Raw genomic sequence first — 55515 nt, forward strand, 5'->3', positions numbered from 1 at the left:
AGCGCGCGCCGACTACACCCTTCAGGCCGCGATCGCCGCCTGATCCACAAAGAGATCGTCTACGAAACTTGACACAGCCCAGACACCCCCGATGACTCCCCGGCCACGGCGCGCAGGATCATTCCTGGCCGGGCCGGTCCTAGCCGCTGACCGGCCCCTAGCCTCGCGCCGGGAGCAGCCCGGCTACCGGAAGCGCAGTGCTCTAGCGGTCCCGTACGGGGCGGCGTATCGTGGGAGTGCAGGAAAGAACACAGTACCGGCCTAGCCAACGATGATCTGGGCGGATGGCCTCTCGCCGATCGAGAGAAAGCACACACATTGGGCCTGCAGGCAAGTGCCACCTGCCCGAACCGTGTCACGACTGTGAGGCCACCATCATGTTCTCCGCACTCTGGAATCTGAGCATCCGCACCCGGAGCCTGCTCGACCGCTACGCCCCTACGAACCGGCTTCTGCGCCGGCTCATCACCCGCGAGCCCGCCCGCTGGCCGAGCTTCGCTCTCTGCTGGGGTGCCGTCTTCCTCATCGCGGCGATCGTCATCGCCGTCCTCGTCTACCTGGGGCTGCCGGAGATCTGGTACCTGCTGTTCTTCCTGCTCCTCTACGACGGCGCCAAGTTCATCGCCTACGCATTGCGCGGCTACGCCGCCCGCCGCCGGCAACGCCGCACCCGCAAGCGAACGGCGACTGGGAGCGATCGTGGTCAGGTGTGAGCATCGCCGATCGCGTTAGGGCTGATCCTCATGATTGCTGTCGCCTCCGATGGTGTGCACGGCGTCGATGATCGTGGCCTCTGAGAGGCGCTCACCTGTGTCGTGGGTGTCGTAGAGGGCTTCGATCGTGGTGAGCGTGCGGATCATCTGCTCCGGGGGCCATCCCTGGCCCATCCCGAGCACCATGCGGATCGCCTCCGCCCGCGTCACCCACCCCTCCGGCACACCCATCCCGCTGGGCTCGAACGGCGAATGCTGCTCACGCGGCAAACTCCCGAGCCCGTCCAGCTCCGCCCCGGCGGGCTCGGGCGGGAGGGTGCCGGCGAGGAGGTACTCCCATTCCTCGGGCAGGACCTCCCGGCGCAGGCCGGGAGCGGCGCGGGAGGTGTCGAGGACGTACTCGTGCTCGTCACGGCTGGCATGGAAGGAGGCCAGCACCATCTGACGGGGTGCGTCCATCTCGAAGATCCGATGCGGGCGCCGTGCGATTGCACCCAGGCGGATGGCGAACCAGTGCGCCCGCTCGAAGCTCGTCGTCCACGACATCCCCTCCTCATGCCCGGCCGCTGCCGCCCGGTACACCTGCAGCGTCTCCGGCAGCGCCTGCAAAGGACGCAGCTCGGTCTCGTCCAGGTACATGCCCGACTCCAGCGCCTCCTCAAACAGCATCACCCACAGCTCGCGGGTAGCTGCCAGGCCCGGCCACTCGGTGCCCGTCCAGGTGTCCTCCAACGCGATCCGCAGCTCACCCGGCTCCGAGAGCACACCCGTCCCGACCGCGTGCACCAGCAGCGCGGGCTTGTCCGCACGCCCTGTCCGGGCCGACAGCTCCGCCACGCCCTCGGCTCCCCGCCCTCCGGCAGGTCGCGGCCGGGCATGCCCGCGCGGGGCCGCTCTCGCGATCCTGACTCCCTGTCGAACATCTCCATACCTCCCCAGTCTCACCACTCCCACCGTTCTCAAGCCAGGCCCGATGATCGAATCAGCCATTCAACGGCGAATCGCTGCCCGAGATGCTCATGTACTCATCGCCACGGATCGACCCATCGGCACGGGGCGAAGCTGCTGCTCTCGACACTCCATAGGTCGGGGCTGAGACGAGTCACCGATACCCGCCCGGATTACGGTGACGAGATCGAGCTGACGGGATGCCTGACCACCTCCCGCCGCACAGGTGCGAGCCGTCGCTGGGCAGACCCGGCACCATCGACGCTGCTGCCAGCTGAGACGCACGCCTCGATCCTGGTTTCGTCTGCGTAGGGCGCCTCTCTCCTCAGCGTTGACAGACGGAGTCGATGTGTAGGCAGATAGACGCTCGCCCGGTAGCTGCCGAGATACCTACGTTCCCACGCGCGGGCACCTTCCCGGGGCGGCGGCTGCTCAGCCGGTACGATGGGAGGTGAGAGCGGAGGAGGTGCGTCATGGCTGGGCTCGGGGAACACATCACCGCGATGGTGCGTAGTCACGCCTCCGGCGATGACTCAGCGTTCTACTCATTGGCGCTGCAGGTCGCCGCCCGTGAAGCCAAGCGCGGGCATCATGTGCTCGCCAGCGACATCAAGAAAGCAGTCGACTCCTCTCGTGACCGGGCGCCCTTGGGGACGGTCACCCCGATGTCGCAGCCACGAGGCGAACTCGCCGAGCTGGTCGAGGAGACCCACCCCGCCGTCCGTCTCCGTGAGCTCGTCGCCCCCGCGGGGCTGGTCGCGCAGATCAAACAGGTGCTCGCCGAGCAACGACAGCGCAAAAACCTGCTCGACCACGGCTTCGCCCCGGCACACCGGCTGCTCCTCGAGGGGCCTCCGGGAACGGGAAAGACGATGACCGCGGCCGTGCTTGCGACCGAACTGTCTTTACCGATGTACACGATCCGGCTCGACAGCCTGCTGAGCAAGTTCATGGGCGAGACCGCCAGCAAGCTCCGGCTGGTCTTCGACGCCGTCGCGCGTACCCGGGCCATCTACCTCTTCGACGAGTTCGACGCGCTCGGCGCCGACCGTGCAGGCAACGATGTCGGTGAGGCACGACGCATCCTCAATTCCTTCCTCGTCTTCCTCGAAGAAGCCAGCCCCGAGTCGCTCGTGCTCGCCGCCACCAATCACCGCACGATCCTCGACAAAGCACTCTTCCGCCGCTTCGACGCGGTGCTGACCTACACGCTGCCCGATGCGCGCCAGGCGGTCTCGGTCATCCGGGCACGGCTGGGATCTCTCGCCAGCGGCACCAGCCTCGCCAAGCTCGGCGAGTACACCGCCGACCTCAGCCACGCAGAGCTCGTCAAGGCCGCCGAGTCCGCTGCCAAGAGCGTCCTCATGCGAGGCGAAGCTCATGTGGGACGCGACGACCTGGTCACCGCGTTGAATGCTCGCAGAACGGCCAGCCTTGGCTGAGCCCGGCCGTGATCTCGACCACCTCTATGTCCACGGGCATGCCCAGACGCAAGGCTTCCGTCCTCCGCAAGGAGGATCGTCCAAACGACGCAAGGTCGACCGTCACGGCCACGGCCAGGGGCTGAAGAACGCCGCCGAGAGCGCGTTCGAGGACTCCGACGAGGAACGCAGCGAGCATGACCTGAGCGATGACGAGCTCCGGGCAACAGGCACAGTCATCGTCCTCGAAGGCGAAAGCGCCGCCTACCCGCTGAAGCTCGACTCCCTCAGCAGCTACACCCGTGGTCGTCCCCATCAGCCGAAATGGTTGCTGTTCTCCGTCCGGGAAGCAACAGAGGACCGTCCCGAGCGTGCCACCGTGTGGGTTGCGGATGACCATCGGCAGGAGTTCCTGCAGCTCTTCCAGGACTACCTCGACGAGGACACACCCAAGGGCAGCCCGAAGTACCAGGATCTGGTCGCGAACATCGCCCGCATCCGGCGCGCCGTCCTTGCCGATCTGTGGACCTCTGACGGGGCACCACCGCAGCACGGCACCCACTGGTGGGAGCTGTGGCTGGATGCGGGCAGTGAGCACCTGGCCACGTTCGACGGTTTCGTCACCGCCAACCGCCTACGCGCAGCTACCCGCTCCCTGCAGCTGCGTGACCGCGTGATCGTCTGGGTTCAAGCGAGCTGGTCGCAGCTGGAAATCCTGCCCTTCACCGCGGTACCGCTCACCGAGATCCGCAGACCGGAGTTCATCGACACCGTCGAAGACCTCGACGTCGGCGAGCAGCAGGACTACGTCACGGATCTTGCCGATCGCATCGTTCCCGCGCCCGCTGACGCCCCGGCCGTCTGTCACCTCGACACCGGGGTGCTGCGCACCCACGTCCTCCTGCGCGACTCCCTGGCCGAAGACGATCACCACACGGTCATCGGTGTCTCCGGCACTGACGTCCACCGTCACGGCCACGGCACCTCGATGGCCGGCCTCGCGCTCTACGGCGATCTGGAACCCCACCTGGTCGGCAGCCATCCAATCGTGCTGCGCCACCGCCTCGAGTCCGTGCGTATGACGCCCGGTATCGGCGAAGAACGGCTGGATCCCATCGACTACGGCAGCGCCACGGTACAGGCGGCCGCGCTGCCCGAGATCGCCAACGGCAGGCCCCGCGTCTACTGCCTCACGTTGAGCTACCCGCCGGAGCACACTGGCCAGCCCACGCTGTGGTCCGCCGCCGTCGACGCCCTTGCCGTGGGCACCGACAGCACCCACGATGGCGACCAGTTCCAGCTGATCGGTGAGCCCGATCCCGATAGCGCCCGCCTCATCGTCGTCGCCGCGGGCAACGTCTCGCCCTACCTGGACGATCACCGCCTCAACTCCGAGACCTCACCGATCGAGGACCCCGGGCAAGCATGGAACGCCCTCACCGTCGGCGCCTACACCGACCTCGCGGACACTCCGCAACATCCGCAATACGCAGGCTGGTCTCCACTCGCCGAGCCGGGTGAGCTGTCCCCGCACAGCCGCACCTCCCTGCTGTTCGACCAGCGACGGTGGCCGATCAAGCCCGACATCTGCATGGAAGGCGGCAACGTCCTCTCCAACGGAGCCGGGGACTTCAACGAGCGACACTCGCTGCTGTCGTTGCGCTCCACCGGCAACACCAGCGATACCGCCCTCACCTCCGCGAACGCCACCAGCGCGGCTACCGCCCAAGCCTCCCGACTCGCCACGCTCGCGATGGGCCGATACCCCGACTACTGGCCCGAGACCATCCGTGGCCTCCTCACGCATTCCGCCGAATGGACGCCGGCGATGGCGCGGCAGGTGAAGGCGAAGATCGGCAAGAACGAACGGCACCAGCTGCTGCGCCAGTACGGGTGGGGCGTGCCCACCGAGGACACGGTCCTCAACTCCTCCCGCCAGGCCGTCACGCTCATCTCGCAAGACCAGTTCGTGCCCTTCCACGGAACAAGCCGCGCCATGCGCCACTTCCGGCTCCACTCTCTGCCGTGGCCGGCAGAGGTCCTCGAAGAGCTCGGCAGCACCGATGTGCGGCTGCGGATGACACTCTCCTACTTCATCGAGCCCTCCGCGGCCAGACGCGGCTGGCGCAACCGATACGCGTACGCCTCCCACGGGCTGCGGTTCGATCTGCAAGGCCCACTGGAGAGCCAGACCGACTTCATCGCACGGATCAACCGCGAGGCGCAGGACGCCGAAGACGGATCAGCACCCGGCAAGAACTCCTCCGACCGGTGGCTGGTCGGAACACAGGCCCGAAATCTGGGCTCCCTGCACCAGGACGAGTGGCACGGCACCGGAGCCGAGCTCGCCCGGTGCAACAGCGTCGCGGTGTTCCCCGTCGGCGGCTGGTGGAAGTACAACACGCGCGCCGGACGCTCAGACCTTCCCGTCCGGTACGCACTCCTTCTCTCACTGCAGACCGCAGAGCAGAATGTCGACCTCTACACACCGATCGCGACACAGCTGCACGTGCCCATCGCGACCACTGTTCCAGCGACCTGAGCGACGCGCACTCCCAACCGGATCACATCACGTGACCGGTGATGATCCACGCCAGAGCAAGCGGAGGGGTCGAGACGACCAAGACGAGGACAGAAAGCCGTACGGTGCGCCCCCAGCTGTCCAGGGCCGACCGGACGGTCTTCCACCCGGCATCACCAAGCTTGGGACCCAGCACTCGTATCACCTTCCTCTCCTCGTTCATGACGGATCGTCTCTACTTCTTCTTCCGGGTCTTCTTCGGGTCCGGCGACATCCGGACCTTCGACGTCTTCTTCTTCGCACGCGCTTTCGTCTCCTGCTGCGCGGTCTTCTGCAACTTGCTTCGCGCGCTGTAGCTGAACGTCCCCGTTAGCGAGTAGTGCATCCGAGTAGTCATGCCCGTCGCCGAGAGCGGCGCCTCGATCGGCTCTTCCCGAACCATCAACAGCCCGAGATCCTGCAGCTGCTTCACGCCGTTCTGTACAGTACGAGCCTTCAGCCCGTACCAGTCATCCATCCGGTCGTAGGTGAACCAGCAGTCCTGCTTCCCATTCGTCTCACTCGCCACGACCAGGAAGACGGCCAACCCCGGCAGAGAAAGTTCGGCGAACACTCCCTTGTTCCAGAACTCGTCCGGAAGCGCGAAGTACGTGTGCCAACGATCATCACGCCCACCCGGGAAGCTATAAGGCTCGCCGGCGTCCTCTCGCCTGGGTGTCACACGCACGAGACGATCCACACGCTCGCGCTGCTCAATGAGCCCGAGATCCTCCAGCCGCTTCCAGCAGCGCGAGAGCGTCGTCTCCGACCAGGTCGGCCCGCCAGAAGCGGTCAGCGCACGTATCCATACACCTGCAGGAAGCGGCGTCCTGCGCTCCTGCAGCCACGGCCAGCAGGTCAGCACGAGCAGATAGAGCAGAAGCTCGCGATGGCGTCGCCCAGAGACCATCCGCGCGAGGGTGCTCGCCCGCGGCTTCCCCTGGTCTGGGAGCTGCACCAGGATGTGACGCAACTGCGCGTAGCCACGGCCCGAGAGCTTCGTCATATGCGCACGGGTGCTCTCAGGCGTCGCTCCGCCTGGCTTGTCGAGCGGCTCGGATGTTCTGTCGTTCATGCCTCCTACCAAACCACACTTCGCTACCGGGTCTATTTCCATAGCCGCGCAGCCACTTGCCGTTTGGTACTAGATCATGTTACGCCTCCTTGCGACACCCTGATGCGATGCCCAGATGTGAAGCCATGCGATACCCGTTACAAGGGCTGACCCCCACGCGAGCTGCCTCGGCTGTACGCCACTGAGCAGTTCACTCGTGACTTCAATCCGGAACCGTTTCGAACCCACCCACGGCGTGTCGTGTCTTCGCCCAGGGCAGCACGGCAGACCGAATCCTCTCCAAACTGTCAGCAAGGGGCACGTCTTGCCAGTCTGGACTGATGCAGACATACAGACCCTTCGTGACCCCAGAGCCTTCAGCGCCCCTGACGCAGCGCAGCGTCGAAGCGAGGTGCGAGCTTGGCTAGGCCCCGCACTCCGATCGGTACACACGGCCGCATCACTTGTCGTCGGCTCTCCAGCGGACGCTACGAGGCCCACACCCGGTACCGAGACTGGGACGGCAAGTGCCGCGAGGTTCAGTACACCGCTGACTCTGTTGCCGCGGCCGAGCGTCAGCTCAAACGCAAGCTGTCCGAGCGCCCGCTCTTCCAGCCCACGTTCACCGGGATGAGCGCCGACAGCAGCTTCGCCGACCTGGTCGACTACTGGCTCGAAGACATCGAGATTGAGGACCGGCTCTCACGCACCACCCGGCTCTTGTACGAGCGCAACATGCGCACCCTCGTGCTGCCGGCCTTCCAGAACCTGACCCTGCGAGAGATCGGCGTTGCCCGGTGCGACTACTTCATCAAGCAGCTCGCCAAGCAGAGCTACAACCGCGCCCGCCAAGCCCGCAACGTCATGCGCCTCGCACTGGCGCTGGCCGTCCGGCACGAACTCATCCCGCGCAACCCAATGGACAACGTCTCCCGACTGCGCCGCCCACCCCGCGAGGTCAACTCCTTCACACCGGAAGAGGTCCGACTCATCCGTGCTGCCGTTCGGCAATGGGAAGAACGAGAGATCACTGCAGGGCCGCGTCCCGACGGTCAGCTCGGCCAGATCGTCGAGATCATGCTCGGCACCTCCGCCCGCATCGGGGAGGTGCTGGCCATCCGGCTGTGCGACCTCGACCTCAAGTCCACGACCCCCACCGTACGGATCTGCGGAACCATCGTCACCCGCACCGGAGAGCCCACGCACCGGCAAGACCATCCGAAGACCGCCCGCTCCGTCCGGCGGATCGCGCTGCCCGCGTTCGCCGTGAAAGCGATCCGCGCCAGGATCCGAAAGGTCACACTGCGCGGGCAGGACACGTTGCTGTTCTCTACCCGCAGCGGAACCCCGCACACCACGAACAACATCCGCCGCAGGCTCCGCGACATCACGAGCAAGGCTGGACTGGACGAGGTCACGCCGCACCGTTTCCGTCGGGCGGTCGCGACTGCGATCAACGACGCTGCAGGCATCGACCTCGCAGCAGCACTCCTCGGCCATACCGACTCCCGGATCACCCAAATGCACTACGTGCCCCGAGAGGAGATCGTCGACCCCGCCACAGCGAACCATCTGGAGGCCGCGTTCGGCGCCGCCGGATAGAGAAGGTGTGGCTCGGCTGCTCATCGGTGGCCGAGCCACACCTTGACCATCAGGGAGACCTCTCACGGTTCCTCTGTGCATGATGACGAGAAGACTTCATGCGCCCCGCGAGAACCCCGCGTAAACTGAACAACAGCACGATCCCGCGGCCCTCGTCCCGTACGACGAGCCGGGACCAAACCGGGACCAGAAACATGGGTTGCACGCATTGCAGGCCTTGCTTGAGGCCCAGAAACCCGCAGAAATCCCGGAAAAATCGCCAAATATCCCCAAAGAGGTACCTGGGGGTCAGGGGGTCGCAGGTTCAAATCCTGTCAGCCCGACGTAAAAGCCCAGGTGAGAGTAGGTTTCTCGCCTGGGCTTCATCATGTCCGGGGGTCGTTCTCTGTGGTCCCCCTCTGGTCCCCCGGCGCTCTCGCCGGTGGTCGCCTGTGGACGAACTGATCGCCCAGAACCCGCGTCCTGTGGATATGGGGACCAAAAGGGGACCAGAACGCTTCCGGGAGCACTCCCGCGGGCGTCGGAGCGCATCACAGGCCCCTGGTCGCGGGGCTGCTGCGCCGGGCGTTCTTGCGTTGTCCGGCGGTGGAGAGGAAGGCGTTGGCCTGCTCGGCGGCGGAGGCGAGGTGGCGGTCGTCGGGGTGGAGATAGCCGCGCGTGGTCTCCATCGAGGCGTGCCCGAGGATGTCTTGCAGTACGTGCAGCGGGATGCCCGCGTCGGCCATCCAGGTTGCCCCGGTGTGGCGTAGGCCGTGCCGGGTGAGGTCGGGCAGTCCGAGCTTCGCGACGATGCCGTCCCAGTTGGTGGCGTCGCGGACGGTCGCGGTGGTGAGATAGCCGCCCTTCGGGCCGACCAGCAACGAGTCCTCGGGCTCCTTCCCGTCGGTGAGGCGTTCGAGCACTGGCCGGAGTGGTTCGAGGATCGGCACGCGGCGTTCTTTGCGGCTCTTGGTCGGTTTTGTAACCAGGCCGCCTTTGCCGGGGAAAACCTGCCGGCGGATCACGACGAGGTTCTTGCCGTAGTCCACGTCCCCGACCTGCAACCCGGAGACCTCCGAGGACCGTGCGGCGAGTAGCGCGGCGAGCATCACGAAGTCGCTGTAGGACTGATGCACCTTGCCGCACGCCCTGGCGAGGCGGTTGAGGGTCTTCATGTCCGGGATTGCGTGCGCCCGTGGGGAGGTGTGTTCGGCGGACTGGCCGCGGAAGGCGTTGCGGTTCAGGCTCCGCTTGGCGCGGTTCTTCGCAGGATTGATCTGGATCAGCCCGTCCCGCACGGCCTCATCGAGCACCCGCACGAGCGGGGCGATGGTGTTCTTGATGGTCGACGCGCCGTGACGCTGCTCCCACTCATCAATGGTGCGGTCGATGATCCCGGCGGTGATCTGGGTGACCGGCAGGTGCCCGAGCGCGGGCAGCACGCGCAGTTTCAGCCCGTACCCGTAGGTCTCGCCGGTGGAGGTCGGGTCCAGGCCCCGCGCCCACCGGTCGCCGATGGAGGTGACGAACTCCAGCAGCGTCATGGACACGTCCATGCCCTTGGTCGATGAGTTGCGGAGCTGGTCGAAGAACGCGTGCGCGGCCGCTTCGTCTCGCACGATTTCCGAGCGGATGACACGCCGCTTGGTGGTCGGGTCGGTCCACCGGGCTCGGGCGCGGATGCCGTAGGAGCGGCGCTCCATGTCTGTGGAGACCTTCACGCCGATCGGCGGGACCGGCTTGGGCTCGGCGGTCGGCTGCGGTTCAGCTCTGCGGGGCACGGTCGTGTTCCAGCTCGCTCAGCCAGCGGTCCACGGCGTCGAGCCGGTACCGGGCGATCCCGCCAAGCCGCAGGAACGGCGGCCCCGTGCCGGCCGAGCGCCACCGCGACAGGGTGGACTCCGAGACCTTCAAGTACGCGGCGACCTCACGGCTGTCCAGCAGGGGCGAGACGAGTGCCTCGGTCTTGTCGCTCACGACACTTCTCCGGTGTCCGGGTCGAGGTCGCGGTAGAACGTTTCCTCTGCCTCGCGGCGGGCCTGGACGTCGGCCATGACGAACTCCACGAACTCGGCGTCGCGGTCGGTGATCGGGATGTCCTCGATCGGGTCGCCGGGTTCCTCGCCGGGCCAGACAGTCTGCCGGGTGGGACGGTCGTGGTCGAGCCGGGTGCCGCAGGCGGCGACCCATTCGCGGAGCCGCTGGCGGGCGTCGGCGAAGTCGCGGTGCCAGCCGAGCGGTGCGCTGCCGTTCTGGTCCGGGTCGTAGGCGCAGAGCCAGTGAAGGTGCAGCGCGCTCAGCTCCCACAGCAGCTCCGGGTGCATGTGCCAGGCGGGCGGGATCACGGAGGCGGGGAGCCCGTAGGTGTGGCGTAGCCAGTCCACCCAGCGGTTGAGCTCCAACCACTCGGCCTCGGCGTCCTCGGCACTCAGCAGGTTCCAGTTGATCGGGTGCGGCGGCTCGGCGATCAGCGGCTCGTCGTAGCCGTCGTCGTCCATCTGGTCCACATCCGAGTCGGGAACATCGTTCGTCGTGGCGTCGCCACCGGGTTCGTCGGACATGCTGGGCTCCTGTCTGCTCTCCGGCGCCGGTTCGTGCCGGGCCGTTGTGGCGGGCAGGTGCTCCGTGCCGCGACCGGCGTTCAGGTGCCGGAACGACGGAGCAGGGCTTCGATCTCGGCACGGTCGGCGGCGAGCTGGCCGGCGTCGGGACGCTTGGGCCAGGGGTGCAGGTCGGTGACGATCGGGGCCGCGGAGCGCAGCAGCACGATCCCGGTCCCGAACGGGAGCCGGCGGATGCGGTCGGGCGGGAAGATCGGCACCCGGCGCACGGACCGCTGGTTGGAGCGGGTGCCGTGGTCGCCCAGCGTCACGGAGTCGGTGTATTCGTCGCGTTCGCCGACCAAGGCGCTCAGGTCTTGCAGGTCCCGGCTGTTGGAAGCCCCGCCGAGGATGACCTTGACGATCGAGGCGTCCCAGATCGCGTTCGCCTGGTGCTCGTTCCAATTGTCCCGCGCCTGCGCGAGCGATTGGAGCACCGGCATGGTCGTGATCCCCGACCCGCCGCCTTCGGCCATCAGCGTCGGCAGCGACGGCAACGGCGAGAGGTTGGCTATCTCATCCAAGGCCAGCAGCATCGGCGGATCGAGCCGGGCACCGGCCGACCGTGCGGCCAGGCGGCGGGCGGTCTCGATGAGGTCTTCCACGAGCGCGGCGACCAGCGCGGCGCTGGCTCCCGCACCGGACCCGGTTGCCAGCAGGAACAACGTGCCGCGGTCGCGGATGAACGCTTCGGGATCGAAGCCCTCACCGGGGCCGGGCGATACGGCGTCGAGCACGCGCGGGTCCGCGAGGGAGCCGAGAGCCAAGGAGACGCCCTGCCAGATCGAGTCGCGGGTGCGGGGGTCGGAGTCGATCATCGCTTCCAGAGACTCGGCCCACCCGGTCGCAGCCTGCGTGGAGCCGGTCAGGATCGCCACCGCGTCAGCGGCCGCGGTCGGATCGAGAGTCCACCTGAACAGCTCGGCGGGCGGCCGATGGTCGATCGCTGCCGCGTGCAGCAGGGCTTGGAGCGCGGCCCGTGTCTTGCCCTCCCAGAAGCCTCCGCCGTCGACGCCGCCTGCGGACAGGCCGGTGCCGGCGGCGAGCCCGGTGGCGCGGATCATCGCCGTCTGCGGCGACTCGCAGCCCCGGATCGGTGACCAGCGCAGACCGGCGGGCAGACCCTCGGCCAAGTGTTGCGGGTCGAAGATCGCGACGGGGCCGATCCTGCGACGGGCGCGCATGGTCGCGGTGAGGTTGTCCGGCCTGGTCGAGGTGACGACGACGGCGCCGGGCGCGTCGAGGATCGCCGGGATCACCAGATGCAGGCCCTTCCCGGAGCGGGGCGGCCCGATCACCATGATCGAGTCCTCGACCGACGCCCACACGCCGGTGCCCTTGGAGGTGCCGAGCCGGTAGCCCACGTCCGCCGGCTTCGGGTCAGCCAGGCCGGGGCGCAGGTTTCCCGCGCGGCGCAGCAGCGCCTTCTCAGACGCAGCGGCGGCGACTTCGTGCCGTGTGGCGATCCCGGCCATGCGGCGCGGGTCGGTCTCGATCCGGTGGGTGTGGCGGCGCAACCGCAGCCACGCCCATAGCCCGCCGGTCACGAGGCCGGCGAGCAGCAGCCCGGCGACGATCCAGTAGACGACCGGGTTCAGGCCGTCCGCGTCGAGCGCCGCGCCGGGATCACCAGGGTGGAACAGCACACCGACCCCGGAAGCGGGATCGCCGGCCGGCTGGGGCGTGCCGGTCAGGAACGCGGCCACCGATCCCGCGGCGCGCAGGATCAGCGCGACGCCGAACAGGACGACCAGCCCGATCATCGCGGCGTTGGTCAGCTCGTCCCCGAACGAGCCGGTCTGCCGGCCCTGCTCGTTCACGGCACTCGCCGGATGATCGTGGTGCCGGAGACCCGGCCGAACAGGATGACCTCGATGACCTCGTCGGTCCGGTCGGCGCCGTTCCCGGCTGGGTCGATGAGGGCGCGCGCGGTGCCGGAGTGGGCGGCGTCGGTGTGCCCGGTGACGACTGCGACCGCCACGTCCTCGCCCGGAACGAACCCCTTGCCCTCGACGGTGTGAAACACCGGCCCGGCCTGCGCCGCCGGTTCCGGTTCGGGCTCGGGGCGGGAACGCCGGCGGCGGGCGGCGACGATGTCGGTGAACGTCGTGCCGTCCGCTTCGCGGACCTCGACCCTCGCCGGTGTCGTCCGGTCGTTCGTGGCGCGGTCGATGATCTGCCCGAACGAGGAGCGCCGCCACGGCGGCGCGAAAGGGTCAGGGTCCAACCGTTTCCCGTCGACGGTGACGGTCACGGTGCCGTCCTCGCGCACATCGAGCACGACGAGCGGAATGGACACCGGGACGGGCTCAGGCTCGGGCTTCCTCATAGCGTCGAGGTGAGTCAACGCCGCCATGAGAGCATGCGTGGCGCTCCTGGGCGTCCGCGCGCACGTACGAGCCGTGCAGGTCGAACCTCTGCCGCGTACGGAGGAATGTCGGACGTCTCTGGCAGGCTCTTCGTATGAGTGATGAAACTTGGGACGGCCGCCGGGCGGTCAGTGCGAGTTCGGGTGATAACACGGTTTCGCGTGCGCGGCAACCGGATGGTTGACGCGCACACTGGGGAGACATCATTCCGTGTCCGCGACGACGGCAGAGTGGTGGATGCCAATTCCGGCGAGACACGGTTTCGCGTGCGCGATGACGGCCGTGTGGTCGATGTCAACACGGGTGAGACGGTCTACAGACTCAGAGGTTGAGTCACTTAGCCCTGGGCGTGAGGAAGGGCGTGAGGAACGAATCGGTGACAACTGATCGTTAGTGCCGGGAGGCGCTGGCGGGGAGGATGTCATCATGCCCGGTCCTTATCCGAAAGAGTTCCGCGAAGACGTCGTCGCGGTCGCTCGTCGCCGCGAGAGCGGCGTCACCATCAAACAGATCGCCACCGACTTCGGCATCAGCGAAGCAACGCTGCAGAACTGGCTCCGACAAGCCGATATCGAAGACGGCAACCGTCCCGGCCAGACCGCCGCCGATGCCGCCGAGGCGCGGGATCTGAAGAAGCGGATCCGGTTGCTTGAGCAGGAGAACGAGGTGCTTCGGCGTGCGGCGGCGTATCTGTCGCAGGCGAACCTGAAACTCGGTGGCTCCCCAAAATGACGTACCCGCTCGTTGCTGAGCTCGCCGCCGCGGGGATTCCCGTGACGGTGTCGTGCCGGGTCCTCAAGCTCGCCCGCCAGCCCTACTATCGCTGGCGAAACGATCCCGTGCGGAGCGCGGACGTCCTCCGCGCGTATCGGATCAACGCGCTGCACGACGCGCACCACGACGACCCGACGTTCGGGTATCGATATCTCGCTGACGAAGCGCGGCGAGCCGGGTGGCGGATGAGCAGGCGGACGGCGTGGAAGCTGTGCTCGCAGGCCGGGATTCTCTCGTCCGCGCAACGCCGACGGCGCGGGAAGGGCAAGAAGGCCGGCCCGCCCGTGTTCGACGATCACGTCAAACGGGTGTTCCGCGCTGACGCGCCGAACCGGCTCTGGCTCACGGACATTACGGAGCACCGGACGAGCGAAGGCAAACTCTACTGCTGCGCGATCAAGGACGTATTCTCCAACCGCATCGTGGGGTACTCGATCTCGGACCGGATGACCGCGAAGCTCGCCGTCGACGCCGTCCGCAACGCCGTCACTCGCCGCGGCGAGGTCGCTGGCTGCATCCTGCACGCCGACAGAGGCAGCCAGTTCCGCAGCAGAGCGATGGCCAGCGAACTGAACCGACACGACATGGTCGGATCGATGGGCCGCGTCGGCGCCGCCGGAGACAACGCCGCCATGGAGTCGTTCTGGTCACTGCTACAGACGAACGTGCTCAACCAGCAACGGTGGGCCACCCGGCAGGAGCTGCGACTCGCCATCGTCGTCTGGATCGAGCGGAAGTACCACCGTCAGCGCGCCCAGGACACCCTCGGCGGCTTGACGCCCATCGAATTCGAAGCCAAACTGACCGAGCCGCTCACACTCGCGGCCTAAACCGAAACTGTCACCAGTTCGTTCCTCACGCCCAAGGAACGGTTTTGGCAATCATACAGCGAAGCGTGTATGTTCATTGGGTGCTGACTATAACCGATCGATTGGACGTGATGAACCGGCTCGGCCGAGCAATGGCCGACCCGACACGTTCACGCATTCTCATGACCCTGCTTGACGGCCCGATCTATCCTGCGGCACTGGCCCGCGATCTGGATCTCAGTCCGTCCAACGTTTCTAACCACCTGACCTGCCTTCGCGACTGCGGCATCGTCGTGGCCGAACCTCAGGGCCGCCGAACGCGGTACGAGGTCGCAGACCCCCGTCTCACCCGTGCGCTTACCGCTCTGCTGGATACGACCTTGGCTGTGGATCACGAAGCGACCTGCATCGACCCTTCCTGCGCTGTTTCGGAATGCACGGCGGAGGTGCACATATGATCCTGCTCTCGATCCTGCAAGCGATCGGCCTGTTCCTTGCCACGAATATCGACGACATCATCGTGCTCTCACTGTTCTTCGCCCGGGGTGCAGGGCAGCGAGGCACGACGGTTCGGATCCTAGTTGGACAGTATCTGGGGTTCGCAGGTATTCTCGGCGCTGCCGTACTCGTAGCCCTCGGCGCCGGAGCGTTCCTGCCTCCTGAGGTCATCCCATACTTCGGCCTGATCCCCTTGGGATTGGGGCTATGGGCGGCCTGGCAGGCGTGGCGTCGGCGGCATGACGATGACGACGATGATGAGGGCAAGATTGAAGGCAGGAAGGTCGCTGTCTGGGCCGTGGCAGGAGTCACCTTCGCCAACGGCGGGGACAACATCGGTGTTTACGTTCCAGTTTTCCTCAGTGTGGGGCCTGCCGCCGTGGTCGCATACTGTGTTGTGTTCCTCGCTCTCGTTGCGGTCCTGGTGTTCGTGGCCAAATTCATCGCCACCAGACGTCGGATCGCGGAAATCCTGGAACGCTGGGAGCACATCCTGTTCCCAATCGTTCTCATCGGCCTGGGCATCTTCATCCTGATCAGCGGCGGGGCATTCGGGCTCTGACGCATGAAGAAGACAAAGCGAACTGGGGTCTCCAAAGCCAGGTTGCGCCTCGGTTTCAGGGGTTCGTGCTCATCCCCGCGAGACCTGGTCACGCGGGGATGAGCACGAACCCGTCTTCTGGTTGTGCCGGGAAACGCCGCAAGTCGACCCGAAAGTCCTGGCCTGGGACTGTGTACTCCGCAGCGGCCAACCGTCCCGCAGCGGAAGCGAGGAGGTCCACCGTCGCCGGTTCACCCGGGCAGCGGTGGCCGTCCTCGTAGAATCCACCGCCTGCGCGTTCCGAAATTGCCCAGATGGTCGAGTTGCAGAGATTCCTTCTGAAGTCAAGAACCGTTCCACCGTGGCACGCAGCGCAGTTGCGGCCAGACCAGGATCAGCGAAAAGCACGCGAGAAGCGCGCAGCACACCCTCTCTTACTTCGTCGGGTGCCTATCTCGGGATCGGCATTATCAGCATCGGCGGATGCAGGTGCGTCACAGTGTAGTACGAGGAATAGGCGATGCCTTGGTACTCGAAATCATCGCGGTTCGACCTGTGGGAGTAGTCCACGCGATAGTCGCCGTGCCGTGCACAGCCTGTCGACACTCGGGATTCTCGCACTGACCGCGGACGACAAACGTGCCGGAAATCCACTCTGGCTCGAACGCAGGGTGGTTGCGCGCGGAAGCTGAATCGTGTCCTTCATCCTCGGTGGGCGCTGAGAATCCGATGTATCCGGTCTGGCACTTGGGGCACGCAGGCCGCGGCCACGGCTGTCCGTCCTCAATCGGGCGAGCGAGCTCGGAAAGTGCGGGGTCCACAGCCATGCTTCCAGCGTAAGCGGGACGCTATGCGGACAGGCGTAGAATGGGAATCGATCGCGGGCGACGGCTCTAGCCTTTGCCGGTCATGCGGGCGGTGGTGTCGAACGCGGCGAGCTCGGCGGGGTGGAGTTGGTGCTGCACGACGAAGGCCCGGTCCTTGATCCGCCAGAGCCCTTGCCCGGTGCCGAGTCCGGGCAGCAGGCGGCGTTCGGTGCCGGTCAGCCCGAGCGCGACGGCGGTGGGGCCGAGCTGATCGGTCTCCTGCCGGTAGACGATCTTCGTCTCCGCGTTTGCCAGCAGGCTGTTCGCCAGCGCCCGGTTCGCCGATCCGGCATCGCCGACGTTCTCCAAGTCGGTGAGCTTGTGGAACACCAAGAGATTGGCCAGCCCGTAGTGCCGGGCGAGACGCCAGTGGGCGTCCATCCTGCGCAGGAGCGCCGGGTGGGACATGAGCCTCCATGCCTCGTCGTAGACGACCCATCTGCGGCCCCCGTTGGGGTCGAGCAGGGCGGCTTCCATCCATGCCGACGAGCAGGTCATCAGCACCGAAATCAACGTGCTGTTCTCGGTGACGCGCGAAAGATCGAGGCTGACCATCGGCAGCGACGGGTCGAACCTGACGGTGCTCGGCCCGTCGAACAGGCCGGCCAGGTCCCCGGCCACCAGGCGGCGCAGCGCGTGGCCGACCTGGCGGCCGTCCTCGGTGAGCCGGCCGTCCGGGTCGTCGGCAGGGTCGGGGCGCAGCAGCCGGTCGACCACCATCGGCAGGATCGGCACGTCCGCGTCGCGGACCGCGCCGGCCAGGGCGGTGTCGATCGCGGTGTGCTCCAACGGCGCCAACCGCCGATCCAGCACCGTCTCCGTCAAGGCTCCGAGCAGATCGCGGCGTCGCGCGGCGAGGGTGGTGGCCCACTCCTGGTCGGACAGGCCGCCGGGCCGGTAGCCCTCATCCAAGGGGTTGAGCCTGTTGCCCATCCCGTGCCCGAGGATGATCGCTTTCCCGCCGACTGCTTCGGCGACGCCGGAGTGCTCGCCTTTGGGGTCGCCGGGGACATAGACGCGGTACCCGAAGGGCAGACTGCGGGTGTAGAGGCTCTTGGCGAGCGACGATTTCCCGGACCCGACGATCCCCGCCAAGATCAGGTTCGGCGCGGTGATGATGCCCCTGCGGTACAACTCCCACGGGTCGTACACGAACGAGGAGCCGCTGTAGAGGTCTTGGCCGATGAAGATTCCCGCGGCTCCGAGCCCGGCTTCGGCCAGGAACGGGTACTGCCCGGCGAGCACGGCGCTGGTGTCCTGATGCCGGGCCACCCGGAAGTGGCCCGGTGTCCTCAGCGCGGCCGGGCCGGGCTCGCCGGCGGCGGGCAGGTAGACCGTGGCACGGCGTTCAGCCCGTTCGGCGGCGGCCTTGGCCTGGGCCGCTTCCTTCTCGACGTGACGCTGCTCGGCGACGAGGCGGGCGGCGGCTTGCCGCCGCTGCTTGCGCAGCCGGCGCCGCTCCGAGGCGGGAGTGACGAGGACAGCGGTGTGCAGCTTCTCGCCCCGGCTCACAACGACCGCCCCCGCGTCCCGGAGACCCAACCGCCGGCGGGACGGTCGAACCATGACGAGTCCGGCGCCGGGCGAGGCTGCTGTGGCATGTCCGGCTTGGGCTGCGGCGGGCCCTCGATGCCGAGCGGTGCCAGCGCGTCCGCGTTCTGGCGAGCGGCCTCCGCGACCCATCCGGGAAACAGGCACTCATGCTCGGGCCTGCTGCCGGGGTTGTCGATGGCGTACTGGCGGGCGTCGCCGGCCGCTGCCAGGAAGGCGGCGAGGTCGCGCATCGCGCGGTCCGGGGCGACCGGCGCTCCGGCGCCGGTGAACAGGTCCCGGCCGACGAGCGTCTGCCCGGTCGCGGTGTCCTCGATGCGGTAGGCATATCGCTGGTGCTCGCCCAGCGGCGAGTCCGGCCAGACGGTCAAGGTGAGCGTCCCGACGTGCCGGGACATCGAAGCGGTGGGGTCTGCGCTGTTCATGGCGGGCAGGTGCGCGCCGGCACGTCTCCGTGGTGGCTATGTCAGAGCGACAGCCCGCGGGCCTGCTTGACGGCGGCGACGCCGGGATGCTCGAACCAGCCCCCGTCACGGACGGCGCTACGCCGCCCGGCCGTCTCTCGCTCACGGCCTGTCGTCGGGCGGCGGGCCGGGACGTGCGCCCCTGCTTCTTTGTCGATGGCGTCCTCGGCACGGATCAGGTGCCGCCGGTACAGGGCGACGTGCCCGGCCATCGCGTTGTAGGTCATCGCGTAGTCGCCGGTCTCGGCCTGCCGGTCACCGGGATAGACCGGGGCGGTGTCGTGAACGTCGCCGTTCTCCAAGGCGGCGTTCGTGGTCTCCTCGCCGTAGTCCCACGCCGACAGATGCTCGATCCCCGCCTCGACCCCGTGGGCGTCGATGAGGTCGATCACCCGGTCGGTTTCCTCGCCTTGGAGGAACACGACGCCAACCCACCGCTCCACCATCCGGTCCTGCGGGTTCCACACGATCCGGCCCGAGTGGGTCATGGCCGCGCTCAGGCGGTCGTCGGCCTGGTCGATGAGCGTGCCGGCCTGGTGCAGCTCATCCGCTGCGGCCAGCGCCTCGGCCGCACCGCCGCTGTACTCGCGGGACTCGTCGGTGACGTGATGCTGCCGGCTCAGATGGGCGGCGGCGAGCTGGTCGAGCACCTGCCGCAGCGATCGCAGCCCGCCCAACAGCTCACCGATCACCACGTAGGTCTCGGACGGGTCCTCGAAGCTACGGCTGGCGTGAGCCAGACCGCGCAACGCCTCGTAGGCATCGCTGGCATCGCTGGTCGGGTTCGTGTATGTCGGCATCACGGGCCTCCTTCAACGAGGGTGGGATGCCTGCCAGGTGAGCGCGCCGGTCACACCGTGCGGCACAGCGGCAGCGCGGCCGCCGTGAACGCGACGGCTTGCTGGCCGACGAGCCTTCGGGTCTCGCAGGAGGCTTGGATCGAGGCTTGTTCGATCGCGGCGACTGCGGCTTCCAGCTCGTCGACGCTGGGGGCGGAGACGGAGATGAGCCCGGAGACCCGTAGAATCCCGTGGCCGGCGGTCAGGTCGGCTTCCTGCTGGAGAACGTCTTGGTATTCGGCGGTCTGCGCGGCGTCCTCGATCTGCCCGATTCGGGCGCGCTGGGCCGCATCGGAGATGTGTTCGACCTTCTTCTTGCGGATGTCGCGGGCCGCCTGGTCCGAGCGCATCGGGGTGTAGATCAGCGACACAGCCCGTTGGATGCCGGTGGAGAGCAGCACCGGCGCGAGGAACCCCGGATAGACGAGGCTGCGGGGCCACTCCGAGACCCACAGCACGGTGTGCCAGGCGGAGTCGGTGCGCAGGTTGCCCCAGGTCTCGGTGACCGCGACCGGGCCGGCGGCGGCGAGCTCCTGCCCGAGCCGCCCGTGGCGCTCCAAGGTGGCGGCCACGGCCGGGTCATACGCCGAGCGGAGAATGACCGCGACCTGACCGGGGCCGAGCCACCCCGAAGGGGTCAAGTCCGCCGAACGCAGCGCGGCGACCAGCGTCGCCATCTCCTGCCGGAGCACCGCGGCGGCGCCGCGGATGCCGCCGCCGGCGGTCCTGATCTGCCGGGAGGCGACCTTCATGTCCAGGGAGAGGCTGACCGTGGTGGCGTGCCGTTCCCCGGCGGGGCCGGCCCGCTCGATCAGTTCGCGGTAGGTGGTCGCGGCCCAGGAGCCGTCGTCGGTGCCGTGCTCGGCCCACCACTCGGCCAGCCCGCTACCGGAGTCGGGCAGGGTTCGTTCGAGCACTTGCAGGGTCGCGATCCGCCCGGACCGGCAGACCGTGGCGAGCACTCGCCCCCAGGAGGTGACGCGGCGCTCTTGCTCGCCGGGGTCGAGCAGGATGAATGCCGGATGGGTCACTTCCGTCACGACCGTCAAGGTTGCCTGGCGGGGGTCGTGGATCATGCACGCCCCGGTCTCGGGGTCCAGGTGCTCCCGAAGCCGGGCCATGTCACCGGGCAGCGCGAGACTTCCGGCAGGGCGGGGCTTGACGATCCGCCGCCGGTAGAGCAGTTGCCCGCCGGTGGAGCGCCACAGCCACCAGAGCGCGACAGGGAGCCATTCGACCATCGGCCTCCCAGTGATGGGCACCCAGGTCAGCACGACCGCGAGCAGCCAGACCGGGGCGGTGTAGACCAGCAGCATCCCGGCGCCGCCGTAGAACGCGGCCAGCAGCGCCAGGCCGCCGATGCCGAGGGTGATGAGCTGCGCGACCGAGAGGCCGAGCAGCACCCCTCGGCGGGTGAGTCGGCTGAACTTCATCGGCGTCAGCTCGCTACCGGGTGTCTTCTGGTCCGTGGTGGGCATGGGTGGTCACTCCTTGCCCCACGGCGATGCCGTGGGGTTGGACGGCTCCGTGGGCGTCCTCGGCTGCGGCGTGGACGGCGGGGGCGTCTGCGACGGCGGCGGGGTGCCGCCGTTCTGCCCGCCTGCGGCGTCGGCGGCGGTCTCGGCCTGACCGGCCACCGCGTGCCCGGCCTTCGGCCCGGCCTCGGCGGCATCCTTGGCGACCTTCGCTCCGACCACGACGGCTGCCGCCGGTCCCGCGCCCGCGGCGGAGGCGCCGGCTTCGGCGCCCACGGTTTCACCGCCGGCCGCGGCAGGTGCCTGCGCCGGGGCGGGCGACGGCGGAGGCGTGCCACCTGATCCTGCGTCCGACGCGCCGTCATTGGGGTCTTCGAGAACCTTCTTGGGCTCGCCGCCGCCTTGGGGCTTGGAGGGGATCGGGACGGGACGGTTGAGCGCGTTCTTGGCCTCCTGCTCGGTGCCCATCTGCTGGTACAGGTCGAAGCCCACGAACGACACGAAGCGGTAGACCATGTAGGGCGCGAAGGCCGCGATGCCCATGAGCACGATGCCGGTGATCGGTTCGGTGACGGCGGCGATGTCCAGCTCGATCGGGGTGGCGATCTGCGTGATCGCCAGCAAGAAGATGACGACGAGCACGAGCTTGCTGATGATGAGGGCGATCACGAACGCCGCCCATTTCCCGATCCATCCTTTGGTGGCGTCCCAGGACGCGCCGGCGAACGCGATCGGTGCCAGCACCACGCCGACCAGCAGCAGCGCCTTGCGGATCAGCAGGCTGAACCAGACGATCGCGACGGCGGCGATCATCAGCCCGGCCAGGAAGATCGTGACGATCGCGCCGACGCCGGGCGCGGCGATGTTGATGCCGCTGAGCCCGGCGGCGAGCAGGATGATCTTGTCGCCCATCGTCTCGGTGGTCTCGCCGGACGTCTGGATGATGCCGATGCTGAGCTGGTCCACGATTTCCAGTGCGAGCGCGGTCAGCGTGACGACCACGAACGCGCCCAGCACCGATTTCGCCGCGCCGAGCGCGGCTCTGGACAGCGCGGTCGGGTCGCGGCGGATCAGCCCGGTGATGAGTTGCAGGCAGAAGAAGATCAGGACGAGGAAGACGCCGATGCCGAAGATCAGGTTGTAGACGCTGGTGAACCCGTCCGTCTGGACATCGACCAGCGTGGTCGTGTCGAACACGGCCCACATCGCCTCGATCAGCCAGCCGGCCGCGCCGCCCATCGCCTGGGCGAGCCAGTCGAACGGGGCAGCCACGACCGTCGCGGCAGCCTCGCCCGCCACGTCGCAGACGGTCGAAATCACGGGAACGTCGCAGACACCCATCTCAAATCTCCTGCGGTGACCGGCGGCCCTATACAGCCTGGCCGACGTTCCAGAAGAAGTTCACGAGCGTCACCGCCGCGCCGCAGATCACCGCGGCACCGCAGGAGATGAGAACGCCCAGCTTGCCCCTGCCCGCCAGATGCGGGTTCGAGCTGTTGGCGCCGTAGGCCCAGACGATCGCGGAGACGATTAGCGCCAGTACGGAGAGGATGAGGCCGACCGTCATCACGGCGCCAACGATGGTGCGGAGCTGGTCGATGCCGGGCAGTCCCGAGCTGTTGGGGTCGATGTCGATCACGGCGGTTACTCCCTCGCTGAGCGAATGGCTTGTGGCGACGAGGTGAACCAGGGAGCGACTGGCGAGACCGGGCAGACGAAAGGCCCGCTCCCAACGCAGAGAGCGGGCCTGCTGGCGACGGAGGATCAGAGCTGTTGGCCGAGGGCGATGAGCCAGTTCACCCACGCCACCCCCGCGCCGGCGAGCGCGGCGGCGCCGACGCCGACGAGCACCCCGACCCGGCCCTTGGAGGCAAGCGAGTGGTTGCCGTGCGAGGCGCCCAGCGCCCAGCAGATCGCCGAGACGATGACCATGAGCACCGCGACGATGAGCACGAACATCAGCAGGGCGCCGATGACCTGTTTCAGATCACCGATGCCTCCGAGCCCGTCGAAGTCGGGGAACACTTCCATCACGAACCGACCGGCAGGGTCAGATGATCAAAATGACGGAGTAGTGCCCTTGATTGCATGCTCATACGACTCAGGTGTGTACGCATCACATGGGGGGCGTGCTGGTATAGCGACCGAGTGACCTGCCGCGAACTGTCTCCTAGTTCCGGAGAGCTATAGGTAGCGGCAGACCTGGTCCGGGCTACACGTCGCCGGTTCCGGGTGCGCGGCGTCGCGTCTGAGCTCGGTGATGGTGTCGCGCAGCGCGGTGAGCTGGGCGATCTGCTGCTCGATCTCGGCGAGGCGCGCGTCGAGGAGGTCGCGCACGTGCTCGCAGGGAGCAGCGCCGTCGTCGCGGATGTCGAGGATCTGGCGGATCTGGGCGAGGGTGAGGCCCGCGGCCTGGCCGCGGTGGACGAAGTCGATCCGGGCGGCCGTCTCGGGCGCGTAGTCGCGGTATCCGGACGGCGTGCGCTCGGCCGGGGGCAGTAGGCCCTGCTCCTCGTAGAACCGCAGCGTCTTCGCCGTCGTTCCCGCCCGCTCGGCGAGTTCCCCGATGCGCATCGCAGGCCCCCTTTTCTTTCGGCAGAATCCCTCTTGACCTTCCCCTGCACTGGAAGGTCCAGTATGGCCGAGAAAGAAGAGAAACCCAAGTGACGGGAGCTGCGATGCCCACGAAGTACGACCTCGCCATCATCGGATCGGGCGGTGGTGCGTTCGCCGCCGCGATCCGCGCGACCACGCTCGGCAAGTCGGTGGTGATGATCGAGCGCGGGACGCTCGGCGGCACCTGCGTGAACACCGGCTGCGTGCCGTCGAAGGCCCTGATCGCCGCGGCCGACGCACGGCACTCCGCGGCCGACGCCGCCGACCGGTTCCCGGGGATCGCGACGACGGCGGGGCCAGTGGACATGCCCGCCCTGATCGCCGGGAAGCAGGCGCTGGTCGAGTCGCTGCGGGGCGAGAAGTACGCCGACGTCGCCGACTCCTACGGGTGGGCCGTCCGCCGCGGCGACGCCGCGTTCGCCGGCACCCCTGACGCTCCGGTCCTCCAGGTCGCCGGGGACGACGGGAGCACCGAGACGATCGAGGCCGAGCACTACCTGGTCGCGACCGGCTCTCGGCCCTGGGCCCCGCCGATCGACGGCCTGGACGAGACCGGGTACCTGACCTCGACCACGGCGATGGAGCTGACTGAAGTCCCTGAGTCTCTGCTCGTGCTCGGCGGCGGCTACGTCGCCCTGGAACAGGCGCAGCTGTTCGCCCGGCTCGGCTCCCAGGTCACCATCCTGGTGCGGTCCCGGCTGGCGTCGAAGGAGGAGCCGGAGGTGTCCAGGACGCTGCAGGAGGTGTTCGCCGACGAGGGCATCCGGGTGGTGCGCCACGCGCTGCCGACGCGGGTGTCCCGCGATATGACCGGACAGGTCGTCGTCACCGCCGACGTGTCCGGCGGATCGCAGGACTTCCGCGCCGACCAGGTTCTGGTCGCGCTCGGCCGACGGCCGGTCACCGAGGGACTCAACCTCGAGGCGGTGGAGGTGAAGACTGGCGACGCCGGGCAGATCGTCGTCTCTGACCAGCTGCAGTCGTCCAACCCCCGGGTCTGGGCCGCGGGGGACGTCACCGGGCACCCCGAGTTCGTCTATGTCGCCGCCCACCACGGCACCCTCGTGGCTGAGAACGCGTTCACAGATGCCCAAAAGCCGGTGGACTACGCGAGGCTGCCCCGGGTGACGTTCACCTCTCCTGCCATCGGCGCGGTCGGGATGACCGAGAAGCAGGTCCTCGAGGCGGGGATCCGCTGCGACTGCCGCGTCCTGCCCCTGCACTACGTGCCCCGCGCGCTGGTCAATCGCGACACCCGCGGCTTCATCAAGATGGTCGCCGACGCGGACACCGGGGAGATCCTGGGGCTGACCGCGGTCGCCAAGGACGCGGGGGAGCTGGCCGCCGCCGGGGTCCACGTGCTCGGCAAGACCATCGCCGAGGTCGCCGACGCCTGGGCTCCGTACCTGACCATGGCCGAGGGCATCCGGATCGCCGCCAAGGCCTTCACCACCGACGTCTCGAAGCTCTCCTGCTGCGCGTGAGAACCCCGCGACAGCACACCGCCCGCATTCAGAACTGGAGGAACCCGCAATGTCCGACCTCAGTAAGCAACTTCCCGAGCGGCTCGGCCGCACCGAGGAGACGGGTCTCGACCCCGGCCTGCTCGTCCCGCTGCTTCGGCTTCTCGCCGACGGCGATCCCGTCACGGTCGAGCAGCTCGCCACGGCCGCGGGCCGCACACCCGAGCAGGTCAGGACCAGGCTGGCAGCGGTGCCCGACACCGAGTACGACGACCTGGGTCGGATCGTCGGCCAGGGCCTCACCCTGCGGCCCACCCCGCACCGGTTCACCGCGTCAGGAGAAGGGCTCTACACCTGGTGCGCGCTGGACACCCTGGTCTTCCCGGCGCTTCTCGGCCGCCCAGCGCGCGTGGAGTCGGTCTCCCCGGCCAGCGGCGAGATGATCCGCGTCGCCGTCGATCCGGTCGCCGGAGCCATAAGCATCGAGCCCGCCACTGCCGTGGTCTCGCTGATGAATCCGGACCAGATCACCTCGATCCGATCGTCGTTCTGCAACCAGGTGCACTACTTCACCTCTGTTGGCGACGCTGCCGAGTGGCTCGCCGAGCATCCCGGGGCCGAGGCGGTGCCGGTGGCCGAGGCGCATCGGATCGGAGCCGAACTCGCCGCGCGCCTGCTCGACCGGTCCCAGGGTGATGTCTCGGCGGCCGACGACTGCCGCCGCTGCTGCTGACCCAAGACTTCGAGAGATTCGAGATACAGATGACATCAGAACACTATGACCGGCCAGGTGGCGGAGGCCTGCTCTTCGGGGCAGGAGCCGTGCTGCTCATGGCCCTCTGCTGCGCACTGCCACTGCTCATAGCCGGGGGAGTGCTCGCCGGCGTCGGAGGCCTCCTCGGCAACCCCTGGGTGATCGGCGCGGGCATCGCGCTCGTCGCGCTCGTCCTGCTGGTCGTCGCCCGTCGCCGAGCCCACCACGGCCGCACCGGACCCGACTGCTGCCCGACCACCGACCCCGCCCAGCCCGCAGACCCGAAGGACGACCAGAACCGATGACGATATCCCTCACCCGCCGCACAACCCTTTCGCTCGCAGGCCTCCTGCTCGCAGGGCCGCTGACCTTGACCGCCTGTGGTAGCGCCGACGAGGACGGGTCCTCCGCGGACGCCGGCTCGCCCGCACCCGTGACCAGTATCGACGGCCAGCAGGTCAGCCTGCCAGCCGCTGGGAAGCCCACCGCCGTGTTCTTCTTCTCCGTCGGCTGCGGCGAATGCGTCGGCGGCGTCCGGTCCCTCGGTGAAGCCGCCGCCAGCGCCGAGGACAACGGCACTGATGCACAGTTCCTCGCCGTCGACATGGATCCGCGCGAGCCCAAGGAGACCATTGAGGGCTTCATGGAGTACGTCGAGGCCGAACACGTCCCCGCCGCCATCGACGAGGGCGCGGTCCTGTCGCAGCGCTTCGACGTCGCCGCGCTGTCCACCCTGATCATCGTCGACGCCGACGGCAAGGTGACATTCCGCGCCACCGACCCCGCCGCCGACACGATCGTCGCCGAGCTCGAGAAGGCCGGGGCCTGAGCCATGGGTGGACTTCTCGCGCTCGCTTTCGCCGCCGGGATGATCGCCCCGGTCAATCCCTGCGGCTTTGCCCTGCTCCCGGCGTGGATCACCCACGCGCTCGGGGACGCCTCCTCCTCCCCGGCACCGGTGCGACTCCTGCGGTCGCTGCGTGCCGGCGTCGCGGTGACCATCGGGTTCGCGGGAACGCTCGCGCTGGCAGGCATCGCTGTGAGCGCCGGAGCGCGGAGCCTGATCCAGGCCGCTCCCGTGCTGGGGCTCGCCGTCGGCGTCGTGCTCGTCCTGTTCGGCGCGGCGATGCTGACAGGCCGGTCTTTCTCGCTCCGACTGCCCAGCATCCCTTCCCGAGTCACGGACCGCCCTCCGAGCACCGCACGCATGGTCCTCTTCGGGGTCGGCTACGCCGTGGCGTCGCTGTCGTGCACCTTCGGCGTACTCCTGGCCGTCATCGCGCAGGCCCAGGCCACAGCCAGCTTCGCAGGGCTGCTCCTCGTGTTCGGCGTGTACGCCGCGGGCTCTGCCACCGTCTTGCTGATCGTCGCCGTTGCCGCCGCCGCAGCAGGTTCGGCGCTGTCGCGACGCATCGCATCGCTGGCGCGCTATGGGCCCAGGATTACTGCCTTCGTCCTCGTACTCACCGGTGCCTATCTGGCCTGGTACTGGTACCCGGCCGCCACCGGCGACGCTGCCGCCTCCAGTCGCACCAACGCCGTCGCCGGAGTCGCCACTGCGGTGTCGGGCTGGGTCCAAGGACACGTCGGTGTCGTCACCGGAGTGTCCGTCGCCGCCGTTATCGTCGTGCTGCTGATCGGGACCCTCAGCCGTCGCCGCCGTGATCGTCGTGCTGCTGATCGGGACCCTCAGCCGTCGCCGCCGCGCCAGCCTCCGGAAGACTGAGGCAGACTGCTGCGCCCCGGAGCCAGCGCGCTCTGCCGACGACCGGCAGAGCGCAGAAACCGAGTGACCACAACCCTGGCCGATGGCCGTGGACGAATGGCTCGACGTCGCCGCCTCGGCAGAGCGCCACGGCTGCAGCAAGAGCATCTGGCGGCGCGTCTGGCAGGGCAGGCTCCCCGCCCGTACCGAGAAGGTGGACGGCCGCGACGGACGCATGGTCATCAAGACGCTGATCCGGGTCTCCGACCTGGACCCGGGCGTTCGGCCTGACCGCGCACGCCGAGCACGTCCGGAAGATCCGGGAGGCCGCGCCGCCGCTGACGCGGGAGCAGACGACGTTCATCGCCAAGGTTTTCACGGACCACCTGCTCGAACAGGACGCCAAGAGAAGAAGAGAAGGGGAGGCCGGGACTGCGTCGTAGGCGGCGCAGTGCCGATCTTCGAGGGCGGAGGCGTCCTGTGCGCACGGTCACGGATGCCCGATTCTTGCTTCGACTGGGCCGTTGACATGTTGAAGTCCTGAGGCCGTATTCTGGTGTGTGGGCAGTGCGCGTCCTTCACGCGTCGTCGCACCGTGAAGTATCCTCTGACCAGCGGAAACGCCACCTTTAGAGGCTCCCAGTTTTTCAATGTATCTATCGTGGGAAGTTGGGTTCGACAGGTGTCTTTCGAGCTGTCCATGGGCTCGCTGGCCGCCCCTGCATGCGCTGCGGAACGCCGATCGTGCGGGTGAAGTTCATGAACCGATCGAGCCACTTTGCCCCGTCTGCCAGCGAAAACGCTAGTTCGATCGCTCGGTCGCACACCGACGTCCATCACGGCGCTGCCTTGACCTGCATTACGTCAACGTATACCGATCGCCGTCGCCCTGGACGCGCACCTGCTTCGGGATCCCAGGGGTTGAGTGGCCCGACCGATGGATCCGTGCCTGTCGCGCCTACCCGACGTTCAGCGCGGCCAACTGCTCCGGCATTCCGCTGACGACCAGCCGGAGATCAGCGTGGCTGTCGTCGATCGCCCAGTCCACGAACGAGCAGCATTCGCTCTCGGTCGCGACGAGCTCGCGCAGCCGTCGCGTCGCCGAGAACGCGTTCGCCGACGCCGACCGGGCCGTGGACTACGCCCGACTGCCGAGGGTCACGTTCACCGGCCCGGCGATTGGCGCGGTCGGGATGACCGAGAAGGACGTCGTCGCCGCCGGGATCCGCTGCGACTGCCGCGTCCTGCCGCTGCACCACGTGCCCCGCGCACTGGTCAACCGCGACACCCGCGGCTTCATCAAGATCGTCGTGGACGCCGACACCGGGAAGATCCTCGGCATCACCGCCGTCGCCAAGGAGGCCGGCGAGCTCGCCGCCGCCGGAGTCCACGTGCTCGGCAAGACGGTCGCCGAGGTCGCTGACGCCTGGGCCCCCTACCTGACCATGGCCGAGGGCATCCGGATCGCCGCCAAGGCCTTCACCACCGACCCGTCGCTCCTGTCGTGCTGCGCGTGAACAGTGCCGCGGGCAGTGCGGATATCTCCGTCGGAGGGCGGGGGCAGACAAGGAGCTCGAACCAGCACCGCAAGGAGGTGGGAGTAGTCGGGCCATCCGTCGCGGCGGATCTGGACCTTTCGCGCCGGCGTGCCTATCGGCGGGCAGCGGCGTAGGTGTTCCAGGAAGCACCGGCGAGGGTGGCCCAGCGGGTCGCGGCGCCAATGCTAACGCCGATTAGGGATGCGAACACGGCCGGTGGGGTGGTCGAGGCCAAGTACAGCATCGCCGTGTTTCGGCTGGCCCTGGTGGTGATTCCGAGCCGGTGCATGCGGCGCATCAAGGATGCTGGGTGCAGATGGCTGCCGGCGATTTTCCCGGTGAACAGCCATCGGGGGCTGGCAAGCGTACTTGCGGGGCCGAATGGCTTGGCGACTGGTAGCGCGGTGACGAGTGCGTCCAAGGGCGGGATGAGCAGCAGAGGTTCGGGGCCGAGGGCGAGGTAGGTGTCTCCGCCGCGAATCTCAATATCGTTGATGGTGAGGGTGGCGAGCTTCGCGGCAGGTTGGGCATAGAGCAAGATCAGGCAGGCTGCGGCACGATCCTCGATGCTGCCACTGTCGGGTTCATGCAGGAGGCGGCGGGCCAGGGCGATCTGGTCGTCGGGGTCGACCTCGTGATCGGGGTCCTTGCGAGGAACAGGCTCAGGTAACCGGGTCAGGGCAAGGTAGCCGCCTCGTTTGAGCCAGCGGATGAAGCCGAGGCGTCGGCTGCGATCAGTGGTGATCCAGGCATCGAGGCAGGCTTGCGGGCAGTCGTCCAGGTCGTGCCCGCTTGCGGTGAGGTGATCGACGAACGCGTGGGCGGTGTCGATGTCGGCTCGGCAGCGTGCCGCGACGTTGGGGGCGATCCGCTGGTGTCGGTCGGTTTTGACGCGGCCGCAGACATGCCAGCGGGCATAGCGAGTGAGCACGCTGCGCAGCTCGGGGTCAGTCACTTCGTCTGCGGCTGTGGCGGCGTAGCGGTACAACCGGGCGGCATTCTCATCGCGTGGAGGCAGCGCCCCGGCGGCGACGAGCATGGCGCGAAGGTAGTTGACCGAGAACACCTGCGGTTGCGCGTCGAGGGCCTCGTGTCTGAGTTCGATCCTCCCCTGGGCGATGTCGGTCAGCAGCCGCATGCTGGCGAGGCTGTGCCAGTTGTTCAGCAGTGACCGAGGACGCTCGAGTTCGGTCAGCGCATCACGGACGGGAATGAGCTCGGGGCGGATGCTCCCGTCGGGGCCGGTGAGCGCGGTGTCGATCAGCCCGGCGGCTTGGCAAGCGAAGCAGCGCGGTGAACCGTGGTTCGTGGCGCGACGACCGAGGGCCTGCTGACCGCAGATCGAGCAGTCGATCACAGGTGCTTGGTAGCAGGTCGGGCAGACGTCCGGCGTCGTGTCGGTGGCCCGCAGCGCGACTCGTTTGAGCCGTCCGCAAAGGCCGCAGGGCCTCTTGGGATGCCGGTAGCAGCGTGCGCAGAGGTTCTGTGAGCCATCACGTCTGCCGCCAGCTCTGGCCGCCAATGGTCCGATGGCTCGGCACTCGTCGCACGCGTCCTCGGCGGTGCGGGTCCGGGTGTAACAGGTGCCGCAGAGCGCGTCGCCAGCTTCGGTCCGAGCGTTGACCCGGCGCGTCTTGCCACAACCGGAGCAGACCTCACACCTTCCTCGTTCGGCTCGGCATCCGCGGCAGTAGCCCAGGCCGTCGTCACGGGAACGTGTGAGTACGCGCATCCGTCCGCAACCAGCGCAGACTTCCTGGGGACGATGGCGCTGATGGCAGCATTCGCAGACTGGGCTGTGCCCGATAGTGACATTGATGCGCTGGCCTTCGCGTCCGCATTCGCTGCAGGTCGCGACCCGCAGTCGGCTGTAGCAACTCGTGCAGATGCGTTCGCCGTCACCGTGGGAGTGGAACAGTGTGCGAGGCCGTGAACACAGGGCGCACGAGGGTGAGACGAGCCCGGTCACACCGGCGGTGATCGCGGCGTAGAGGAACTCGCCGACGACCTTGCGCATCCGCGACCCGCCAGCGGTGAGCACGCCCGGATCAGCGCTGAGGTGCTTGGTCAATTGCGACCGGGAACTTGGCGCGGATGCGACTTCGGCCAGCAGTTCCTCGACCAGGCCGTCGGTGACGCTGGGATCAACAGTGCGCAGCAGGGCAAGGATCGTCGCTTGCTGGCTTTCACGTTTCATGGCTTGGCGGGTCGCGGCGAGACGCTTGTCACCGCAACGACAACGCGGCCCGCTGACGTTGGAGCGCTGGATCGGCAGATCGCAGTCCAGGCACGACCTGCGCGAAGCGGTCAGGACTCGTCGGCGCCGCGGATCGTGGCGCGGGTCGGGCGGTTCTTGCTCCCGCTCTTCGGCGGGGTGGCCTTGCCGGTGGTGCCCGTCCTGCGGCCGCGCTGCGAGGCCGAGGCGACGTAGGGCTCGATCAGATCGCTCGGGGTGCAGCCGAAGATATCGCAGAGCGCAGCCAGGAACGCCATGTTCAACCGCTCAGGCTGGCCGACCACGATCCGATATACCTGGGTGGAGGTCATCACCACGCCCCGGTCGGCCAGCAGCGGCACCAGATCAGTCGTGGACTGCATGCCGTGCTCGTTCATCACCTTGCGCAGGTGCCAGTGATAGGCAACGGTCTTCGTCATGGCAATCAGCCTCCTTGAACTGCTGTTGGTGAGATGAACGCCGCGTCCAGAGCGCGGCGCAGGGTTCGGTTGCGGTAGTCCCCGGACACGCCGGTGTAGAGGGCGGTGGTCGAGCCCCAGCGATGCCCGACCTGCTGCTGGACGAACAGCGGGTCGAAACCGTCCTCGATCAGATGCGTCACATACGAGTGCCGCAGGCAATGCGGGTGCAGCGACCGGTCCAGGCCGAGGTCATCGCGCCAGTCGGCGAAGCGATCGTCGATGTGCTTGAGCCGGATGCGGCCCTGGCGCTCGGTCGGCCACAGGATCGTCTTGTCGGCAAGATCGAAGCGGGGCCGTACCTCGGTCACGTACTCCTCGATCACCGGGCGCGTCCAGTCGAACACCGCCAGCACCGCCCGGCGTCTGGGCTGCGAGCCGCGCATCGCCTTGCCCCAGCGGACGTTGCAGACCCCGAACCGGCCGAACTCCCAGCCCTGCGGGTTGCGAGTGAAGTCGGGCAGGTCAAGCATCGCGGCCTCGCGGCGACGCAGCCCGAACGCATAGATCATCTTGAACAACGTGGCGTCGCGGAACAGCGTCAGCCAGCCTTTCCGCTTGGAGGAGCGAGCCTGGTCCACCAGATCGTCGGCATAGTCGAAGAACGTCTGCAGCTCTAGGCGCGACAGCGGTCGCACGCCTGGTCGTGCCTCGTGATCGCTGACATGAATCACGGTGTTCCACTCGTGACAGACCTGCACCGGGTGCGAGTCAAACAGTTCCAGGCAGCGATCAACCCAACCGTAGCGGTGGTCGATCAGGTAGTCGCAGAACAGCGCGATCGAGTTCTGATACGCCCGAACGGTGGACACCGACAGGGGCCGCGACCCCGAGACGAGTTGAGTCGTCCATTCCTCCACGTCTGCCGGCGACCACTGCCAGGGCGGAGTCCCGCAGAAGTCGGCGAACCGTCGCACCTGCGATGCCCTGGTCTGGATCGTCTGCACCGCGAGCATCCGCGAGGTTTGCTGCGCCGACCAGCCGGTCACCATCTCATCGAAGAACTGCTCCGCCGGCCGCAGCAGCGACACATTGCCAGACGCCGACGCCCCTGCACCGGGCACCTGATCGTCTGAGAACACCATGTCACGACCTTACATTAAATGTAAGAATCATGCATCAAATGTAAGATCATCAGCGAAACGCCTGGTCAGGTGGGGTGTCCCTACTAGGTTGGAGACGACAGCGATCCCGCAGAACTCCGAGAATTCGGCTTACATCTAAGGTACGAATCGTACATTAGATGTAACATCGGACCTTAGGCCCTGACGGTGACGTGCAGGTGGTCGTAATGGCCGCCGGTCACGTCGCCGGGGTCGTGCATCCCGCCGCCGTTGTAGGGGCGCCAGCCTTCGGCGTCGCGGGCCAGGGACCAGATTTGGCCCTGCCAGATCAGGTACTCCACGCCCAGCGACTCGGCGTGGTCCTTCATCCAGTTCGTCACCCGCCACCCGTCCTCGAGCTGCGCGGGCGTCGGGTGCGTCCCGATCGGGTTCCCGAACGTGATGTCACACGCCCGGCCCAGCGGGTGCTCTGACGTTGTGCCGGGCCGGGGCGAGTAGCAGGCCCAGGAGCTGTCGGGGAACGCGGCACGGGCTTGGGCCATGACGTGCGCCATCCGCGCGGTGATCTGCCCGTCGCTGGTGGGGTCATCGACCATCTGGTCGGGGTCGCCGTCCAGCGGGGCGGGATCGCCCGGCGCTCCACCGGAACTGCACTCGTTCGGGCTGCCGACCGTGGCTTCGGGCAGGTCGACCGCGTTGTGGTCGTTAAGCCACTTGGCCGCGTCGACGGCCTCGCCGCTCGTGCCGCCGGGCCGGACCTCGAAATGCAGGTGTGGCCCCGTGCTGTTCCCGGAGCTGCCGACATCGCCGATGTGCTGGCCCGCGGTCACACGATCTCCGGCCGCGACGAGGATGCCGGACTGCCACATATGCGCGTAGGCGGTCGCCACGGTCTGCCCGTCGATCTGGTGCTCGATGACAATGAGTCCGCCGTAGCCGCCGGAGAACTCGGCCACGGTCACGGTCCCGTCTGCGGCGGCGAGGATCGGCGTGCCGTCCGGTGCGGCGAAGTCGGTGCCGGTGTGGAACGACGGTTCCCCGGTGATCGGATGGATACGCGGCCCGAACTCGCTGGTGAGCACCCAAGTTCCCTCGGGGAGCGGGAACACGACCCGCGAGGACTCCGCGACCGGACCGGCCACCACCGAGGCGGTGGCCGGGCCAGCCGCACCCGTCGCGCCGGTGAGAGCGTCGAGGATGCGTTCGGCGACCGGCTCGTAGTTGCGGTAGCGGTCAGGGTAGGCACTGACCTCGACGGCTTGCGCGGCCTCGCCGGGGTCCATCTGGGCCCAGCCGGGGATGTCCAGCAGGCCCCGCGGCGAGGGATAGTTAGGTCCATCGGGTCCGCCGTAGAACGCGCGGGCCTGATAGTTCGTGTCCATCAGCTCCGCGACGGTTCCCCACCCGGATTGCGGGCGCATCTGGAACAGGCCGAGGGAGTCGTGGTCGCCGCCGTTGCCGTCGTTGGGGTAGTTCGCGGACTCGGGGTAGGCACTGGTGTTGGCGAGCTGGCGCAGGGTGCTCTCGGTGAGCGCGGCCATCAGCGCGATCTTGATGCCGGGCCGGCCGACGCCCTCGATGCCGCCGCCGACAGTGATGATCGTGGCCGCGTGCGTGAGCTGGGTCTTGTTCAGCGTGAACGTGGTGCCGTCTTGCGTGGTGACGGTCAACGAATCGGGGACGTTGCCCACGGTGACGCTGCCGCCGGGGACGGCGCAGTTCGCGGCGGCGGGGTTCATCAGCACGCCGATCGCCATCAGGACACAGGCAGGGCCGAACAGGACGAAGGCGAGTCCGAGGATGAGGAGCTTCTTGACCACGGCGTGCCTTCTGTCATCGCAGCGGGTTGTCGAGCTGCGACAGGCGCAGCACGTGACACGGGCCGGTGCGGAACTCCGGCGCCGGGGGCGGGCAGGCCAGAAACACGGTGAAGGCCACGGGGTGCTCGCTGGTGACGGGTTCGCCGTTCCAGACGCCCTCGCGGTGCCGGGTTCCTTCGATCGTGATCGCGGTCGCACCACGCGGGAGCTGGCCGGACTGGGCCTGCTCAACCGCGGTGTCCCATGCTTGGGGCACGAACGAGGACTCGATGGTGAGATGCTGGGTGGTGGCGTACTTGCGCAGCTCGATCCACGCCTCCCGCGACGGCAGATAGGACGCGATGTCGGCGGCGAGGCCCGCCTGCTCATGGCCGGAGGGGTCCCCGACCTCCAAGATCGCGGCGGAGTAATCCAGCGGCATCAGCCCGGAGCCGGTGTCCCAGGCGAACAGCGCCTCAGCGACATTGCGGGCGAACTCATCCGGGTCGTGCGAGGGGATCACCCGCGGCGGCCCCGGTTCGCCGGGCTCGGACTCACCCGGAGCGGTGATGGTCGGAGCCGGATCGGGCGCGCGATCGGTGGGCTGTCGTGGGCCGGTGATGAGCCCATACACGCCGACGCCGATCAGGAGCAGCAGCACGAGGCCGGCGGCGATCACCGCGATGAGTCGGCCACGGGACCAGGAAGCGAGATTCGTCTTCATGCCCAGAGGTGAGCCCGCCGGTGGCTGGCCCTACCGGTGCATCAGAGGGCGCGCAGCAGCGGCCGGCCCGCCGACTCAGCGACGGTTGTGCGGGCGGTGCGGAGCCGGTCGGCGAACTCGGTGGTGCCCTCGACGGTGGCGAAGAACGCCTCGGCCTGCTCGTCGGTGAGCTCGACGGCCAGCTCGTCCACGTCGTAGTGGGTCCACCACGCTTCCAGGTCGCCCCAGGTCAGTACGAACGCCCGCAGCGGGTACCGCGTCGGTTCCTCGTCCTCAACGACGGGGCGACGCTTCGGCGTGGCCGGCTTGCTGACCTTGCTGGCCTTGCTGGTCTTGGCGGCGTGGACGCGGGCCAGGGCTTCGTCGGCCAGCTCGTGCAACCGTTGGTCCCGCTCGCTGTCGGCCTTGGCTTGGCTGTCGCGGAGGCGCTGGAAGATCGGGTTGACCGCCGCACCGGCCTCGATCTGCGTCAGCCCGTCCCGCGCCTGGACGCGGATCGTCTCCGGGGTGCTCGGATCGTCGGCCAGGTGTTGCAGGTAGCCGATCTGTTCCAGCCGACTGTAGGACGCCGAGCCGGTCACCATCCGCGCCGCCTGTGTCCGAGCGTCTCCGAGCTGGTGCGAGTCCGATGGTCCCGCCGAATCGGCGGGACCATGCTTTCCGGGCTCGTGGCCCTCGTGGAACTGGGTCTTGGCCTTGCGGCGTGCGGCGTCCTCGGCCATGAGTTCCTTGATCTCCCGGTACAAGGCGGCGGCCTCGATCGCGGTGAGCGGCTTGTGGAGCTGGTTGTCGTCCTGCTCGGCCAGCAGATGCCCCAGCCGGTCCGAGATACCGGAGCGCACCCACACGCTGACGCGGCGCCAGCCGAGCTTCTTGATCGCGGCCATCCGGCGCGCCCCGCACACCAGCACCCCGTCCGGGGTGATCGTCGGCGGCTGCAACAGACCGTCCCGGTCGATCGACGCCGCGAGCGCGTCGATGTCGCCCAGGTCCGTGCGGTGCCGGCGGCCGACAGTGATGGAGTCAACCGCCCGCTCCAGCTCGATGTGTCCGGCCGGTGCGCTCATCCCGCACCTCGCGCCTTTCTCGCGCCCGGCTTGCTGATGCCCGGTGCGGCCAGGGAGAGGGTGAGCACGAGGTCGTCATCGCGCAGCAGCACCGGCAGGGTCTCGCCGATCAGCAGCCGCAGCAGGATGCCGCGTCCCGCGCCGGTCGCCGCGAGCGCCGGGTCCGGGCAGCCGAGCAGGGCGCGCAGCAGCACCGCCCAGGACCGGCCAGGAAGGTCGATCAGGGCTCGGGCGTGCTTGTCGCGTCGCAGTGTCTCGTAGGCGGTGTGCCGGTTCCCGACGCGCGTCAGCGCCACGCAGACGTGTTCTACCGCCGGGCGTGCCGTGCCCTCGGGCCAGTCCAGCAGCATCAGCAGCGTGATCGCGTCCTCGACCGCCGACGCCGCGGTGGTTGCCGCCGGCTCGGCCGGTGCCTGCTCCGGGGTGTTGTCGCGGTCGTGGGCGTCCTTGATCTGGAACGCGGGATGGTAGTCGCTCAGGACGTTCTCGCGGTCGGAGAGCCGTTCGGGGTCGTGGAAGATCGAGTAGCGGGGCCGGCGTGCCTGGTGGGTCGAGCACAGCAGCCCTTGGCCGCGTTCCTCGGCGATGCAGGTGATCCGTACCGCGTGCGTGATGACCGCCCACGGGTCATCGGCGGTGCGGGCGGCCTTGGTGCGCATCACGTCGAACGCCGCCGATGCGGCCTCCCACGGATCGAGCCGGTGCTTGTGCGCCAGCGCCGCGTACTTCTCGGCCGCGAACGCCATCAGCTCTGCCGCTACCGGGTCGTGCTCCCAGGCGCGCTGGCCGGCGGCGTGCAGCCGTTTCAGCAGGGCACGCAGGCCCTCGCTGGTGCGGTAGTCCTCAGCCGTCCGGCCGCTGGTCTCGCTCATGGTGCTGGTGTCGTTGGTCATGGTCTGGGCACCTCCCGACGGCGAGGTGCACCCGCAGACGACTGCGGGGCTCGCCTTGACGGAATGAGCGCCCATGACTCATCACCACCCGGCTACCTCATCCCGACCCCGGAGCGGTGCGGTCCCTGCTCGGCGCCGCCGCGACGGCCGAAGGCGCTCAGAGGCGGCAGACGCTTGGCTCGCTCGGCGACCCAGCGGGCGCCCTTCTCGATCGGGGCGCGAACGTGCCGGTTCATATCGGCGGTCCGGTCGATGCCCCGGCGGGACAGCCGGCCGCCGCCTTGGGCGATCAGGTCGGTCGGGCGCACCCAATCCACGCCCCGGCCCCGTACCCGCGCCAGCTTCTCCTTCGCCGCCGTGCGGGACGCGGCGGCCTTGACCGCATCCGGCGTCCCCGCTGCTTCGGTCGCCTCGGTTGGGTTCAGGTCGTTCCGCTTACGGGGTGGCGGCTCGGGCTCGGAGCGATGCTGCTCCCGCATCCGGTCCTGATCGTTCATGGCAGGGCTCCTTCCATCTCGGGCTGCGACCCGGACGGGTCGGCCTCATCGGACTGGTGAGCACGAGGCAGCCAGCGACCCACCGTCGAGGGATGCACGCCCAAATGCCGGGCGATGGCCTTGTTCGACCAGTCCTGCTCTCGCAGCTCTGCCGCCAGCGCCCGACGATCCGGCCCGCCGTCCGTGTCCGCAGCGGTGACGCCTGCCGCCGTAGATGGCGGGTCAAGAGATGCCGTCTCGCTCTGGGGCAACGGGGTGATCGGCTCGAGCGCCGGCGGCAACTCGAGCGCAGTAGCCGGGCGTGCGGTGGCGCGGGTCAGCACAACGGTCAGATGCGTGATCGCCAGCAGCACGACCGGCGGCACGGCAGCGACCGCGGCCGCGAGCGGTCCGGGCACGTCGGCGTCGGCCGCGACCACCGCATGCAGCGAGTTCGCCGTCACCGACACCGCGGCACCGCCGACCAGCAACGCCCACGGATACCACGCCGCTCGCTCACCGGCGAGGGCAACGACGGCCACCGTGGAGACCACGATTACGCCGTCGACGATCAGCGGCCACGCCCACGCCTGCCCGGCCCCGATCCCGGAGCGGCGGGCAAGGTCGGCCAGGGACGTGAACGACAACCAGAACGCGCCGGCAGCGATGAACACCGTCCCGGCGACCGAGGTGATGACCGCCCACCGGCGGCCGCGTAGCTCCTTCATGACAGCCCCCGCGTGGCGGGCGCCCGCTGCTGCGCGTTCCCGCGAGCGAACTCGCCCGAAGCCGATGCGGCCGGACGGTCCCGGCGGGCTCCGGCGCCGACGCTGCGATAGGCGCTGTAGACGGTGCGGGTGATCTCCCGCTCCCCGAAATCGGATTGTGCGGCCGTCACCATCGCGTCCAGGGCATCCGTGAGCGGCACCCCGCCCTCGGACAACCGGCACGAGGCCCAGAAGAGTTTGAGGTTGCGGTCTGTGGCCTGCCGCCCCAGCCACGTCGCCAGCCGCTCCGCATCCTCGCGCCGCACTGGCCCACCGAGGCGCGGCCGAGGCGCGGGCCGAGGATCAAGGAAGTCTCGCAGCCGGCCCGCATCTATCGGCCAGGCCGCACCGGCCGCGAGCTGCTCGACCCGGTACGGCGTGCGCAGGCCGTCGAGCCGTAGCAGCGAGGGCGGGGCGATGATGTAGCCGCCGTCCCCGCGACAGTCGATGCCGACCTTCCCTGCCTGCCAGGACCGTTGCGCCTGGTTCGGGTCGGCTGGAAAGTAGGCGTGCTGGCCGCCGGTGGGTGTGCGCACGACCGCCAGCGGCTCGGGGATCAGCCCGGCCCGGGCTGACCGCGCGTAGGCGGCGTACCCGTTGACGCCGTGCACATCCACGTCGATCACTACCAGCCCCGAGACGGCACCGGTCGGGATGCCGATGTTCGCGGCCGGCCGCGCCCGCCACCACGCCTCAACACGGCTCGGGTCGATGCTGGCCTCGTGGAATCCGCGCTCCGGGATCGGCCGCTTCCCGGCCGGCGCACAGGGGAACACCGGAACTCCGGCCCGCGCCAGCTCACCAGCCGCGACCGGCAACGGTGCCCCGTCGAGCTGACCGAACACGGCGGCAGCCGTGGCGGGGGTGACCATCACAGGCCCCGTCCCGAGCCGACTGAGGCCGCCGGCGTCTCCCGCTCCGGCAGCGGCTCGACCTGGCGCGCGGCCTGCTCTGGCGTCTCCTGGGCCTGCGGCGTGTGCTCCGGGCCATCGACACGCAGGGACAGCGGGTTGCCGTTCCCGAGCTGTGTGGTGTCGAGCTTGTCGAGAATGTCGAATGCGGTGCTGCGCACCTGCTCGCCCGTGGCGCGGACCACCGCCACGGGGTCTTTCCCGTCCACGTTGCTCGCCCATCCGGCGACATACGGGATCGTGTAGTCGCTGGTGTCCATGCCGTGTGCGGCGGCGATCATCAACGCGACCGACTCCGCGCGTACCTCGCTGATTCCTCGATGCTCGCGGGCGTCGTCCCGCTGATTCGGGCCGTCCAGCCGGACGTGCGCCAGCTCGTGCGCGAGGGTCTTGACCTGCGCGGCCGGGTCCATGTCCGCGCAGACCATCACTTGCCGGGTCTCGAAGTCGATGCAGCCGTTCGCGCCCCGTTCGATGCGGTCGCGCGGCATCCGCAGCACCTCGAACCCCAGCGACTCCGCCTGCTCGGTCAGGCCCTCCCACAGCCCGGCCGGGGCTTCGCCTTCCAGCAGCCTCGGACGGGGCAGCTCGGGAAGCGGTGCGCCGTGCGTCCTCGACACGTCCCACACATAGGCCGGGACGACGCTGACGATCCGCCTGCGCACGACCTCGCCCGGTCGCGGCTTCTCCCAGGACCCCAGCCGTCGCCACGACGCCGGATCGCGCGGGGTGGCCGACGCGAACCTCGCCTTGACCGGACCGCGAATCCGATAGCCGCCGTCCTTCTCCGGCCAGCGACCCATCTTCCGCCAGTCCTTGAACGCCGCCACCCAGGTCGGCGTCGGCGTCGGCACCCGGCCCTGTTCATAAGCTTCGAGATGTTGCGCCCAGATCAAGAGCGTGTTGTTGAACGAGCGGGTACGGAACCTCGCCGCGAACTCGATCGCACGGCGCCAGTCATCGCCCGAGACCAGTTCCTCGACCGAGCGCACGATGCGTTCTTCCAGCGCGTCGAGCGTCGCTTGCCGTGTCGCCTGCTTGTCCTCGTTCGCAGCCATCGTCTGACCTCCTTCCGCCAGGGCCACTCCGAGGGGGAGCGACCGTGCGACCGCGAGGTACGCCGGGCGGATCAGGAAGACGAGACGGACGACGGAACAAGACTGGCGACCGCCAGGCTCCGCGACGAACCCGACGAGTCTCTACCGGCCTACCGGATCGGAACTGGCCCGGGGGCCTGCGGCCACCGATCCCGCGGCTATCACCCGGACAGATGCGTCCTTCACCCGGCCGCTTGCGTGGACGTCACCCGATGCATCGTCCGGTAGTCGCTGGGAGTAAGGCCGACGCCGCGGCGGAACTGGCGAGCGGCGAAGTCAGGATCGCTCCAGCCCACCTCCTGAGCGATCGCCGCAACAGAGCGGGACGTCGTGCGTAGAAGATGCGCCATCCGCTCGGCTCGCTGCATGGTCAGGTAAGCGATCGGTGACTTCCCGTACGCCTCAACGAAGATGCGGTTGACCTGTGACTTCGACAGATGTACTTCATCTGCCAATTCCGACACGGACCAACGCCGCGCCGGGTCCGTCCGTAAGAGTTCAGCGACCTTGCGCGCTTCTGTGCGCAACGGCGCAAACCGACGAACACGAGGTAGCGAGGGTATCGCGGTCGCGCGCTGCGTCGGGGATGTACGGATCGGTGAGGTTTTGATAAAGGGAGTCACGACATGAGCGATGCTGAACCACAATGCCTGCATTCGATTGAAGTTCTCCGCGAATCGGCCATCGATACTGAGAGCAACCAGCTCATCGAGACGCGGCATCAGCATTCTCGCTCGATCTTCGCCGATATGAAGTACCTGCGCAGGCTCGGCATACATAGTCTCGGCAAAGCACTGCGCGTCGAGGCGGTCCCGTAATATGCCGACGTGTTGCCAGAAAATCTGGTCGATCAAGTAGTCGGTATCGAGATAGACCGTCGTCACAGTTGCACGACCCTCGGGTTCACCCCCAAGCAGTGTGTTGGCCCCCAGGAGAATCACGTCCCCAAACTTGACCAACTTCTGCTTGAACTCGCTAAACAGGATGGCGCTTCCATCGCGAACGACGATGACCTGAACGCAGTCGTAGGCCAACGGCCCGACCGGCTGGACGATGATGCGGTTCCGGGCGAGGATGGGCGCGAAACCGCGGAGACTGCAGGACTCGTGTTGGTTCGACGCGGCGACCGATTCGGGCTCATCAACCGCATTCCTGGGATGGGATTCCTGACCACCTCTTTCGCGGGCACCAGACGGACCGCGCTGAGGACTGCGCGACGGGCGGGTCTCGACCATCCCGCGACTAATCGACCGGTTCGAGCCCAACGAACTTCATCCGGTCCTCGCCGTAGAAGCATGTCTGCAAGGCGAATGAACCGTCGAGGCCAAGCAGGTCGTCGGTGGTCGCCCAGGTCTTTGGCGTGTGGCGGATATCAACCACTTCATACACCTGATCGCTGCCCTCGACCTGCACCCGTTGGCCTATCTCCCAGGGGAGCAGGACGTCGCCTTGACAGTTGTTGTGGGCTGCCCATACCGGCGGAACACCCTCCCGCTCGTAGGAACTCATCTCCGTGAACGTTCCGTCGCAGCCGTCTAGTTCGTGCACGCCACCCGTGGCGCCCAAGTCCACGGTGGGCAGGTCTCCGAACGCGTCCTCCCGCGCGGCATGGATGCTTCCCGTCACCGCCGTCTTCACCGTCCCGTACACATACTCGACCCGCTCCGGCGCGGCGAGAAGGCCTACCAGCACCGCCCCGCCAGCGAGGACGAGGACCGTCCCCGCCGCCGCGCCGAGGGTCCCATGCCAGCGCCGCGGCGGCTGCTTGCTCCGTCCGACTGTCTCCCGCATGCTCCGAACCCCGTTCCGCGCGTCGACCAAAGCTCATGCTCGACTATCCATCATAGTTACTATCTAGCATAGTCGTATGGTTCAGCCGGTCTTCGCCGGCCGCCGTGAGGTAGCCGCCTCCCGGCCGGCCCGTGACCTCTGCGGCCTACACGGCCCGAGAGGAGTGGGCTGCGTGAGGAGCGATCGGCGGGCGCTGCACAACCCTGCGGAGAGTCCGCTTGCCTCTGTCGCGGAGACCTCGTTCGCGACGCTGCGATGACAAGAGTTGAGATCGAGATACCCCCGGGGGTATGTTGGAGTCATGGGTGCGACCGAGATCAGGCGAGAGAACCCGACCCGGGTGGTCGAGGAGAGCTCGGTGCTGATCCTGGGCCTTTGGGCCGACCACCCGCTCGACGGCGTTCCTGACCGTCGGAGGAGTTTCGCCTATGTCTGACCAACAGCTCACCTGCGCCCCGGCATGCCGCGCCGGCGTATGGGCGCGGCTGAGCCGTGGAGCCGTCGCCCTGATCGTCGGCTCGTTCGGTGCGTCCATGCTGTCGACGGACCCGGCGATCGCGGTAGTCGCCGGCGTGATGGCCGCCGTCATCGCGGTCATGGCGGTCACGGGAACATGCCCGACGAACTGGCTCACCACTGGTCGGCAGTCTCAGACGCCGCAGCACACACTCGACATCCCCGATGCCCGGCAGCACGTCGACCTGACGAGCGCCCCCGTCCCGAACAGGAGTTCTCATGTCCACGAGTGACCCCGACGCCCAGCGCCGCATCCTCAACCGGCTCCGCCGCGCCCGCGGCCAGCTCAACGCCGTCATTGACGCGGTCGAAGGCGGCGGGTCGTGCCGGGAGGTGGTGACCCAGCTCGCGGCGGTCTCCTCGGCGCTTGACCGTGCCGGGTTCGCGATCATCTCCACCGCGATGAAGGACTGCATCGCCGACCCCGACGGCACCAACCGTGCCGACGACATCACCACCGAGGAGCTGGAGAAGCTGTTCCTCACGCTCGCCTGAACGAGCGATCCTCACGACCAACCGACAGACAGCCCTCGAAGGAAGAAGCAATCCATGTGCCGAGCTGTGACCTGTAAGACCTGCGGCAAGACCACCTGGGCCGGCTGCGGCCAGCACATCGCCGAGGTCAAGCGCACCGTGCCGGCGGGCCAGTGGTGCCCCGGACACGACAAGGAGAAGGAGAAGGCACCCGCGACGGGCGGGTTCTTCGCCCGCCTGTTCGGACGATGACAGGCGCCACGCGCCACGACTCGCCCTCTCAGAATCCTCAGGAGTTCTGGGAGGGCCGCTACCGGGACGCCGAGCGCGTGTGGTCGGGCCGCCCGAACCCTAGCCTGGTCCACGCTGTGCAGCACTTGGCTCCGGGGAAAGCGCTGGATTTGGGGTGCGGGGAGGGCGCCGACGCGATCTGGCTCGCCACCCAGGGCTGGATCGTCACCGGCGTGGACATCTCCGCCACCGCGACCGCGCGCGCACGCCGCGAGGCTCAGCGTCAACAGGCCAGCGCGGCCACCCGGTTCGTCACCGCCGACCTGGCACGGTGGGAGCCGGACGACGGCCCCTACGATCTGGTGACCGCCAGCTTCCTGCACTCGCCTGTCCCGCTCCCGCGCATCGCGATCCTGCAACGCGCAGCCACCGCGGTGCGCGCCGGCGGTCACCTCGTGGTCCTCTCCCACGCCGCACCCCCACCCTGGGTCGACGCCGCGGATCATCCCGCGCACAGCTTTCCCAGCCCGGCACGACAGTTCGTGGAGCTGAACCTCAACGAGCACGACTGGCTCGTCTTGAGCATCCAGACGCACACCCGACACGCCACCGCACCCTCCGGCGAGGCCGCCGAGCTGACCGACGGGGTGCTTCTCCTCCAGCGCCGGTGACCGGCTCGTCCCGGCGCGGCGGACCCGCTGTGGGGCGGCTTAGCCGCGGGACATCGCGGTCTGGACGGTGGCTTCGACGTGCAGCGTGGTCGAGTCCAGCAGCGGCAGTCCCGGCACGTCGTCGGGGCCGACCAAGAGGATGATCTCGGTGCATCCGAGCACGATCGCCTCGGCCCCGGCCGCGTGGAGGTCTGTCATGACCCGGATGTAGGTCTCCCGAGACTCTGGCCGGAACACGTGTCTGGTCAGCTCGTCGAAGATGATCTGATCGACCGTGGCCCGGTCGACGGGCTCCGGGGTCAGCACAGTGAAGCCCGCTCGCTCGAGTCTTCCCCGGTAGAAGTCCTGTTCCATCGTCGGCGCGGTGCCGAGCAGTCCCAGCCGGGTCACCCCGAGGTCGGTCGCTGCGGTCGCGACCACATCGGCGATGTGCAGGAACGGGACGGTGATCGCCGCCTCGATGACGGGCGCGACCCGGTGCATGGTGTTGCTCCCGCAGGCGATGAAGTCCGCTCCCGCCCGCTGCAGGCCCCGGGCTTTGCCTGCCAGATACTGTCCGGCCTCATCCCAGGCTTCGGCGCGCACGCATCGTTCGATGACGCCGAAGTTCACGCTGGACAGCACCAGCTCGGCTCGCTCATGCCCGCCACGCAGCTCGTTCACGCGGTCGTTGATCCGGCGGTAGTAGTCCACCGTCGCGACGCTGCTCATCCCGTGCAGCAACCCGATGGTCCTCATCGGCGCTCCATCTGCCACCTTCTGGTCCGGTCAGATGCGGATGTAGGCGGCGCCGGCCAGTTGCGCGTGGACGATCGCGGTGACCGCGGAGGGGACGGTGCCGACCTCGGGTCGCAGCTCGCCGGGGTCGATGCCGCGCCGTCCGAGCCCGACGCTGCACGCGGCCACCTCGGTGTGCTCGGGCACCTGGACGGCATCGGTGCCGGTCAGGCCGGCCAGTGCCGGGCCGTTGACGACGACCCGCACCCGCACTCCCAGGCCGGCGGCGTGGAGTCCGGCGGCGGCGTCCAGCGCCCGTTGCACGTCGGCGGGGTCGTCGGCCACGTGCAGGATCACCTCACGAGGGTTCTCATCCATGGGCTTGGTTGTTCTCTCTTGTTCTGGCGGGGTCAGGTGGCGCAGCCGGTGAGGGCGGCCGAGACGTAGGGCAGGTGGACGGCGGCGGCAAGGGCGGCCATGCCGACCAGATATGCGGCGATCGCGACGGCGGGCAGGGCGCCTGCCAGCCCGGCGCTGGGGTGGACGAGGTGGCGGATGCGTTCGGGACCGGCGGCGTGGAGGGCGACCGGGCAGGAGTGCTGCGGCATGGCGGGGTGGGTGCGTTCGCCGAGCTTGACCAGGGCGCTGACCAGCGCCGGGGTTCCTGCGTGACGGCGGGCCTGGTCGTCCGCGGCGATCTCCAGGTAGTGCGGCAGCGCGTCGGCGGCAGCGCGGATCAGCGGCACCCACCGCAGGTAGGCGGCGATGCTGTCCACCAGCGCGGTGATGAGGTGGTGGCGTTGGTGCAGGTGGGCGTGCTCGTGGGCCAGCACGGCGGCCAGCTCGCCCGGCTCCAGCGCGCGCACCGCGCCGGTGGAGAGCACGATCCCGCCGTGACGGGCGGGGAAGGTGAGCGCGAACGGGTGCTCGGCGTCGACCAGTGCCACCTCGTGTCCATGCAGGAGCTGCCGCCGCGCGCCGTGCAGCAGCGTGCGGGCGGCGTGCCGGGAGCGGGAGCTACGCCGGGACATCTGGCGGGCAAGCCCTGCTCCCAGGGCAAGGGCCAGCGCCACCGGCAGGGCGAGCAGCAGCACCGCGGGCACCAGGGTGTCGGTGGTGTCGGCGGCGAACGGGTTCGCGGCGCTCAGGCACCGTTGGCAGACCTCGGCCGCGCGTTCGGGCAGCAGCGCGGGGCCGGCTCCGGCCCAGGCCAGCACGGGGCCGATCGCCAGCAGCGTGACCAGCCAGACCCCGATGCCGCCGGCGACGACCACGATCGCCAGGCGCGGGACCCGCACCAGAGCGGGGGCCGCGTGCCGCAGCAGAGCCGGCCCGAACACCGCCAACGCGATCAGTCCGGCCGAAAGCGCCACCGTGAGCATGCCCACGGTCATGGCATGTCTCCCCGGTCGCGGCGTTCCAGGTAGTCGCGCAGCAGGTCCAGGTCGTTCTCGGGCATCGAGTCCACGAACTGCAGGATCGAGGCGGCCCGGTCGCGGCTGGCCTCCAGCACTTGCTCCATCAGCCCCGCGGCGTGCTCGTGCCTGCTGATCTTGGCGCCGTACCGGGTGGACCGGTTCTGCCTCGTGATGGTCACCAGGCGCTTGCGATCCAGGTTGGTGAGCACGGTCGCGATGGTGGTGTAGGCGGGGTCGGAGGGCAGGTGCTCGATCACTTCGCGGACGGTGGCCGGGCCGTGGTCCCACAGCACGTCCATCACCTGCGCCTCCAGCGCCCCCAGGCGCAGCAGGTCGCCCGAGCCCCCATCGGCGGCCTTCATCGCACAGCCGCCACCGGCTCGGGGCGGACCGGGCACGCGACCTGCCCGCGCAGTCGCCACACCAGTGCGACGCCGGTCAGGATCAGCGCGCCGAGCGCGAGGAACGGCTGCACGGGAGTGAACCAGGTGATCGCTCCCGAGTACCCCAGCGCCAGCAGCGCCAGCTTGTTGCACACCGGGCACCCCACCGCGAACCACGCCAGGATGCCGCCGGCCATCCCCATCCGACTGCTGCGCCGCGCCTGCACCTCATCGGCCGCGTCGGTGGCGGTGCTGCCGTCCTCGCTGACCACGTTCGCCTGCTGCTTGTCCGCGGCGGCGCGGTACGGGCGGACATAGGTGGCGACCAGCATGCCCGACAGCACCGAGGTGACCAGCCACACCGGATAGTTCCACCACACCGGCGGGATGTCTCGACCGAACACCGGGTTGGGGATCAGCACCGTCGCCACCCCGATCACCACCGCGACGACCGCCGAGGCGGCGATCGCGACCAGCACCTGCCGGCCCGTCCACCCTCGAAGCGCCTGGACCGCCAACCGGAAGCTTTCACCGATGCCCTGGCGGGATCGAGTCGTGGGAGAGGTCATGGAACCCATTCTGACATGACTCGACTACCACGCATAGTCGACTATCTGAGATAGTAGAGATCGGTGCCCGCGACAGTGACAGGAGAATCCCTATGCCCACCGAGACCACGAACCGCCCGAAACCGTCGAACCGTTCGAGGTCGTCATGGGTCGTGCCGGTCGCCGTGTTGACCCTGGCTGCTGTCCTGATCGCCGTGATCGTGGCGGTGAACTGGGGTGGCACGACGGCCGAGGAAGGGGGCTCGCCGTCGGATAACGGCGCGCCGACGGAGGTGCAGAACCCCGAGCAACCGGACCTGTCTGCGGCCGAGACCAGGGACGAGGCGGACCTGCTCGCTGCCGGGCCCGTGGATGCGCCGGTAGTGCTCGTGGTGTTCTCGGACTATCAGTGCCCGTTCTGCGCCAGGTGGAGCGAGCAGACGCTGCCATCGATGATGGAGCACGTCGACGCCGGTGACCTGCGGATCGAGTGGCGCGACATCAACGTGTTCGGTCCCGCGTCCGAGCGCGCAGCGCGGGCCTCGTACGCCGCCGCCCTCCAGGGGGCGCTCTGGGAGTACCACGACGCCCTGTTCGAGGACGGGGAGCGCAGGTCCGAGAGCGAACTGAGCGAGGAAGCCCTGATCGCCTTGGCCGGCGAACTCGGTTTGGACACCGAGCAGTTCACCGCCGACCTGGGCTCGGAGGAGACGGCGCAGGTGATCGCCGCCAACCAGCAGTTCGGATTCGACCTCGGCGCCACCTCCACCCCGATCTTCATCCTGGGCGGACAGCCGATCGTCGGGGCGCAGCCCACCGAGATCTTCGAGGACGCGTTCCAGACCGCGCTCGACGCGGCGGAGTGACCCCGCGTGGACATCGGACTGCTCGCCGCGTTCGCCGGCGGCACGCTCGCGCTGCTGAGCCCGTGCGCGGCGCTGCTGATGCCGGCGTTCTTCGCCTCCACGATCGGCACCGGCCCCCGACTGCTGCTGCACGGAGCCGTGTTCTACGTCGGCCTGCTGACCGTCCTGGTCCCCGTGGGAGTCGGAGCCGGCGCCCTGGGGACGCTGTTCGTGACCCACCGGCAGGCGATCGTGCTCGTCGCCTCGCTGGTCCTGGTCGTCCTCGGCGCGGCACAGGCGCTCGGGTTCGGGTTCGACCCTGCCCGGCTGCTACCGGCCGGGGCCGACCTGCACGCGCAAGCGGCGTCCAAGACCGGACTGGTCAAGACGGTGCTGCTGGGCGCTGCCAGCGGCATCGCGGGATTCTGCGCCGGCCCGATCCTGGGCGCCGTGCTCACCCTGGCCGCCGCCCGCGGCGACACCCTCGCCGCCGGCGTCATGCTCGCCGTGTACGGCGCGGGAATGGTGCTGCCGCTACTGCTGATCGCCGCGCTCTGGCAGCGCCTCGGCGCCCGCGGACGCCGGTTCCTGCGCGGGCGAGCGTTCACCGTGCTGGGCCGGGAGCTGCACACCACCTCGGTGGTCACCGGGCTGCTCATCATGGGCGTCGGGGTGCTGTTCTGGACCACCAACGGCCTGGTCGGGGCTCCCGAACTGGTTCCGATCGACGCCCAGGCCTGGCTCCAGGAGAACACCGCGATCCTGGCGAACCCGATCCTGGACATCCTCGCCGTCGTCCTCATCGCCGGGATCGTGCTCGTGCTCTGGGCCAGACGCCGCCGCACCCGCGCTCGCGCTGACGCCCAGGCGGGCGAGCACCGCACGGAACAGTCATGACGCCGCGCCGGCGACGCTCCAGCCTTGCCCTCGCCGCCGTGGCCGCGCTGCTGGTGACCGGCTGCGGGGCATCCGAGCCCGAACCCGTCCGAGACCCCTACCCGGTCGATGGGTCGCTACCCGTGGTGGACACCTCGGGCATGCGGCTGCCGACGCCATTCGAGGAGCTGGAGGTCGTGGACCCCGGGTGGGACATCACTCCGCAGTACGCGGACGGGGTGTATCTGGCCGCCGGCGAACACGACGGCGTGCTGGAGTTCACCGCCGTGGACGTCCACGGCGACGTGCTGTGGGCCGCGCAACGTCCAGCGAGCTGCACCGGGTTCGTCGTGACCACCGACGCGCACGGCCGAACCCTCGCGATCCTGGGCGACCTCCAGACCACGGCCGACGCCCTGGCCGCCACGACTGCCACCGCCTACGACCTGACGACCGGAGAACAGGTCTGGGGCCCGGTCGAGGTTCCCGGCCCCTACCAAGGCCCCGGCCTGGTCTTCGCCGCACCTCCCGAAGGCTTCATGGGCGAGACCGGCCCACGCGTCGCGCTCGACCCCACCACCGGAGACGTCGCGGCCGACGAGTCGAGCCCCGAACGCATCCGCATCATCGGCGAGTACCACGGCATCGTGCTGCTCACCCACGAGGACGCTCTGATCGCGCGCGACACGGCCGACGATCACGAGCTCTGGCGCGTCCCCCTCGCCGAGCACGGCTGGACAGCGGCGTCCATCAGCGCGTCCCTGCGCCCTGCACCGGGAGACGGGCTCGCGCTCATCGCCACCTCCGAGACCACCGGCGCACTCCTCGACCTGGATCAGGGCAGCATCGTGAGCAGCACCGCACGCGACGCCGCCGTAGACCCCACCACCGGGACCCTCGTCACCCTGGACGACACCGGCCTGCACGGCTACGACACCGACGACCGACCGCTGTGGTCCCTGCCTGTTGCCGCCGAGACCACCATCGCGGCGATCGGCGGCGTCTTCCTCTACCTGCGAGAGGACGGAGCGATCCGGGTCCACAACGTCCTCACCGGCGATGTCGCCCAAGCCTACGAACCCGACGGCCAAGGACCGATCATCGTGCCCACCCACATCACCATCAACGGCGCTGCACTCCTCCTCCAGGAACGACGGCACCTGGTGGCGACGATCGCTGAGTCCCCTCTGAACGAGTCCTCCCCGACCTCCAGCCCCGCCGGTATGGGGGCGCTCGGGTCGCACTCTCGACTTGAAATACCCCAGGGGGTATGAGACGGTAAAAAGACCCCCAGGGGTATCAATGCCATCGACGGAAGGATGAACAGTGCTCCTCGAACGCATCTACGACGAGGACCTGGCGCAGGCCGGGTACTTCATCGGCTGCCAGGCCAAGGGCGAGGCGGTGGTGATCGACGCGCGCCGCGACATCGCGGACTACCTGGCGCTCGCGGCCAAGCACGGCATGCGGATCGTCGCAGTGACCGAGACCCACATCCACGCTGACTACCTGTCCGGGACCCGCGAGCTGGCTGCGGCGGTCGGCGCCGAGGTCTACGTCTCCGGCGAGGGCGGCGCGGACTGGCAGTACGGGTTCGACGCCCGGCGTCTGTACGACCGCGACACGATCACGATCGGCAACATCACGATCCAGGCCCGGCACACGCCTGGTCACACCCCTGAGCACCTGGTGTTCCTGGTCACCGACGGCGCCTTCGCCAGCGAGCCCGGCTACCTCATCTCCGGCGACTTCGTGTTCGCCGGGGACCTGGGCCGCCCCGACCTGCTGGACGAGGCCGCGGGCGGGGTCGACACCCGCTTCGAGGGCGCGCGGCAACTGTTCACCAGCTTGCGTGAGGTGTTCCTGACCTTGCCCGATCACGTCCAGGTCCACCCGGGGCACGGCTCCGGCAGTGCGTGCGGCAAGGCGCTCGGAGCGCTGCCCTCGACCACGGTCGGCTACGAACGCGCGAACGCCTGGTGGTCGCGTCACCTGGCTGCCGACGACGAGCAGGGGTTCATCGAGGAGCTGCTCGACGGGCAGCCCGACGCGCACGCCTACTTCGCGAGGATGAAGAAGCAGAACCGCGAGGGTCCCGCTGTGCTGGGCGAGCGCGGCCCGGTGCCAGAGCTGGCCGTAGCGGAGGTGGCGCGGCGGCTGGAGGCCGACGAGATCACCTTCGTCGACACCCGCCCGCCGGCGCAGGCCCATCAGGGCACCGTTGCCGGCTCGCTCAACATCCCCGATGGCCCCAAGACCGCCACCTACGCCGCCTGGGCCTACGATCCCGAGACCGACTCGCGTCCGCTGGTTCTGCTGGCCGACGACCAGACCGCCGCCCAGGCGATCGCGGATCGGCTGCTGCGGGTCGGCATCGACCAGACCGCCGGCTACGTCACCACCATCGACGGGCTTCCCCTGTTCGTCCCGCCCCTCATCGAGCCGGCCGAGCTGGCAGGTTTCGATGCCGCGCTGCTGCTGGACGTGCGCCAGCGCAGCGAGTACGCCGCCGGGCACATCCCCGGCGCCACACAGCTCAGCGCCGCGCGCGTGCTCTGGCACCAAGACGAGCTGCCGCGCTCCGGCACGATCGTGACCTACTGCCAGTCCGGGATGCGGAACACCGTCGCCGCCAGCGCCCTACGACGCGCCGGGCACGACGTCGTAGAACTCGACGGCAGCTACAACGCCTGGCGCGCATGGCAGGAGGCCACCAGCGAGACCGCACTGGCCTGATGCACAGCGGACCGCTCGCATCCTCCGACGGGCGGTCGGCCCCAGCCCCTTCCGTTCGCATCTCCGCTGCCCGCGGCCAGACCTGACGAGGAACCACCCCATGACCAATCCCTCCGCCGAACTCCGAACGATCACCGCCGAGGAACTCGCCCAGTGGCGTCAGCTCCACGACGACCTCACGATCATCGACGTGCGGTCACCGGCCGAGTTCGAGACCCTCCATATCCACGGCTCGTACAACGTCCCGCTGCCGCTGCTGACCGAACACGCCTCGGAGCTGGCAGAGCGGCTCGGGCACCGCGCGGTGCTGGTGTGCCAGTCCGGCAACCGCGCCGCCCAGGCCCAGCAGCATCTCGCTGCCGCCGGCGTGCGGACGGCCAACGTGCTCACCGGCGGCGTGCCCGCCTTCGAAGCCGCTGGCGGCCAGGTGGTCCGCGGCGCAGCTCGCTGGGACATCGAGCGCCAGGTGCGGTTCACGGCCGGGCTGATCGTCCTGGTGAGCCTGCTCGTGGCCGAGTTCCTCTGGCCGGAGTCCCGGTTCATCGCGTTCGCGCTCAGCGCCGGGCTCGTCGTCGCGGCGCTCACCGGCTCCTGCCTGATGGGCCGCATCCTCTCCCGCATGCCCTGGAACAAGGTCACGGCCAGCCCCACCGCACGGAGCGCGATCGCATCCATCCCGGTCGCGACCCGGGAACTGTGATGCCCTTGCGTGCTCCGACGTTCCGACGGCGTTCAACTGCAACGACCCCGCATCTTGGACCGGCATCGGCACGGTCGGCGTCACGACCCGCAGCACCAACCACGATGCCCGGTGAGCACGAGTGAGCGGCACCCTGATCCTCACCCTCGTGCTCGCCGTCGGTGTCGGGCTCGCGCTAGGGACGCTCGGCGGTGGCGGGTCGATCCTGACCGTCCCGCTGCTCACCTACATCGCAGGCATGCCCCCGAAAGAGGCCATCGCGGCCTCGCTTCTGATCGTCGGCGTGACCTCGCTGTCCAGCCTCGTCGTGCACGCCCGGCACCGTCGAGTCCGATGGCGCACCGGGCTCATCTTCGGAGCCGCTGGCATGGTGGGCGCCTTCGCCGGAGGACTCATCGGAGGCCAGCTCCCCGGTGCCGTGCTGATGGTGGCCTTCGCGATCATGATGATCGCCACCGCGATCGCGATGGTCACCAGAAAGCCCAGGCGCGACACCGACCAACCCACCGCCGATGCGGGGACCGGCCGCGCCCACTCGCTGCCGATGCTGCGGACCATGCTCGAAGGCATCGTCGTCGGCCTCATCACCGGGATCGTCGGCGCCGGCGGCGGCTTCCTCATCGTCCCCGCCCTCGTGCTGCTGGGCGGCCTCAGCATGCCGGTGGCCGTGGGCACCTCACTGCTGGTGATCGCGATGAAGTCCTTCGCCGGACTCGCCGGCTACCTGACCACGGTGACCCTCGACTGGCCCCTCGTGGCCGCGGTCACCGCGATGGCCGTGCTCGGAGCGCTCCTCGGTGCGCGCCTGTCAGGACGCATACCAGCCGACGCCCTCCAGAAGGTCTTCGGCATCTTCGTCCTGCTCACCGGAACGCTCGTGCTCCTCATCGAGCTGCCGCCGGCCTGGGCGATCGCCACCGGAGGCCTCGGACTCATCACGGTGGTCCTCGTCCTCGTCTGCCGGCTGACCGCTCTCAACTGTCCCTTCGGCCTAGGGTGTGTCTCGTAAATAGTTGAGCCAGGCAATCACACCATTGAGCACAACCGAGGCCCGGTACACGATCGCGAGTTTGTCGTACCGGGTGGCGAGCCCACGCCATTGCTTCAACCGGCAGTAGCCTCGTTCGATCGCGTTCCGGTCCCGGTACTTCTCAGCATCGAACCTCGGCGGGCGGCCACCTCGCGAACCGCGCCGCTTCCGGTTGGCCTGCTGGTCGCGAGGTTCGGGGATCACTGCCTCGATACCACGGTCTCTGAGGTGGGTCCGGTTCGCCCGCGATGAGTACGCCTTGTCACCCAACAGGGCGTCGGGCCTGTTGCGACGCCCGACACGAAGCTGTTCCATGAGCGGGATCAGCATCGGCGAGTCTCCGTCCTGACCGGCCGTGCAGATCGTCACGAGCGGCAGGCCCTGCCCGTCAACGAGTTGATGCGTCTTCGTTGATAACCCGCCCCGGGAACGACCGATCGCATGATCAAGCGGCTCGATCAGCAGATTCTTGTAATTCGATGAATCCCTTTTTTACCCGAGCCACATTCGTTGCGTGCTGGTGCGCGCGAGCGATCGTGGAATCCACCGACACCGACCAGTCGATCAGGCCTGCACGATCGGCGTGCTCGTGCAGGCGAGCCTGCACGAGATCCCAGCTGCCCTCGCGAGCCATCCGGGCATGCCACCGCCAGACGGTCTGCCACGGCCCGAACACTTCGGGGAGATCACGCCACGCGATCCCGCACCGATACCGGTAGATGATGCCCTCGACCATTGTGCGCGCATCAGCGAACGGGCGGCCCTGCCTGCCCGTCGGGCCGGGCAGCAGATCAGCGATCATCCCCCATTGATTATCCGAGAGGAGCTGGAAACGTGACATGCCTCCACACTCCCAGTTCCCACAAGAATCTTTACGAGACACGCCCTAGCCCGACCGACCCCGGGCTGATCCGCTTCACCTCACAACACACCGTCGCCGACCAGACTCCGGAGCCCCACCCTCATGACAACCATCGACCTCACCGAAGACGCATTCTCAGCCGCCATCACCGACCATCCCATCGTGCTGGTCGACTTCTGGGCCGCCTGGTGCGGACCATGCCGCAGCTTCGCCCCCGTCTTCGAGGCCGCGTCCGCCGAGCATCCCAACATCCTGTTCGCCAAGGTCGACACCGAGGCCCAGGCATCCCTGGCCGCCGCCGCACAGATCACCTCCATCCCCACGCTGATGGGCTTCAAAGACGGCGTCCTGGTCTACTCCCAGCCCGGAGCACTCCCAGCCAAAGCGCTACACGAACTGATCGGCAAAATCCGCGACCTAGACATGGACCACGTACGCGCGCAAATACAGGAGTCCGACCCTCGCTAGAACAGGGAGCAGCACCATTTCCGGGCTCAGAGTCGAGACATCTGCCGCCACGCGCACGCGGGCGTCCGAGCCTGCGCCCTTGCCGCTGTGGGCCGCGATGCCAGTTGCCGGCGTGGCCGGGCTCGCGATGGATGCGGCGTTCCCCTCACTCGGGTGGTGGCCGCTGGCGTTCGTCTCGGTGACGTTGTCCCTGGTCACTCTCATCGGGCGACGGTCCTGGGCGGCGCTGCTGGTCGGGACAGTCTTCGGCGCAGCGTTCTGGTTTCCTCACGTGTCCTGGTCGGCGCAGTTTCTCGGGGAGCATCCGCTGAGCTGGGTCCCGTGGGTGGCCCTAGCTGGCGCGCTGACGATCTACACGGCTGTGCTGACGGTGCCGATCGCCCTCGCCTACCGATGGCTGCCGCGCCGGCGCAACACCTCCGCGATTCGGCTGCTGGCGCTGCCGCTGCTGGTAGCGGGAGCCTGGACGATCCGCGAACTCATCATGGGCTCCTGGCCCTACGGCGGATTCCCGTGGGGACGGGTGGCGATGAGCCAATCGGAAAGCCCGATCGCGCCGATCGCGTCATGGGTCGGCGTCTCCGGCCCGGGCTTCCTGATGGTCGCCGTGTGCGCCGC

The 55515-nt window shown here is 68.5% G+C and carries 59 protein-coding genes and 1 pseudogene (1 of these 60 only partly in view); 26 read left to right on the plus strand and 34 right to left on the minus strand.

All coding sequences use genetic code 11. The features are described 5' to 3' along the window. Positions 1-377: 377 nt before the first annotated feature. Complete coding sequence (locus AAHA49_RS16020; RefSeq protein WP_201671208.1) at positions 378-713, plus strand: hypothetical protein; 336 nt, start codon at positions 378-380, stop codon at positions 711-713. A 15-nt stretch (positions 714-728) separates the two neighbouring features. Here AAHA49_RS16020 and AAHA49_RS16025 read toward each other — a convergent pair whose 3' ends face one another. Then, positions 729-1550 (minus strand): hypothetical protein, encoded by an 822-nt coding sequence (locus AAHA49_RS16025; protein WP_201671210.1) that lies wholly within the window; start codon positions 1548-1550, stop codon positions 729-731. 584 nt (positions 1551-2134) lie between these two features. Between AAHA49_RS16025 and AAHA49_RS16030 the strand changes: the two genes are divergently transcribed. Both AAHA49_RS16030 and AAHA49_RS16035 read left to right on the plus strand, forming a co-directional pair. Beyond that, on the plus strand, positions 2135-3103 hold the full coding sequence (locus AAHA49_RS16030; protein WP_201671212.1) for an AAA family ATPase: 969 nt from the start codon (positions 2135-2137) through the stop codon (positions 3101-3103). Beyond that, positions 3096-5624 (plus strand): S8 family peptidase, encoded by a 2529-nt coding sequence (locus AAHA49_RS16035; RefSeq protein WP_236586884.1) that lies wholly within the window; start codon positions 3096-3098, stop codon positions 5622-5624. Before AAHA49_RS16030 ends, AAHA49_RS16035 begins: the two co-directional genes overlap by 8 nt. A 214-nt stretch (positions 5625-5838) precedes the next feature. Here AAHA49_RS16035 and AAHA49_RS16040 read toward each other — a convergent pair whose 3' ends face one another. Then, the gene (locus AAHA49_RS16040; RefSeq protein WP_201671242.1) at positions 5839-6717 is read right to left on the minus strand and encodes a helix-turn-helix domain-containing protein; all 879 of its coding nucleotides are present in this window, start codon (positions 6715-6717) and stop codon (positions 5839-5841) included. Positions 6718-7116: 399 nt separating this feature from the next. Here AAHA49_RS16040 and AAHA49_RS16045 point away from each other — a divergent pair, with 399 nt between their 5' ends. Continuing rightward, positions 7117-8298 carry a tyrosine-type recombinase/integrase gene (locus tag AAHA49_RS16045; protein ID WP_342038993.1) on the plus strand — a complete coding sequence of 394 codons (1182 nt, stop codon included), beginning with the start codon at positions 7117-7119 and terminating at the stop codon, positions 8296-8298. 530 nt (positions 8299-8828) lie between these two features. Here AAHA49_RS16045 and AAHA49_RS16050 read toward each other — a convergent pair. The 5 genes from AAHA49_RS16050 to AAHA49_RS16070 all read right to left on the minus strand — a co-directional run bounded on the left by AAHA49_RS16050 (position 8829) and on the right by AAHA49_RS16070 (position 13206). Continuing rightward, positions 8829-9980 carry a tyrosine-type recombinase/integrase gene (locus AAHA49_RS16050; RefSeq protein ID WP_051016947.1) on the minus strand — a complete coding sequence of 384 codons (1152 nt, stop codon included), beginning with the start codon at positions 9978-9980 and terminating at the stop codon, positions 8829-8831. A 61-nt stretch (positions 9981-10041) separates the two neighbouring features. Continuing rightward, entirely contained in the window at positions 10042-10254 is a 213-nt protein-coding gene (locus AAHA49_RS16055; protein WP_026529681.1) for a helix-turn-helix transcriptional regulator, read from the minus strand. After that, complete coding sequence (locus tag AAHA49_RS16060) at positions 10251-10838, minus strand: hypothetical protein (RefSeq protein WP_425286531.1); 588 nt, start codon at positions 10836-10838, stop codon at positions 10251-10253. The genes AAHA49_RS16055 and AAHA49_RS16060 overlap by 4 nt, the downstream gene beginning before the upstream one ends. A gap of 80 nt (positions 10839-10918) precedes the next feature. Continuing rightward, positions 10919-12640: a type IV secretory system conjugative DNA transfer family protein gene (locus AAHA49_RS16065; RefSeq protein ID WP_051498920.1), complete on the minus strand. Its 1722-nt coding sequence runs from the start codon at positions 12638-12640 to the stop codon at positions 10919-10921. Positions 12641-12693: 53 nt separating this feature from the next. Beyond that, complete coding sequence (locus tag AAHA49_RS16070) at positions 12694-13206, minus strand: hypothetical protein (RefSeq protein WP_026529678.1); 513 nt, start codon at positions 13204-13206, stop codon at positions 12694-12696. Positions 13207-13672: 466 nt separating this feature from the next. Here AAHA49_RS16070 and AAHA49_RS16075 point away from each other — a divergent pair. The 3 genes from AAHA49_RS16075 to AAHA49_RS16085 all read left to right on the plus strand — a co-directional run bounded on the left by AAHA49_RS16075 (position 13673) and on the right by AAHA49_RS16085 (position 15889). Beyond that, positions 13673-14850 (plus strand): IS3 family transposase gene (locus AAHA49_RS16075; RefSeq protein ID WP_420805736.1). Its coding sequence is split into 2 segments (ribosomal slippage): positions 13673-13939 and positions 13942-14850, totalling 1176 coding nucleotides; the frame shifts between segments, so codons are not numbered across the junction. Positions 14851-14930: 80 nt separating this feature from the next. Beyond that, complete coding sequence (cmtR, locus tag AAHA49_RS16080; protein ID WP_026529675.1) at positions 14931-15287, plus strand: Cd(II)/Pb(II)-sensing metalloregulatory transcriptional regulator CmtR; 357 nt, start codon at positions 14931-14933, stop codon at positions 15285-15287. Beyond that, positions 15284-15889: a cadmium resistance transporter gene (locus tag AAHA49_RS16085; RefSeq protein ID WP_026529674.1), complete on the plus strand. Its 606-nt coding sequence runs from the start codon at positions 15284-15286 to the stop codon at positions 15887-15889. The genes cmtR and AAHA49_RS16085 overlap by 4 nt, the downstream gene beginning before the upstream one ends. A gap of 872 nt (positions 15890-16761) precedes the next feature. Here the strand turns inward: AAHA49_RS16085 and AAHA49_RS16090 are convergent. The 8 genes from AAHA49_RS16090 to AAHA49_RS16125 form a co-directional block, all read right to left on the minus strand. After that, the gene (locus AAHA49_RS16090; protein WP_035744512.1) at positions 16762-18246 is read right to left on the minus strand and encodes an ATP-binding protein; all 1485 of its coding nucleotides are present in this window, start codon (positions 18244-18246) and stop codon (positions 16762-16764) included. Beyond that, positions 18243-18710 (minus strand): hypothetical protein, encoded by a 468-nt coding sequence (locus tag AAHA49_RS16095; RefSeq protein WP_026529672.1) that lies wholly within the window; start codon positions 18708-18710, stop codon positions 18243-18245. The genes AAHA49_RS16090 and AAHA49_RS16095 overlap by 4 nt, the downstream gene beginning before the upstream one ends. A gap of 41 nt (positions 18711-18751) precedes the next feature. After that, positions 18752-19549, minus strand: a complete 798-nt coding sequence (locus AAHA49_RS16100) for a hypothetical protein (RefSeq protein WP_026529671.1) — start codon at positions 19547-19549, stop codon at positions 18752-18754. Between the two features lie 50 nt (positions 19550-19599). Further along, positions 19600-21066 carry an SCO6880 family protein gene (locus AAHA49_RS16105; protein ID WP_342038994.1) on the minus strand — a complete coding sequence of 489 codons (1467 nt, stop codon included), beginning with the start codon at positions 21064-21066 and terminating at the stop codon, positions 19600-19602. Positions 21067-21072: 6 nt separating this feature from the next. After that, positions 21073-22404 (minus strand): TrbL/VirB6 family protein, encoded by a 1332-nt coding sequence (locus AAHA49_RS16110; protein ID WP_026529669.1) that lies wholly within the window; start codon positions 22402-22404, stop codon positions 21073-21075. Between the two features lie 28 nt (positions 22405-22432). Beyond that, a complete protein-coding gene (locus AAHA49_RS16115) occupies positions 22433-22702 on the minus strand; it encodes a DUF6112 family protein (protein WP_026529668.1) in 270 nt (89 codons plus the stop codon). Between the two features lie 125 nt (positions 22703-22827). Continuing rightward, on the minus strand, positions 22828-23094 hold the full coding sequence (locus AAHA49_RS16120; protein ID WP_026529667.1) for a DUF6112 family protein: 267 nt from the start codon (positions 23092-23094) through the stop codon (positions 22828-22830). Between the two features lie 153 nt (positions 23095-23247). After that, positions 23248-23637, minus strand: coding sequence for a heavy metal-responsive transcriptional regulator (locus AAHA49_RS16125; RefSeq protein ID WP_342038995.1), 390 nt, complete (start codon positions 23635-23637; stop codon positions 23248-23250). Between the two features lie 104 nt (positions 23638-23741). Here AAHA49_RS16125 and merA point away from each other — a divergent pair, with 104 nt between their 5' ends. The 6 genes and pseudogenes from merA to AAHA49_RS16160 all read left to right on the plus strand — a co-directional run. Further along, positions 23742-25163: a mercury(II) reductase gene (gene merA, locus AAHA49_RS16130; protein WP_342038996.1), complete on the plus strand. Its 1422-nt coding sequence runs from the start codon at positions 23742-23744 to the stop codon at positions 25161-25163. 49 nt (positions 25164-25212) lie between these two features. Further along, complete coding sequence (merB, locus tag AAHA49_RS16135) at positions 25213-25875, plus strand: organomercurial lyase MerB (protein WP_092107222.1); 663 nt, start codon at positions 25213-25215, stop codon at positions 25873-25875. Between the two features lie 29 nt (positions 25876-25904). Continuing rightward, positions 25905-26201 (plus strand): hypothetical protein, encoded by a 297-nt coding sequence (locus AAHA49_RS16140; protein WP_092107224.1) that lies wholly within the window; start codon positions 25905-25907, stop codon positions 26199-26201. Next, positions 26198-26725 carry a TlpA family protein disulfide reductase gene (locus AAHA49_RS16145; RefSeq protein ID WP_092107226.1) on the plus strand — a complete coding sequence of 176 codons (528 nt, stop codon included), beginning with the start codon at positions 26198-26200 and terminating at the stop codon, positions 26723-26725. The genes AAHA49_RS16140 and AAHA49_RS16145 overlap by 4 nt, the downstream gene beginning before the upstream one ends. A 3-nt stretch (positions 26726-26728) precedes the next feature. Then, positions 26729-27622: a cytochrome c biogenesis CcdA family protein gene (locus AAHA49_RS16150; RefSeq protein ID WP_092107228.1), complete on the plus strand. Its 894-nt coding sequence runs from the start codon at positions 26729-26731 to the stop codon at positions 27620-27622. A 1076-nt stretch (positions 27623-28698) separates the two neighbouring features. Further along, positions 28699-29118, plus strand: a pseudogene (locus AAHA49_RS16160) (mercury(II) reductase); the annotation flags it as partial. Between the two features lie 133 nt (positions 29119-29251). On the opposite strand, the gene AAHA49_RS16165 reads toward AAHA49_RS16160, so the two are convergent. The 13 genes from AAHA49_RS16165 to AAHA49_RS16225 all read right to left on the minus strand — a co-directional run bounded on the left by AAHA49_RS16165 (position 29252) and on the right by AAHA49_RS16225 (position 42422). Beyond that, on the minus strand, positions 29252-31336 hold the full coding sequence (locus AAHA49_RS16165; protein WP_243752429.1) for a hypothetical protein: 2085 nt from the start codon (positions 31334-31336) through the stop codon (positions 29252-29254). A 110-nt stretch (positions 31337-31446) separates the two neighbouring features. Beyond that, positions 31447-31794: a helix-turn-helix domain-containing protein gene (locus tag AAHA49_RS16170; protein ID WP_144588645.1), complete on the minus strand. Its 348-nt coding sequence runs from the start codon at positions 31792-31794 to the stop codon at positions 31447-31449. Positions 31795-31799: 5 nt separating this feature from the next. Then, complete coding sequence (locus AAHA49_RS16175) at positions 31800-32918, minus strand: tyrosine-type recombinase/integrase (RefSeq protein ID WP_342038997.1); 1119 nt, start codon at positions 32916-32918, stop codon at positions 31800-31802. A 173-nt stretch (positions 32919-33091) separates the two neighbouring features. Further along, a complete protein-coding gene (locus AAHA49_RS16180; protein ID WP_342038998.1) occupies positions 33092-34717 on the minus strand; it encodes a M23 family metallopeptidase in 1626 nt (541 codons plus the stop codon). 13 nt (positions 34718-34730) lie between these two features. Beyond that, positions 34731-35420, minus strand: coding sequence for a hypothetical protein (locus AAHA49_RS16185; protein ID WP_026529661.1), 690 nt, complete (start codon positions 35418-35420; stop codon positions 34731-34733). A 41-nt stretch (positions 35421-35461) separates the two neighbouring features. Continuing rightward, complete coding sequence (locus AAHA49_RS16190) at positions 35462-36487, minus strand: ParB N-terminal domain-containing protein (RefSeq protein WP_026529660.1); 1026 nt, start codon at positions 36485-36487, stop codon at positions 35462-35464. After that, on the minus strand, positions 36484-37380 hold the full coding sequence (locus tag AAHA49_RS16195) for a hypothetical protein (protein ID WP_026529659.1): 897 nt from the start codon (positions 37378-37380) through the stop codon (positions 36484-36486). The genes AAHA49_RS16190 and AAHA49_RS16195 overlap by 4 nt, the downstream gene beginning before the upstream one ends. 92 nt (positions 37381-37472) lie before the next feature. Beyond that, complete coding sequence (locus AAHA49_RS16200) at positions 37473-37877, minus strand: hypothetical protein (protein ID WP_026529658.1); 405 nt, start codon at positions 37875-37877, stop codon at positions 37473-37475. Further along, positions 37874-38584 carry a helix-turn-helix domain-containing protein gene (locus AAHA49_RS16205; RefSeq protein ID WP_026529657.1) on the minus strand — a complete coding sequence of 237 codons (711 nt, stop codon included), beginning with the start codon at positions 38582-38584 and terminating at the stop codon, positions 37874-37876. The genes AAHA49_RS16200 and AAHA49_RS16205 overlap by 4 nt, the downstream gene beginning before the upstream one ends. After that, a complete protein-coding gene (locus AAHA49_RS16210; protein WP_026529656.1) occupies positions 38581-39495 on the minus strand; it encodes a bifunctional DNA primase/polymerase in 915 nt (304 codons plus the stop codon). The genes AAHA49_RS16205 and AAHA49_RS16210 overlap by 4 nt, the downstream gene beginning before the upstream one ends. Continuing rightward, positions 39495-40592 (minus strand): ImmA/IrrE family metallo-endopeptidase, encoded by a 1098-nt coding sequence (locus tag AAHA49_RS16215; RefSeq protein ID WP_342038999.1) that lies wholly within the window; start codon positions 40590-40592, stop codon positions 39495-39497. Before AAHA49_RS16215 ends, AAHA49_RS16210 begins: the two co-directional genes overlap by 1 nt. A 221-nt stretch (positions 40593-40813) precedes the next feature. Then, positions 40814-41866 carry a helix-turn-helix domain-containing protein gene (locus AAHA49_RS16220; RefSeq protein WP_084156996.1) on the minus strand — a complete coding sequence of 351 codons (1053 nt, stop codon included), beginning with the start codon at positions 41864-41866 and terminating at the stop codon, positions 40814-40816. Positions 41867-41873: 7 nt separating this feature from the next. After that, a complete protein-coding gene (locus tag AAHA49_RS16225) occupies positions 41874-42422 on the minus strand; it encodes a hypothetical protein (RefSeq protein ID WP_026529655.1) in 549 nt (182 codons plus the stop codon). A gap of 301 nt (positions 42423-42723) precedes the next feature. On the opposite strand from AAHA49_RS16225, the gene AAHA49_RS16230 reads away from it, so the two are divergent. From AAHA49_RS16230 to AAHA49_RS16250, 5 genes are all read left to right on the plus strand, one after another. Continuing rightward, positions 42724-42858 carry a hypothetical protein gene (locus AAHA49_RS16230; protein WP_276203063.1) on the plus strand — a complete coding sequence of 45 codons (135 nt, stop codon included), beginning with the start codon at positions 42724-42726 and terminating at the stop codon, positions 42856-42858. Continuing rightward, on the plus strand, positions 42851-43171 hold the full coding sequence (locus AAHA49_RS16235; RefSeq protein WP_026529654.1) for a hypothetical protein: 321 nt from the start codon (positions 42851-42853) through the stop codon (positions 43169-43171). Before AAHA49_RS16230 ends, AAHA49_RS16235 begins: the two co-directional genes overlap by 8 nt. Then, positions 43158-43433: a metal-sensitive transcriptional regulator gene (locus AAHA49_RS16240; protein WP_026529653.1), complete on the plus strand. Its 276-nt coding sequence runs from the start codon at positions 43158-43160 to the stop codon at positions 43431-43433. The genes AAHA49_RS16235 and AAHA49_RS16240 overlap by 14 nt, the downstream gene beginning before the upstream one ends. A 66-nt stretch (positions 43434-43499) precedes the next feature. Then, positions 43500-43664 carry a hypothetical protein gene (locus tag AAHA49_RS16245; RefSeq protein ID WP_169737488.1) on the plus strand — a complete coding sequence of 55 codons (165 nt, stop codon included), beginning with the start codon at positions 43500-43502 and terminating at the stop codon, positions 43662-43664. Further along, positions 43661-44314 (plus strand): class I SAM-dependent methyltransferase, encoded by a 654-nt coding sequence (locus AAHA49_RS16250; protein WP_026529652.1) that lies wholly within the window; start codon positions 43661-43663, stop codon positions 44312-44314. The genes AAHA49_RS16245 and AAHA49_RS16250 overlap by 4 nt, the downstream gene beginning before the upstream one ends. A gap of 39 nt (positions 44315-44353) precedes the next feature. Here AAHA49_RS16250 and AAHA49_RS16255 read toward each other — a convergent pair whose 3' ends face one another. From AAHA49_RS16255 to AAHA49_RS16275, 5 genes are read right to left on the minus strand one after another with little or no spacing between them, the layout of a single operon-like run. Continuing rightward, complete coding sequence (locus tag AAHA49_RS16255) at positions 44354-45052, minus strand: aspartate/glutamate racemase family protein (RefSeq protein WP_026529651.1); 699 nt, start codon at positions 45050-45052, stop codon at positions 44354-44356. A gap of 30 nt (positions 45053-45082) precedes the next feature. Continuing rightward, positions 45083-45409 carry a hypothetical protein gene (locus AAHA49_RS16260; protein WP_035744497.1) on the minus strand — a complete coding sequence of 109 codons (327 nt, stop codon included), beginning with the start codon at positions 45407-45409 and terminating at the stop codon, positions 45083-45085. A gap of 32 nt (positions 45410-45441) precedes the next feature. Next, complete coding sequence (locus AAHA49_RS16265; protein ID WP_026529650.1) at positions 45442-46425, minus strand: M56 family metallopeptidase; 984 nt, start codon at positions 46423-46425, stop codon at positions 45442-45444. Next, a complete protein-coding gene (locus tag AAHA49_RS16270) occupies positions 46422-46811 on the minus strand; it encodes a BlaI/MecI/CopY family transcriptional regulator (RefSeq protein ID WP_035744493.1) in 390 nt (129 codons plus the stop codon). The genes AAHA49_RS16265 and AAHA49_RS16270 overlap by 4 nt, the downstream gene beginning before the upstream one ends. Next, positions 46808-47401: a hypothetical protein gene (locus tag AAHA49_RS16275; RefSeq protein ID WP_051619753.1), complete on the minus strand. Its 594-nt coding sequence runs from the start codon at positions 47399-47401 to the stop codon at positions 46808-46810. Before AAHA49_RS16275 ends, AAHA49_RS16270 begins: the two co-directional genes overlap by 4 nt. Positions 47402-47493: 92 nt before the next feature. Between AAHA49_RS16275 and AAHA49_RS16280 the strand changes: the two genes are divergently transcribed. The 6 genes from AAHA49_RS16280 to AAHA49_RS16305 all read left to right on the plus strand — a co-directional run bounded on the left by AAHA49_RS16280 (position 47494) and on the right by AAHA49_RS16305 (position 53546). Further along, positions 47494-48246 (plus strand): DsbA family protein, encoded by a 753-nt coding sequence (locus AAHA49_RS16280; protein WP_051619736.1) that lies wholly within the window; start codon positions 47494-47496, stop codon positions 48244-48246. A 6-nt stretch (positions 48247-48252) separates the two neighbouring features. After that, positions 48253-49122: a cytochrome c biogenesis CcdA family protein gene (locus AAHA49_RS16285; protein WP_137826895.1), complete on the plus strand. Its 870-nt coding sequence runs from the start codon at positions 48253-48255 to the stop codon at positions 49120-49122. Next, entirely contained in the window at positions 49119-50375 is a 1257-nt protein-coding gene (locus AAHA49_RS16290) for a PQQ-binding-like beta-propeller repeat protein (protein WP_051619735.1), read from the plus strand. Before AAHA49_RS16285 ends, AAHA49_RS16290 begins: the two co-directional genes overlap by 4 nt. 52 nt (positions 50376-50427) lie before the next feature. Further along, the gene (locus AAHA49_RS16295; RefSeq protein ID WP_026529645.1) at positions 50428-51837 is read left to right on the plus strand and encodes an MBL fold metallo-hydrolase; all 1410 of its coding nucleotides are present in this window, start codon (positions 50428-50430) and stop codon (positions 51835-51837) included. A gap of 100 nt (positions 51838-51937) precedes the next feature. Further along, positions 51938-52537, plus strand: coding sequence for a rhodanese-like domain-containing protein (locus AAHA49_RS16300; protein WP_026529644.1), 600 nt, complete (start codon positions 51938-51940; stop codon positions 52535-52537). 121 nt (positions 52538-52658) lie between these two features. Beyond that, positions 52659-53546 carry a sulfite exporter TauE/SafE family protein gene (locus AAHA49_RS16305; protein WP_137826896.1) on the plus strand — a complete coding sequence of 296 codons (888 nt, stop codon included), beginning with the start codon at positions 52659-52661 and terminating at the stop codon, positions 53544-53546. Here AAHA49_RS16305 and AAHA49_RS16310 read toward each other — a convergent pair. Beyond that, positions 53529-54408, minus strand: a protein-coding gene (locus tag AAHA49_RS16310) for an IS5 family transposase (RefSeq protein ID WP_137826897.1) whose coding sequence is annotated in 2 segments (ribosomal slippage) — positions 53529-54050 and positions 54052-54408 — 879 coding nt in all. Because the reading frame shifts where the segments join, the coding sequence is not laid out codon by codon here. The two genes, AAHA49_RS16305 and AAHA49_RS16310, sit on opposite strands and share 18 nt — an antisense overlap. Before the next feature lie 123 nt (positions 54409-54531). On the opposite strand from AAHA49_RS16310, the gene trxA reads away from it, so the two are divergent. Together trxA and lnt are read left to right on the plus strand one after the other, a co-directional pair. Next, complete coding sequence (gene trxA / locus AAHA49_RS16315; protein WP_026529640.1) at positions 54532-54897, plus strand: thioredoxin; 366 nt, start codon at positions 54532-54534, stop codon at positions 54895-54897. 79 nt (positions 54898-54976) lie between these two features. Then, positions 54977-55515: the start of an apolipoprotein N-acyltransferase gene (lnt, locus tag AAHA49_RS16320; RefSeq protein ID WP_240470766.1), read on the plus strand. It continues 1108 nt past the right edge of the window; the window shows 539 of its 1647 coding nt (coding positions 1-539); it begins with the start codon at positions 54977-54979; its stop codon lies off the right edge, out of view.

Origin of the sequence: Brevibacterium ammoniilyticum (genome assembly GCF_038429965.1) — a bacterium.
Classification (GTDB): Bacteria; Actinomycetota; Actinomycetes; order Actinomycetales; family Brevibacteriaceae; genus Brevibacterium; species Brevibacterium ammoniilyticum.

Bases quoted from the DNA above. Each gene is read 5' to 3' on its own strand.
- AAHA49_RS16020 (WP_201671208.1), top strand. From the start codon at position 378: ATGTTCTCCGCACTCTGGAATCTGAGCATCCGCACCCGGAGCCTGCTC.
- AAHA49_RS16030 (WP_201671212.1), top strand. From the start codon at position 2,135: ATGGCTGGGCTCGGGGAACACATCACCGCGATGGTGCGTAGTCACGCC.
- AAHA49_RS16040 (WP_201671242.1), bottom strand. From the start codon at position 6,717: ATGAACGACAGAACATCCGAGCCGCTCGACAAGCCAGGCGGAGCGACG.
- AAHA49_RS16050 (WP_051016947.1), bottom strand. From the start codon at position 9,980: ATGGAGCGCCGCTCCTACGGCATCCGCGCCCGAGCCCGGTGGACCGAC.
- AAHA49_RS16060 (WP_425286531.1), bottom strand. From the start codon at position 10,838: ATGTCCGACGAACCCGGTGGCGACGCCACGACGAACGATGTTCCCGAC.
- AAHA49_RS16065 (WP_051498920.1), bottom strand. From the start codon at position 12,640: ATGATCGGGCTGGTCGTCCTGTTCGGCGTCGCGCTGATCCTGCGCGCC.
- AAHA49_RS16070 (WP_026529678.1), bottom strand. From the start codon at position 13,206: ATGAGGAAGCCCGAGCCTGAGCCCGTCCCGGTGTCCATTCCGCTCGTC.
- AAHA49_RS16085 (WP_026529674.1), top strand. From the start codon at position 15,284: ATGATCCTGCTCTCGATCCTGCAAGCGATCGGCCTGTTCCTTGCCACG.
- AAHA49_RS16095 (WP_026529672.1), bottom strand. From the start codon at position 18,710: ATGAACAGCGCAGACCCCACCGCTTCGATGTCCCGGCACGTCGGGACG.
- AAHA49_RS16100 (WP_026529671.1), bottom strand. From the start codon at position 19,549: ATGCCGACATACACGAACCCGACCAGCGATGCCAGCGATGCCTACGAG.
- AAHA49_RS16105 (WP_342038994.1), bottom strand. From the start codon at position 21,066: ATGCCCACCACGGACCAGAAGACACCCGGTAGCGAGCTGACGCCGATG.
- AAHA49_RS16110 (WP_026529669.1), bottom strand. From the start codon at position 22,404: ATGGGTGTCTGCGACGTTCCCGTGATTTCGACCGTCTGCGACGTGGCG.
- AAHA49_RS16120 (WP_026529667.1), bottom strand. From the start codon at position 23,094: ATGGAAGTGTTCCCCGACTTCGACGGGCTCGGAGGCATCGGTGATCTG.
- AAHA49_RS16125 (WP_342038995.1), bottom strand. From the start codon at position 23,637: ATGCGCATCGGGGAACTCGCCGAGCGGGCGGGAACGACGGCGAAGACG.
- merA (WP_342038996.1), top strand. From the start codon at position 23,742: ATGCCCACGAAGTACGACCTCGCCATCATCGGATCGGGCGGTGGTGCG.
- merB (WP_092107222.1), top strand. From the start codon at position 25,213: ATGTCCGACCTCAGTAAGCAACTTCCCGAGCGGCTCGGCCGCACCGAG.
- AAHA49_RS16140 (WP_092107224.1), top strand. From the start codon at position 25,905: ATGACATCAGAACACTATGACCGGCCAGGTGGCGGAGGCCTGCTCTTC.
- AAHA49_RS16145 (WP_092107226.1), top strand. From the start codon at position 26,198: ATGACGATATCCCTCACCCGCCGCACAACCCTTTCGCTCGCAGGCCTC.
- AAHA49_RS16150 (WP_092107228.1), top strand. From the start codon at position 26,729: ATGGGTGGACTTCTCGCGCTCGCTTTCGCCGCCGGGATGATCGCCCCG.
- AAHA49_RS16165 (WP_243752429.1), bottom strand. From the start codon at position 31,336: ATGAAACGTGAAAGCCAGCAAGCGACGATCCTTGCCCTGCTGCGCACT.
- AAHA49_RS16170 (WP_144588645.1), bottom strand. From the start codon at position 31,794: ATGACGAAGACCGTTGCCTATCACTGGCACCTGCGCAAGGTGATGAAC.
- AAHA49_RS16175 (WP_342038997.1), bottom strand. From the start codon at position 32,918: ATGGTGTTCTCAGACGATCAGGTGCCCGGTGCAGGGGCGTCGGCGTCT.
- AAHA49_RS16185 (WP_026529661.1), bottom strand. From the start codon at position 35,420: ATGAAGACGAATCTCGCTTCCTGGTCCCGTGGCCGACTCATCGCGGTG.
- AAHA49_RS16190 (WP_026529660.1), bottom strand. From the start codon at position 36,487: ATGAGCGCACCGGCCGGACACATCGAGCTGGAGCGGGCGGTTGACTCC.
- AAHA49_RS16195 (WP_026529659.1), bottom strand. From the start codon at position 37,380: ATGACCAACGACACCAGCACCATGAGCGAGACCAGCGGCCGGACGGCT.
- AAHA49_RS16200 (WP_026529658.1), bottom strand. From the start codon at position 37,877: ATGAACGATCAGGACCGGATGCGGGAGCAGCATCGCTCCGAGCCCGAG.
- AAHA49_RS16205 (WP_026529657.1), bottom strand. From the start codon at position 38,584: ATGAAGGAGCTACGCGGCCGCCGGTGGGCGGTCATCACCTCGGTCGCC.
- AAHA49_RS16210 (WP_026529656.1), bottom strand. From the start codon at position 39,495: ATGGTCACCCCCGCCACGGCTGCCGCCGTGTTCGGTCAGCTCGACGGG.
- AAHA49_RS16215 (WP_342038999.1), bottom strand. From the start codon at position 40,592: ATGGCTGCGAACGAGGACAAGCAGGCGACACGGCAAGCGACGCTCGAC.
- AAHA49_RS16220 (WP_084156996.1), bottom strand. From the start codon at position 41,866: ATGGTCGAGACCCGCCCGTCGCGCAGTCCTCAGCGCGGTCCGTCTGGT.
- AAHA49_RS16225 (WP_026529655.1), bottom strand. From the start codon at position 42,422: ATGCGGGAGACAGTCGGACGGAGCAAGCAGCCGCCGCGGCGCTGGCAT.
- AAHA49_RS16230 (WP_276203063.1), top strand. From the start codon at position 42,724: ATGGGTGCGACCGAGATCAGGCGAGAGAACCCGACCCGGGTGGTCGAG.
- AAHA49_RS16235 (WP_026529654.1), top strand. From the start codon at position 42,851: ATGTCTGACCAACAGCTCACCTGCGCCCCGGCATGCCGCGCCGGCGTA.
- AAHA49_RS16240 (WP_026529653.1), top strand. From the start codon at position 43,158: ATGTCCACGAGTGACCCCGACGCCCAGCGCCGCATCCTCAACCGGCTC.
- AAHA49_RS16250 (WP_026529652.1), top strand. From the start codon at position 43,661: ATGACAGGCGCCACGCGCCACGACTCGCCCTCTCAGAATCCTCAGGAG.
- AAHA49_RS16255 (WP_026529651.1), bottom strand. From the start codon at position 45,052: ATGAGGACCATCGGGTTGCTGCACGGGATGAGCAGCGTCGCGACGGTG.
- AAHA49_RS16260 (WP_035744497.1), bottom strand. From the start codon at position 45,409: ATGGATGAGAACCCTCGTGAGGTGATCCTGCACGTGGCCGACGACCCC.
- AAHA49_RS16265 (WP_026529650.1), bottom strand. From the start codon at position 46,425: ATGACCGTGGGCATGCTCACGGTGGCGCTTTCGGCCGGACTGATCGCG.
- AAHA49_RS16270 (WP_035744493.1), bottom strand. From the start codon at position 46,811: ATGAAGGCCGCCGATGGGGGCTCGGGCGACCTGCTGCGCCTGGGGGCG.
- AAHA49_RS16275 (WP_051619753.1), bottom strand. From the start codon at position 47,401: ATGACCTCTCCCACGACTCGATCCCGCCAGGGCATCGGTGAAAGCTTC.
- AAHA49_RS16280 (WP_051619736.1), top strand. From the start codon at position 47,494: ATGCCCACCGAGACCACGAACCGCCCGAAACCGTCGAACCGTTCGAGG.
- AAHA49_RS16290 (WP_051619735.1), top strand. From the start codon at position 49,119: ATGACGCCGCGCCGGCGACGCTCCAGCCTTGCCCTCGCCGCCGTGGCC.
- AAHA49_RS16300 (WP_026529644.1), top strand. From the start codon at position 51,938: ATGACCAATCCCTCCGCCGAACTCCGAACGATCACCGCCGAGGAACTC.
- trxA (WP_026529640.1), top strand. From the start codon at position 54,532: ATGACAACCATCGACCTCACCGAAGACGCATTCTCAGCCGCCATCACC.